Origin of the sequence: Asaia sp. As-1742 (assembly GCF_011753235.1) — a bacterium.
GTDB lineage: Bacteria > Pseudomonadota > Alphaproteobacteria > Acetobacterales > Acetobacteraceae > Asaia > Asaia bogorensis_B.
In genome coordinates this window covers 1-57,671 of the sequence record NZ_VWWA01000013.1, presented here as the reverse complement: position 1 = coordinate 57,671, position 57,671 = coordinate 1, and the positions used below count along the sequence as shown (strand labels likewise).

Below are 57,671 nucleotides of genomic sequence, written 5' to 3'. Positions count from 1 at the left end.
TTTCTACTCACCCGATCCGTTTCAGCGCAATTTCTCACACGGGGCGATTGTTCCCCCCGAGGGAAATCTCTTCTACGGTCTTATTCAGGATGGTAACGATTTCTGGAATGCAACCTTCTTTTGCGGCTCCTGCGCCGTAATTCGACGCGCTGCCCTAGAGGAAATCGGTGGCGTGGCTGTCGAGACGGTGACAGAGGACATGCAGACAGCGCTCAAATTGCAGCGCCGTGGCTGGTCAACAGCTTATCTGGCGAAGCCCCTTGCTGCGGGCCTTTCGACCGAACGTCTGATTTTGCATGTGGGCCAACGCATGCGCTGGGCTCGCGGCATGCTGCAAATCCTTCGGCTTGATAACCCCCTTACGGGTCCCGGCCTGACTTTTGCTCAACGCCTTTGTTATTTCGCTGCTATCGCGAGCTTTCTTTTCGCCATACCACGCCTCATCTTTCTGACGTCGCCAATGGCATATCTGCTGTTCAACCAGACCCTGATTGATGCCTCACCGTTTGCCATTGCTGTGTATGCCGTTCCTCATCTTGTTCATAGCGTCCTGACATCGGCCCGCACCAATCGAAACTGGCGCTACTCGCTCTGGAGTGAGGTGTATGAGACGACGCTCGCCCCTTTTCTCGCGCGAGTGAGCATCATGACACTCATCTTCCCACGCCGCGGTAAATTCAACGTTACAGAAAAAGGGGGATTACTCGATCGTTCGTATCTGGACTGGAGCGCGATCTATCCGAATGTCTATCTTGCAATCGCGCTTTTCGTCGCATTTGGCGTCGGGGTGTATCGACTTGCACATACGCACAACGATACGATCGTCACAAACGCTCTACTGATGAACATTCTCTGGATTGCTGTCAGTATTGTCATTGTGCTGGCGGCCATTTCGATCGGTCGGGAGTCTATGCAGATTCGCCGCAGCCACCGCGTTGATATGATTGCACCTGTGACGGTGTGTACTGCGGATGGCCGTATGTTCCAGTATACGAGCGAGAACATGTCCAACGGCGGTGCCATGCTTCACGGCCATGCGCCAGTAGACGCATTGCCCGACGGTAGTCCGATCACCCTGATCGCAGCGGATCGGTCCGAAACCTATGCACTTCCCGCGAAAGTCATTCGCGCCACGTCACAAGGCACGCTCGCTATCAGCTGGGCCACGACAACCATTTTACAGGAGGCCCAGATCGTGCGCATCATCTTCGGTCGGCGAGACGCATGGACCAGTTGGGCTGACTACAAACCTGACAGTCTGCCACGTTCTATCCTGTTGCTGCTGCGGAGCATTGTGGATCTCTTCAAGCCTGCGACCTTCCGCAAAAAGAGAGCATCCGTCGCTCTCAAGCCGCGCATTGCACAATCCGTTCCTCAAAAAACGGCTGTCGTTGTGCGCCCCAAGGCCGGTCTGATAAAAGGGATTGTTCTGTGTGCAAGTGTCGGGATGGCTCTGGCTATTCAGGATGCAAGAGCGCAGCAGGGTCCTTCGGATCTTCCGATGCCAGCCGGCGCGGGCAGCCTGCCCGGATCCGTGCAAACACCGTCAGCATCGTCCCAAGCGATGGCTCCATCGGGTGTGCCCTCGCAAAACATCGCGCCCGTGGTTCATCCGCAAGCTTCACCGGAACTACAGCCTGCGACACCCGCTGCGGGCAATTCGTCACTGGAGTCGGGAGAAGGCGTTCGCCCGCAAATGGGAGACAATATGCTAGTCCCAGGTCGGGACGAACTGGAAAATGCCAGGACGACGTCATGGAGTTTCAGTCAGCTGGGCAGTGCTGATACACTTATCATGACCCCCTGGATTCCGATCCAGGGCCTGGATTTTGGCATCCCTTCTTCCGATGTCGTCACTGCCGCGACACTTACCCTTCATGGCTCGATGTCGCCCGACATGCTACCTGCCGGGAGTGGCGTGACTATTTTCCTTAATGATCAGTTCATCGGAGTTATTCATCCTGATAAGGCCAAGCCTCAGTTCGACGGGCTTTCCTTCACGATAAATCCGCTCTTTTTCAGGGAGCACAATGTCCTGACCTTCCACTTCGCCGGGCAATACACGCTCAGCTGTGGAGACCAGACCAGCGCGATGCTCTGGGCGAAAGTGCTGGGACAGTCCAGCCTCTCCATCACCTCGGCCCCCTTGCCGCCGTCGCGCGATCTGGCGGCGCTACCGGCGCCCTTTTTCAATGATGCTGTTCTGACGCCTGCGCGGATCCCTTTTGTGATCGCCCGGCAGAGCTCAACTCATACCCTGGAGGCGTCGGCCACGCTCGCTTCATGGTTCGGCGCCCTGAGCGACTATCGTGGAGCTTCTTTCCCCGTGCTTTCGCAATTACCTCCAACAGGTGGGGCGGTCGTTGTCGGCCCGGCATCGGAGCTCGGCCAGATCCTTGCAGGCCAGCCCCCCGTGTCAGGACCCACCGTTCTTGAGACGGTCAACGCCAATGATCCTTTTGGGGCAATCCTTGTCATAACGGGGCGTACAGACGATGAGGTGCTCGCCGCTGCTCGTTCCGTGGCGTTCTCCAGCAAGGGCTTTCCCCACCAATCTCGCATAAATGCGCCAACCGTCAGCATCGAGCCGCGCCGGCCATATGATGCCCCGGGGTTTGTCTCCCGCAGTCAGCCCATACGTATCGGCGATCTGATCTCGCTATCGACATTGCAGGGTTACGGGTCCGTGCCGGGTACCATTTCTGTACCTTTCCGCACAACCCCGGACATCTATACGTGGCGCTCTCATCCACTGAGCATGCATTTTACGGTGCGCGGTCCGCTGGGTACCGAGATCGACCGCCAGCGCTCTCATGTAGATGTCAGCGTCAATGGTATCTATCTGAAGAGCGTCTCGCTCGCGCCGCCCTCGGAACTGCCGAACTGGCTTCGTCGCCTGTGGCCCGATGCTTCCCGTGCACAATCCGCCCACGTCTCAATCCCGCCTTGGGCGATTTATGGCGCCAATACGCTCGGCTTCTATCTTGAGAGCCGTCCCGTTGGCAGGCGCGATTGCAGCGGTATGACGCAAGACCTGCGTATGAGCATCGATCCTGACTCCACCATCGATCTCACACGCGCCTATCATTACACCCAGCTTCCCAATCTTGCCTATTTCGCTAATTCCGGCTTTCCCTTTACCCGGATGGCTGATCTCTCCGACACGGCAATCGTCGTGCCCGCCAATCACTCGGAAGGTGTTGAGTCTGCCTTTCTCGATCTGGTCGGGATGATCGGCGCGTCTACCCGTTTCCCGGTGTCAGGACTGACAGTTCTTCATGCTGATGCCGTATCGGAGACTGAGACCCGGAACCTGATCGTGATGGACACGTCCCTCACATCGCCATCTGTCGAGCGCTTTCTCCGCGGAACGCCGTACAGCTTTTCGGGCACAACACTGAATTACACCCGGTCCGGCATTCTGCAACCCTTCCGCCTCCTTGCGCGATCGATGAATGGTAGTGATGACGGAGGGCAGGCGAGCACATTGCAAGCCCTCGGGGCTACAACTTCGCTCGGTGACGGGGGAGCTCTGATCGAACGTCACTCCCCATTCTCGTCAAATGCCACAATGCTTCTGATGCTTAGTGAAAACCCACAGGGGCTGGAGCGCCTCATACAGGCGATGCGCAACCCCAAGACCCAGCCCATGATCCAGGGTGACCTGACGCTGATCAACGGGACGCATATCCTGGCTACGCGAAACCTGTCGACTTATCCGATCGGTTCAGTACCATTCTGGTTCTGGCCCGATCTCTATCTTGGTGATCACCCGTTTCGCGTCATCCTGCTCGCCGTTGTCGGCGTGGGCCTAGGCGTTCTGATCCTGTTCCGGGTTCTAACCAATCATGCACGACGTCGCGCCAGGGAATTGCATCGTGATCGCTGAACGCACAATGTTTTGCAGGCTCGCACTTCGAGCCATGCTTCTCGCCAGTATTGCCTCGGGCCAGGCTTTCGCTGATGGAGTGCCGGCAACAAACTCATTGTCTCTGGATACCAGCAAGATCCTTCCGGGAGTGGTGAAACGGGCTCGATACTGGTTCGAGCATGGTCGTATGGACGATGCGCGCATCGCGCTTAATCAGGCTAAGCAGCTGGCCCCCTCCGACCCGGACGTTCTTGTGCTGGAGGGCCAAATGAGCCTTCAGCAAGGCGATATTGCTGCGGCACATCGGATTCTAAAGCAGATACGCGATCACAGTAACGATCCGGATGCGGGGCGATTGCTTGATATGGATCTCCAGGCGCGTTCTGCACCTGGGGCTGATATCCAGAATGCCAGAGCCCTCGCGCAGCGCGGTGCGACAACGCAGGCGGCTGCGGCCTATCTGAAGGCCTTTCCAGACCGTCCCCCATCGCTTTACGCGCTCGAGTACTATCGTACTCTTGCTGGTGTGCCTGCGGAACGTGAAAAGGCGCAGCATGGTCTGGCAAAACTCGTTGCGGGGGCCCCAAACAACATTGAGTATCAGATTGCCTATGCCCAGTCTCTTGTCTGGGACGAGAAGAACCGTGTAATCGGTATCCAGCGTCTGGAAGCGCTGGCGAAAATGTCAGGCCTTACAGAAGCACAGCGCCAGCAGATAAACTCCACAGCGAGACAATCTGTTCTCTGGCTACCCGCCACAGCCTCGTCAGATTCAGTAATAAGCTCCTACCTGGCTTCACATCCTGAAGACAAGGACATTCAGGCCCTGCGCGGGCGAGCACTGGGCCAGACACTCAAACCATTCGAAATCGAACGTCAGAAAGGCTGGGATGCCCTCCGGGCCGATAATCTGCAGGCTGCCGTCGTCTCATTCCGGCAGGCACTGACGACAGCGCCTAATGACCCTGATACCCTGGGCGGGCTTGGCGTTACATTGCTGCGTCAGCATCGCGACGCAGAAGCCAAGACTTATCTGGATCGTGCCATGGAGGCAGATCCGTCATCCGCAGCACGCTGGAAAGCTGCCGAGAGCGGTGCCGTGCTCAACGATTCCTACGCCAAAGCGAACTTTCTTTTCAATCATGGACGATATGAAGAGACGCTTGCGCTGATCAATCCTATGATCAGACAGTCGCCGGGACAATCGTGGCTCCGCGCTATGCGCGCTGACATCCTGGAGCGAACGGGTCGACGTGACGAGGCTATTGCCGCCTATGAATCTCTCATCGCGGCAGAACCGCGCAATGCCTCGTATCGTGAACGACTAGTGCGCGCACTGATCGAGGATCATCGTTATGACGAGGCCAGTTCAGCACTTGCCCAAAGTCCGATCGCGAACCCGCAGCTCAAGGCCCTGATCTATGATCGTCAGGCGGACCTGGCTTCAACGCAAACAGATCGGCTCGCGATCTTCCAGCGTGCTGATCAGGAGAACGCGCTGTCTCCGTGGTCACGGCTGCATTACGCGCAGGCCTTGCTCGCCGAGAACCGTCGCGCCGATGCTGAGCAGGTCATGGCACCGCTGACGCAAGGTAGAGAACCGGGCGATCCTGCTGCCCTTCAGGCTGCCCTGTTTTATGCCGCGCAGACGGGGGATGAGAGTGATATCGCCAGATTGCGGGCGCAGGTCCCGGAGCGGTCGATGACTGCCGATCTGCGCCGGGTGCTCCGACAGGCCGATTTGCGAGCACAGGTGTCAAACGCGCCAACCGACCCTGACTCGGCACGTTTCTATTTCGCCCATCTGCTTGATCAGGGTGACCCTGATGGCAGTCTCGCCCAGCTTGTCGCGACAACGCTCTATGATCGCGGCGACCGTTCTGGCGCATCGCAAATTCTTGATCTGCAACTCGCTCGTGATGGCGGACGTCTCACCTCTGCCCAGAAGCTCGCCTATGCAGGTGCCTATCTGCATATGCACGATCTTGAGCGGGCGAGGCGGCTATCAGCATCGTTGAAAAGCGCATCGCTCGACGCCACGCAGTCGGCGCAGCTCGCCCAGATCGATACAGGTCTGGCGGTGGCGACGTCGGATCATCTCAACGATCAGGGTAAGCGTGCCCAGGCCTACGAGGCACTCGCGCCTGCACTGGACAGGCAGAACCCGCCGGTTGCAGCGAATCTCGCCCTTGCTCGCCTCTACAGTTCGGGTGGGCAATACGCGCAGGCCTATCAGATCACCCTGCAAGCAGTACAGCATGATCCCAGTGATCTTGATGCGCGGCTGGCTCTGGTCCAGACCTGTATTTCGATGCACCGCTATGCCGAGGCGAGCGGCTATGTTCAGCAGATGAATGCGATAGCTCCCTCAGACCCGAGGAGCTGGTACGCTGCAGCGCAGCTTGACCGCGCCCGAGGCAATATCCGTGCAGCCGTACGAGAGCTCGCACAAGCCCGTCTGCTGCGGGTCGAGCAGATCGCACCGAGTCATGAATCCTATATGAGGCGGGCCAATCCCTTCGCCAGCGAGGATGTTGCGGTGCAGGATCGCCAGACGGATCCGTTGATCCGTCAGATGGATGCCGACCTGACGCAGATCAGTGACAGCATGGCCGCTTCAGTCACCATCTCGCCCGGTATCGACAGCCGTTCGGGATCGGGCTTGAACGGGCTTGGCAATGTGACGACCGATGTTGCCGGATCGTTAACTGTCGGGGGGGGGCATATCCGGCTCGCCGCAACACCTACTTTCCTGAACAGCCGGTCCTACCGCAGCGGCGATGTGAACGGGCCACGCAATATCGGGTATAATCCACTCAACACAGTGGTAGGTGGCCCGCTCAACCAGAGCAGCTCGCTGAACGCGACAGGCGTCGCACTATCGGCGCGATATGACTGGCGGTGGTTAACGCTTGATGCCGGGACATCGCCGCTCGGTTTTGCAGTGACGAATGTGCTCGGTGGAGTCAGTATAGCGCCACAGCTTGCCAGAAACACAATTCTGACGGTTGGGGTTGAACGACGTGCAGTGCAGGACTCACTCATTTCCTACGCTGGCTTGCGTGATGCCTCAGGCGCGACATGGGGTGGCGTCGTGCGTAACCGGCTGTATGCCCAGCTCGCCTATGGTGACGAAAATGCCTCCCTCTACATGCGCGGCGGTGGGTCGTACCTGACAGGGCGAAACACCCGCAGCAATACGGGCTATGAAGCCGGGGCTGGCGGACAGATCAAGGTCTGGGGGCAGGAACGGCCTGATCTTCAGCAAAACCTGCACGTTGGCATGGATCTCACCTGGTTTGGCTACGATCGTAACGAGTATCAATTTACATTTGGTAATGGTGGATACTTCTCACCGCAGAACTTCCTTGCTTTTACATTTCCTGTTACTTACGCTGGCACTTACAAGCAGATCGATTGGCGCCTGATAGGTCGTGCAGGATACCAGACCTATCACTCGTCGCGCTCTCAAACCTTCCCGGCCAGCTCAGACACGCAGGCTCTGCTTGCTAACGTTGCGCCGCTATATGCCTATCAGGATGGAAATTCTGCCAATGGCCTGACAGGTGGAATTTACGGTGCCATCGATTATCGCGTAACTCCAAACCTGAAGCTCAGCCTCAATGCGGATTACCAGAAGGCCGGGCCCTGGAATGAGGTGCGCGCCTTTGTTGCTGCAAAATATAGCTTTTTGGGGACGAAATGATTTCGCCTGATTTCTCACTTTTTATCCATTCTCTCGCAACCGAACTCGAACTTCAGGCCGGGGCGGAGGAGAGTGATGCACTTCTTTTCAGCATCGGCAAACGTGTGGCCGCGCGTCTACCCCTGCCACATTGCCATACCACAGCGTCCTTCGAGCTCGAATGCAACGCCATACTGGCGCTCATAGGCTGGGGGCGGATCGCACTTGAGTACGATCCGCAAAAAAATATCCTGCATTTATATATCAACGATCATCCACAGGTTGGGGCACTGGGGAAACCTTCCGGGACCTGGTTTGCCAGCTTCTACGCTGGAGCGCTCACCGCCTGGTTTGCTCAAACGGGCGAGACGGTGACGCTCCGCCATGTAACTGCGGCGAGTGGAAATGGGCTGGCATTCGCGGTTGATGCCCGCGACTAGGCCTTCAGGGTCGGCCCGCGATGATGTGATTGATGCATCTGTATTAAGACGCATCGATCTACAGCCCCTGTGCGTTTGGATATCGTGACGCGCCCCGACTGTATCAGGCGCGACCCGTGTTATCGACCCTCGCCAGAAGGAGACCATTCATGCGCGACACTCAAGAGGACAACGCCTTGCAAACAGAGATTCGATTGCTTGTCGAGGAGATCCAGAGTGACGCCGAGAAGCTGAATATCGTCGCCGATCGCTCCGCTATCAACGATGATCTCAAGCATGCGATCGCCAGTCTCGCCGATAAGATCAATGGATTACATTCCCTGATCAGGTGAGCACAGATATTCCCGCTTCGAGTTCACAGGTTCGATGTGAGGGAATGAACATAAGCCTCCTCGTTGGTGATGCCGTCACCCGGCGCATTGAAGAAGGCATCCGAAGGGTGTCAGCTGATGTTCAGCCTGGAGCGACACCTTCGGCCAGATCCTCCCCAACACAAATCCGGCCGCTCGAACTCACGAAGCTGCAGGGTTGGCATCTTCTGTGGGATATTCAGTAGCCGCTCTCGGATTGCATCGAAGCGCAACATGCGCTGAAGCAAGCGAAAGAGGATGACACCTTTCCATTTGCCGTCGATCAGCTGAAGCCCGGCCTTGAGGGCGCAGCGGAGGCTAAAATCAAGTGTCCGATGACAGATATGTGGTAGAACGGTATCTTGCTGAATACTACGGGCGCTGAATGTGCGTTCCGGCCGTGTCGGGGACCCGTAATAATTACGGGACAACCCGGCTTGAGGACGCGCATCATCTCCCTGCTGCGCGAACGCCGTTCGCGCGCGCTAATGTATCCAGCGTTGCTCGGATATGATCGCTGCCGGTGCAGCGCTGTCATTCATCAGAAGCAAGGCCTGACGGTAAGAGGCACCACCGTGTTCATCAGTCACGATGACGGTCGCGACGAAACTGGAAGCGTGCCTTTGGCTCCTGCTCGAAGCAGGCAGGGCAGGGAGGTTTGCGCGGGCCAGCGCCTTTCGGGTGACGGGGTCCGAGATCGGGGCGTGGAGTTCCTCAGGCTGGACAATCGAGAGATGCGGCCTCGTGCGAGCCAGGAGCAAAGGGGTCATGCCGGGCACAAGCGCCAGTTCATCTAGCGACTGGAACGGGGCATGGGGCGGCAGATAGCGTAACCCAAGGGCAAGATAGCGCTGTCGTTCATGCGGGTCCTGCGCCTGTGCCTGCCGACGCCATGAAACCATCTCCCGGGCGATCATTGCCGCCTGATCTGGCGTTGCACCGCATTCCACGAATAGCGCAGCGAGAAGTGGCAGGGGGGCAGTATTGGGATTGATCGTAGCGGCCTGAGTTGTGAGGCTTATACTGAGCTCAAGACCATCAATCCGGCTGACATGAGGTGTGCCGTCGAGTGGCCAGCGTGTGGCGATTGGCCCGCTCTCGTGAAAGACTGCGCTGGCGATACCGCCTTCAGCGAGTGTCTCCATACGGGCCGTGTCGCGCAGCAGCCGTGTTTCACGCAAGGCCGAGCCTGCGCTGGCGATGGTCATGGCCGTCAGCAGTGAGAGCCCCGCCAGCGCCCAGAGCACGATCACCAGCGCGAAACCGCGATCCGGTCTCTCCAGTGCTGGCTGCCTCGTGTTCACCGATCCAGACCGAGTTTCTCGCGCAGGCGTTTTTGCGGGTCGGCGCTGCCGGTCGTGTGCATCGACTTCATCTCGTCTGGCACATCGGCAGCATTGGGGTGAGTGTCGCGCAGATCTTCCATCAGGTTCACGGCGTCGCGCTGGTCATGGATGACGTGGGGCGTGATCAGGATCAGCAATTCGGTGCGTTGACGACTATTATTCTGGCTTCCCGCCAGAAAGCCCAGAACCGGGATGTTCTTGAGCCACGGGATACCGCTATTGGCGCGGGACGAGTTCTCGGTGATGAGCCCGGCAAGCCCCACTGTCTGCCCGTCCTGCACGACCACACGCGAATTGACCGAACGATCATTGAAAGTGGGATTGGCCGCGCTGCTGGTGTTGCTGGCTGCATTGGAACTGACAGAGCTCACCTCCTGTGACACATCCAGCGTGACGAGGCCGCTCTGGCTGACATGGGGGGTCACCTCCATGATCACGCCGGTAGGCTGATAGGTGAACTGGTTATAGACGGAAGTCCCGATTGTGCTGGATTGCGAGCCGATCTGCACGGGTACCAGCTGCCCGACCTGAAGCCGTGCTGCCCGGTTATCCTGTACCATGAGCTGAGGCGAGGATAGCACATGCACCGTGGTCACATTTTGCAGGGCATCGATAGCAAATGGCGCCCCGCCACCGCTTGCCCCGCCGATGATGAAGCCGGGCAGGGTGTGGCTGAACGCGGCCGTGGCGAGTGTGCCGGCCGTGATGGTCTGGCTGTTGGTGCTCAGCACGCCATTGATGCCGCCAGACTTGAAGAAGAACTGCGTGCCGTATTGCAGGGCGTCATTGAGCTGCACCTCGGCGACAACAGCGTCGATACGCACCTGGAGCGGCATGACGTCGATACGGCGCAGCATCTGCTCGATCGTATCGCTTTCCTGATCCGTGGCATGAACCAGAATGGCGTTATGCTGGGCGTTCGAGAGGATACGCAGTGTGTCGGTATTGTGGTCTCCGCCGCCTGAGCTGTCGAGCCCGCCCAGAAGCGGATTGTTGAGGGACGCATTGCCGCCAGCCTGACCTGCAGGGGCTGCCGTGTTCTGCCCTGTCTGGCCAAGAGGGTTCGTGCCGGTGCCCCCCAGACCCCCGCCCAGACCACCCCCTGTAAGGCCGCCGCCGGTCAGCCCTCCGCCGTTCAGGCCGCCCCCGGTAAGCCCCCCCCCGGCGCCCCCAAGGCCGCCGCCATTCAATCCCCCTCCCATGCCAGTTTGTGCTGTCTGGCCATTGCCCGAACCGGGCGGTGTGGCTGTCACATTATCCGGGGTGAAGGCCTGCTGAAGCGTATAGGTCACGTCATTGACGCTTGAATTCTGCACGTAGAAAATATGCCAGCTTCTCACAGTTGCTCTGCGATGCTGCTCGATGACAGAAAACAGGCGTCTGGCATCCTCGATATAGCGCGCGTTGCGTGCCACCACGAGCACAGCATTGACACGGGCAAGGGGAAGGACGTCCACAAGCTTCGAGAGCGAATTACCGGCCCCGTGCAGCGCTGATTGCAGCGCGCTTGCCATGTCCTTCGCATTGCCTGAGTCGACAGGTAGAAGTGCATAGGACTGGCTGCTCAGCCAGTCCACATCGAAAGCATGAATGACCTCGACCAGCGCGTTGCGGGCCGAGGGGTCTCCGCTCACCATAAGGGCATTGCTGCTGTCTATCGCTGCAACGCGAGCGCCACCCTGCACGAAGGGCTGCAAGGCATGGGCAAGAGAACTGGCCTGTGCGTAGCGCAGCGGAACCATCAGGTCACCGCCCATCGAGAGGCTGTCAGCCATGCCCGCCAGCGCACCCTGCGCGGCACCCGGCGCCGACTGGCTGGGCACGACACGATAAAGGCCGTCACCATGCACCAGCACAGCATGAACCTGCGCCAGTATCACCTGCAGCGCTGGCAAAAGCTGGGCATTGGTCAGGGGTTCGCTGGTTCTGAGCGTCACCTGTCCACGCACGGCAGGATCGATAGCGTAATTGACGTGCAGGATGTCGTTGAGAATCTGCGAGACGGCATCGCGCACATCCGTATCGGCAAAGTTCAGCGAAACCTGACCGATACCTTCTGTGTCGCCGCTTCCGCGGAGGGTGGGAACGTTCGGGCGAGCGAGGCTGTAGCGCGCCTTGCCGGTCGGATCGTCCGATGAGAGGCGTCCCTCCTGCGGAATATCCTGCAATCCACCCAGCGGTATCGGGCCACCAAGGGGTTTGGGTTTGGGCACCGGCTTGTCGCATCCGGTCAGGCCAAGAGTCAGGCCTGCGGCCAGAGCAGTGAGGGCAAGACGCAGGGAGGCCTGTCTGCGGGCATCCTGTCTGCCGCGTGACAGAACGTGGGAAGGAAAGGCGCGGGGCAGAACGGTCATTGCGGCATACCTGGTGGAGAAGTGTCAGATGAGGCAGGAGGGGCGAAACGGGAGAGTTCATCGCGCGAGAAGGTCTCGGGCGGGTTTTCGCTTCGAGGGGCATGATCAGGCGTTGACGGTGCGGATGACCGGTCACGATCGGGGCGCATCAGCCTGTCCTGACCGGCCTCGCGAATGGTGATGGTGCCTTTTCCGATCGCAATAACCTGCCAGTTTCCAATATGACCCTGCAACGGTACGATAACGCCACGTTCCTGACCCGATATCATGAAAATGGCACGGCTGACTCCCCCATTTTCGATAATACCTGTCAGGCGGGGCGTACCAGCCAGGGCATTGCCAGTCGGGGAAGGGCGTCGCGTCGGGGCAAAGAGTGGACGGGCGAGGCTATGGTCCTGCCAGGCGGCCCGATCGGCTTGCGTTGGACCGGCGCAGAGCCCGGCATGGGGTATTATCAGAAAAGCACAAAGCATGACGCAGCGTTTAGGCAGGAGGGCTGTCATGGAGCTGTTTCCTTCGCGAGACGGGCCGGTAGCGCCATGTCACGGCGATAGGCAAAGACCCCCATGTCGCATGACAGGGCATCGGCGCTGCGACCCTCGTCTTCGGATGCATGGAGATGAAGCCCGTCCACGACGAGGGCCGGCGAGGCTTGTGCGAGGTCAGTGAGAAAATGAATCAGGGCTGGATAGGGAGCAGACAGCGTGATGTGCAACCCGATGCGCCGGTAACTGCCTTCCCTGATTGGGGCGAGCGTCTCGCTGCTGCTGATTTCGATGCCAGACTGGCTGGCGAGATGCGCCAGTTTGTCCTGCAATGTGGCACTCGCCATGGTGTCGCTCGCACCATCGATCAGTTGCGGTGCCGATGACGGACGGTGCGCTGCAGATTGACGCAAATGGGGCAGGATTTCCTGCAGATGGGCCATACGCTCCGCCGTCTGCTGCGCCAGGGCAATGCGGCTGGCGTACTGGCTGTAAACCCCGATCAGCGGGCCGACGATAACCAGCCAGACAAGGGCGACCGCCATCAGAAGGAGCATGAGGGCCAGCACGCGTCCCCTTCGCCCTTCTGGCAGATCATGAGACAGACGCATCAGCGCCAATGGGAGCCGTGTCCTCATGGTCTCGCTCCGGTATGGGGTGTGCCAACGAGATGACCAATTTCCGCTCGTATTGAAAACGCACTGGCATTTTGTCCTGCAAGGCGCGTGACGGGTGCGATAAAGCCAGGATTGCGAAGAACCGGCGACGTGCTAAGCCCCTGTATCAGCCCGGCGGGATCACGGGATTGCCCACTGATGAGCAGTTGGCCCTGCTTCAGGCTGAGATCGGTCAACCATGCGTCATCTGGCAACAGATCGGTCAGGGCGGCAATGATCTGCATCGGGTCACCAAGGCGCTGCCTCGCCCTGTTCACGATCCCTTCGCCCATGCGCCTGTCTTCAATCGTGCGACGCAACGCGCTGGCCTCCAGCGCCGGGCCGCGCAGCGCGTCAATCTGGCGTTCATATCCAGAAAGAACACGCGATTGATGCCACAATAGGCCCAGCAGGAGACACGCGAAAAGAGTGCATGCGCCGAGAGGCAATGCGAGACGTGGGTCGCTCAGACGGGTCACGAGAGGACGCGCAACAGGCTGTCTGATCAGGGCCCCGCCAGTCTCATCAGCAATGGCTTGCGGGTGAGCTTCCAGCAGGTGGAGACGCTCGAACAAAGGGCGTAGCGGTGCCTGTGGAACGACGGAGAGACGGAGCACGATCTGTCCGAGCGCCTCGTCGCGCCTGAGTACGATAAAGTCCCAGTAAAGCGCCTCGGCATCGAACGGCGTCAGGCGATCCATTTCATAGGCGAGAATGGCCGCGAGGTCCTGTTCTGCAGCGAGGGGAAGCGTAACATCGCGCTGCATGATCCGCCCTGCCGGCAGAACAAGCCTGATGGCAGCATGGCGTGCTTTGCCTTTGCGCAGGGCGCGATATTGCGCGCCGGTCTCGAGATCCAGCGTTTCCGACTGCCCTAGAGTTCCGATGATGATCCGGCTGCGCGGCTCGCGCAGATAGAGTGTCAGGGCGTCGTCAGTGGCGATGGCCTCAACCACCGGGCGTTGAACGGCGGCAAGCGCTGTCGTGACACGTTCCGGCAAAACGGCCCGGATCTGGCGCCACCACCAGACAAGGAAAGGCTGCATCACCATGTCTCCTTTTCCTTTTGCTTCACGGTAGAGGATTCAGGCGGGGTGCCACCACGATATCGGGCCAGTGGCGCGCATCGCCCGCCGCGAACACGAGACGCAGGCGCACCAGCTCGGGCAGGGTATTGCCATACCATGTCGGGCTCCAGTGCCCGGATGCGTAATAATGCCACTCCACGCCCTCGAGACCGCTCAGCAAGACCCGTTGTTCCACAGGCGTCGGGGGTTCGATCACATGCCGATAGGCTGACCACTGCAGCACGAACCGATGCGCGTCATCCACGAAAAGCGCCATGTTTGCCCGTCCTCCGCCGGAAATCGCCTCAGCCTGTGTTTGCAGGGCATGGGGCACGGGGCCACGCCATGTGAGGCGATGGTTCGTGCCCACGAGGAGCGGCCCCTCACGCCCATTACCTGCATCGGCACTGGCAACCACCTGCCTTACGAACCTGTCCACCGCATCCAGATCATCCTGTGCAGCCAGGGTCTGGCGTTGCTGCTCGAACAGGCGCGTGGCGGCATCGAAACCCTGACGCAGGACCAGCAGCACCAGAGAGAACACGACCAGAGCGATCAACAGCTCCAGCAAGGTGAACCCGGCCGCATCATCACGGCGCGGGGTCATGGCGTGCCCTCCGCCGGGCCGGAACACAGGCTGCTCAGAGTGACGGCGCGCTGTCCGGAAAGGGTAAAGGCGTCTGGCCATGATTCCGTTACGGTGACGTGGTAGAGGACAGTTCCTCCACGATGTTCAAGCGGGGTCATGGTGATACGCCATTGGAAATGGTGTCCGTCCTCGCCGCTCTGGGTAAAAGCACCGGGGGTCATGCCGTGACCGATGGCATCGAGATGTGACCGCGCCCGTGAGAGAGCCTCGCGCGTGGCGGTGGCGACGTGTCCTGCCGCAACGCCATCCAGCATGCCGCGATAGACGACCCCAAGCGTCAGCGCGACGATGATGAACGCAATCAGCACCTCAATGAGCGTAAAGCCGCCTTCGGAAGCAGGATGCGTGCCCTTTACCTCCATCATCCGCCGTGGCTTTCGATGGCACCGGTCAGCCAGTTGACGCCCAGTGTCATGCGGCTCGCCCCCCGGCTGAGCCCGAGCACAGGGCCCGATGCGCTGCCATCCGGGTAGAAGCGGAACACGCTCCTCGCATCTGGCGTGATCGTAATGGAGGGCAGGGCTCCCGCAGTTGCCGGGGTGGTGATGTAGCTTCCGGAAAGCGGGTTGATATCGAGCTCCTGGGCACGCCCCGTATAAAGCGCGCGGGCATGGGTCTCGCGCATCAGGGCGGCGATCTGTCGCGCCGCGTTACGCAGTTCGAGCCGTGCAGGATGCGAGGCGCCGTGTCGGACCACAATGGCGCCAATCATGCCCAGAATGACCAGCACGACCAGCATCTCGATCAGGGTAAAGCCGGACTCGGCCTGCGCTCTACTGGGCAAGGTCATTAAGGCTCAGCATGGCGAGGAGAAGCGAGGAGACGATGCCTGCCACCATCAGACCCATGACGATGGTAATGGCCGGGACCAGAAGGGTAACAAGGCGCTGAATGGCAATGCGGGCCTGATCTTCATGGATATCGGCGGCCCGGAGCGCCATGGGGCCGAGGCGTGCGGTTTCCTCACCTAGTTGAAGCAAATGGATCAGCCTTGTCGGAAAAATGCCAGCGGCGCCCAGTGTTGCTGACAGCCCCGCGCCCGAACGTGCGCTTTCAGCGGCTGTCTCGATGGCGGCGCTGGCGGCCTGATTGCCCAGCGCATCACGCACGATCCCCAGTGCCGGAAGCAGGGCAACGCCATTCACCAGTAGAGTGCCGAGGATACGGGCAAACCGCGCGGCCAGAATTTCCGAGACCAGACGGCCGAGCCCTGGCATACGCAGCAGCAGGCGGTCGACAGGGCGACGCAGGGCCGGGCGTTGCATGGCCAGACGCAGGCCCAAACCAGCCAGCAATACGATAACCAGCATGGCGAAGCCGTAATGACCGATTGCAGCGCCTGCCTCCGTCAGAAGGCGCGTGGAGGTCGGCAGGGTCGCGCCATTCTGCTCAAAAAGCGGCGTGAATTGCGGCAGGACCTTCGTGAGCAGTAATGTGACAGATCCGATAGCCGTCAGGGTGAGGATGGCGGGATAGATCATGGCCGATTGGACGGTGCTGATCAGCGCGCGTTCGCGTTCGAGTAGCCCGGCGAGCCGCTCCATGGTAGGGGCCAGATCTCCTGTGGCCTCAGCCGCCCGCACCATGCCGATATAGAGCGGGGGAAACCCACCCCGGCTCGTGGCAAGTGCCGAATGAAGCGCCTGTCCGTCACGGACCCTGTCCCGAACACTCTTCAGGACGCTGCCTATGCGGGGGGATGACGTGGTCTCGATCAGAAAACGCAGGGCACGATCCATATCCTGCCCTGCATCGAGCATGACAGCGAGTTCGCGTGTCAAATTGGCAAGTTCACCGCGCGTTACGCCGTGTCGCTTCAGGCTGAAGCCCTGCGCGCCAGAGCGCGGAATGGCTCCCGTGCCAGACGCGTGCGCAAACCTCGTGCGCCCTTTTACGCCTTTCTCCGCCACACCGACATGGATGGGCATGTAGCCCTGGCGACGCAGTTTCGCGACAGCGTCTTCCTGCGTGTCGGCCATGAGGGTGCCCTGCTGTGGGGTGCCCTGCCGGTCAATGACCCTGTAAAGGAATTCCGTCATGAGGGGGCTGCGCTCGCCACACTCAACCGACAGCGCGCACGCTACGCATGACTTCCTCGATGGTGGTCTGGCCATCAACGGCTGCACGAAGCCCTGAATCGAAGAGGGTTTCCATGCCCGCTGCGACGGCTGCACGCTCTATTGCGAGATGATCGGCTTTCTCGAAAACGAGTTTTTCAATGGCCTCATCGGGTTCGAGGAGTTCTGCGATTGCGAGCCTGCCCTTGAAGCCTGTATGGCGGCAGGAGGCGCAACCCGCCGCGTGATGAAGAGTGATCGGCTCCCCCGAGGTGAAACGATCGAGCTGCAATTCCTGAACCAGCGCCGCAGGTGGCGTGTAGGGCGTCTTGCACAGAGGGCAGAGGCGACGCACGAGGCGCTGGGCCAGAACGCCACGCAGCACTGCGGTCATGAGATAGTCCTCTACCCCCATGTCGCGCAGGCGTATGATGGCGGCGGATGCTGAATTCGTGTGCAGTGTGGACAGAACCAGATGCCCCGTCAGAGCTGCCTGCACGGCAATCTGGGCTGTCTCCCGGTCGCGTATCTCGCCTACCATGATCACATCGGGATCCTGACGCAGAATAGCGCGCAGCAGGGCGGCGAAATCCAGACCGATCTGCGGTTTGACCTGCACCTGATTGATGCCGCCAAGCTGATACTCGATCGGATCCTCGATCGTGACGATCTTGCGTGTGACGGCGTTGAGATCGGACAGGCCCGTATAGAGTGTTGTGGTTTTTCCCGATCCGGTTGGCCCGGTAACCAGAACGATGCCATTGGGCCGCTCGAGAAGCTTGCGCAAGCCCCCGACAATGCCGGGTTGCAGGCCCAGCGTGGCGTAATCGAAGACCGCGCCTGACCGATCGAGAACGCGCAGGACCAGCGTCTCGCCATAGAGCGACGGAATGGTGGACACGCGAAAATCGACTTCATGCCCGCGCACGGCAAGCTTGATCCGTCCATCCTGGGGCAGGCGTCGTTCGGCAATATCAAGGCGCGCCATGATCTTCACGCGTGAGAGCACGGCGGGCACAAGCTGGGCCGCCAGTGTTTCCGCCTCATGCAGGATGCCGTCATAGCGATAGCGCACACGCAGCCTGTCCTCGAACGGCTCGATATGGATATCCGAAGCCCTGGTCTCGACCGCACGATTGATGATCTGGTTGACCAGACGGATCACGGGTGCTTCCGAAGCCAGATCCTTCAGCCGTTCGGCATCGTCTTCAAGGGCATTGCCCTCTGCCTGCTCGGGTTCGGCCTCGCGGCTTTCATCCGGGTAGAGGCGGTCGAGCGCGGCTTCGAGTTCAACCGGGAGGGCTGCATGGGTTGCGATGGTCAGTCCCGTCGCCGCCTGCAGGGCCGCAGGCGTGAAACTGTCCAGCGGGTCGCGCATGGCGAGAGCCAGCGTGTTTCCCTCCAACGAGAGCGGCACAACATGCGCATCACGCAGGAAACGCGCCTTGAGCTGCCCGGTCAGCACCGGATCGGCCGGATAATGGTCAGCACCCGCAAGAGGAATATCGAGCAACTCAGCATAGGTTCTGGCCATGAGCGCTTCTGATACCAGGCCCAGCTGCAGCAGGATATGGTCGAGGCGACCACCGCTCTGCTCTGCGGCACGTGCAGCGCGGTCCAGCCCTCGATGGTCGCAATATCCTCTGTCGACCAGCAGGGCAGCTAACGCCTCGAGACGGCCGTCATGCTGACGCTCAGCCATAGGACTGCCCGATGATCTCGAGCAACCAGCCGCCCCAGAGGGCAAAGGCGAGCCCCGGGCCGAAGGGGATACGCGTCTGTGCGCTCAGGCTGGCTTTTCGCGTCAGCCACGCGCCAGCCAGTGTGACGACAGCGCCCACAAACACGATCTCGGGCAGGATGAATGGTCCCAGCCATCCGCCTCCTGCGGCAAGCAGCTTGGCATCGCCACCGCCAAGCCCGTCCCGCGCCCGCAACTTGCGATAAAGCAGCGCGACGCCGCCAAATGCGGCCCAGCCCAGTAAGGCAGCCAGACTGTGCAAATGAAAGTCGGCGCGACCATGCTGCGCTGCGAAGGCGAGCCCGATACCGAGAAAGGGGAGAGTCAGGTAATCCGGCAGGGTTGTGCTGCGCAAATCGATGGCTGCGAGCAACAGGAGCCACCAGCCAAACAGGCATCCCTGAATCATGAGATGAGTCAGGTTGAGACGATCTGGCGCCAAATGTACGGCCCAGTCAGCGGCCCCCGCAACAATCAGGGCCGCGACCTCCATCGCCGGGTGGAACGCATCAATAGCCGACTGGCAATAGCGGCATTTGCCACGCTGTATGGCGTAGCTGACCAGCGGTATGAGATCGCGGGTGCCAAGCACGCAATCGCAGTTCGGGCAGCGTGACCGGGTAAAGAAAGGCGAGCGCCCCTCTGGCAGCCGCCAGGCAAGCACACCGAGAAAGGACCCGATGAAGGGCGAGGCGATGACGAGGCCTGTATGGAGAGGGAGCGCGAAATTCATGGGTGCGCTCAGGGATTGCAGATCATGGCAGCGCGATCGCTCGTCGCTTCATGAGCGCCCTTCGAGCAGAGGTCATAATCATGGCCCGGTCGTTCAGAGGGATTGCTGTAGATATAAGGATGGTGCCACGGGTCCTTGGGGTCAGCATTATCCTTGAGGTAAGGCCCGTTCCAGTTCTCGGCGTCCTGCGGACGTTCGATCAGCGCGTGCAGCCCGTCTTCAGTGCTGGGGTAGCTTCCTGTGTCGAGACGATACAGATCCAGAACCTCGCCTAGCCGCTGAATGGATTGATGAGCAACAGAATTGCGTGCGCCACCCAGCTGACGCAATGCGGCGGGAGCGACAAGACCGATCAGTAAACCGAGAATGGCAATCACCACCAGCAATTCGAGCAGCGTGAACCCGGCCTCGTCGGTATCAGAAGGAACGCTGATATCGTTGCCTTCGGTCTGGTCAGCGCGCTGCGTGGTCCGGACGGACCATTCGCTTGTTTTGGCGCAACGGGGCTGTGCTAGCGTGTCAAAAAGGCGCATCAATAATGTGTCCGATATGAAAAGCCCTGAATCGGGGAGGAGTGTAGCGCAATATGGCCGTTGCGTATGCGAGCTGCATGATTTTTGTTGCTTCCCTGTACCATTTGCCACCCAGGGTTCTTCCCGCAATCCTGGGGGTGGAAAATGGTCGCAACGGCATGGTGCGTCATAACAGTAACGGAACGGACGACCTCGGGGTAATGCAGGTCAACACGCTGTGGCTCGGGCCTATTGCACAGTTTACCCATGTTACGCCGCAAAGCGTTTACCGCAATCTGCTGACCCAGCCCTGTTATAATATCAGTGCAGCGGGGGCTATCATGCGCCTCTATCTCAATGAATCTCATGGTGATCTCATGAGGGCGGTCGGTGATTACCATTCGCATACCATCGCGCTCAATCTGGCGTACCAGCAGCGCGTGTTGGGTGCGGCACGCCTTCTGTTCCAGAATGGCGGTCATTGAGCGTCCGTTCAATGATCGAGCCCGGTTACATGCAGAGTCTCGACCAGTGCCGGGGCATCCTGCGCAAACAGCGAGATGTGCGTGCTGCCTTCGTGGGGAAAGATCAGATCCGTCATCCTTAATTCACCGTCATTGGCGAAAATCTCGACAGAGGAACGGTCTACCACGAGGTGCAGTGTGATGGTGTTGTTGTGCGGGAGCAATGAGGCAATGTGGATCGGGCTGAACTTGCCTGAAAAATCGGTCACTCCGGAACGCGAACGATCCAGCGACAGCAGGTGGCGGGCAAAATCATAGCTGATTCGCGTCCCTTCCTGAGCATCTTGAGATTGACGCACCGTGATGCCTGCCCGCCCCTTGCCGTCGCTGTGCAAGGTCAATGAAATATCCTCCACCTCGTGCTGCACGGGCAGGGGCCAGACTACACCTGCGGCGAGCGCATGATCTGACCAGCCGCGGGAGGGCGAGCGGGCGACGAGGGCGTCGTATTCGGGTGTCGGAACCTGATAGAGATGCGGCTTGCCACGAAGTGTCCTGAGCGAGAGCGCAACCGGCAAGGTCATCTGGCCGCGCCAGGGTGCGGTAGGAAGCTTGTCAGCATAATCCCAGTTGCTCATCCAGCTCATCAGGCGGGGCGACAGATCTGGCGTATTGGCAATGCGTATGGCGGCATAATTATCGGCTCCATGATCGAGCCAGTGATAGGCCGATGGATCGGCCCCTTCTGGAGGAAGAGGATCGGCAATAAATTTCGTGCCGTCAAAGCGGCCTGTGAAATATTCCACCCCGGATCCCCCGGCAATGCTCCAGGGATTGACGCTGACGATCATGACCCAGCGGGTGTCCTTACGATTTCCATCCAGATCGAACGCGACAAGCGTGGGCATCTCCCACAACATGCCGGGCTTGCGATAACCGTTCGGCTGAAAATCGCTCAGAAAATCCCAGTGCTTCAGGTCGCGGGAATGATAGAGCTTGACCAGCTGCGCATCGGCAACAACGGTCGTCATGACCCAGTATTGCCCCGGCGCGTACCACACCACTGACGGATCACGGAATTGTCGTGAGTCCGGAGACAATGTCAGTATCGGGTTGCGCTCGTGGTGTTCCCACGTTGCGCCGCGATCAAGACTATAGGCAAGTGATTGTGCCTGCGTACCGTCAGGGTGGGCCGGATCCTGTGAGAAAACAGTGGTATAGAGCGCAATCAGCGGCGGAATGTGGTTTTTGCCCAGACCGGAGCGATTATCCCGATCCACCACGACTGACCCTGAAAACATGTCCCGCCCGGGCGAAGCAGCGAGCGCAACGGGTTCCTCATGCCAGTGCAGAAGGTCATGACTAGTCGCGTGGCCCCATGAGGTATGACCCCACACCATGCCATCCGGATTATACTGATAAAAAAGATGCCATGTCCCATCCAGCCAGAACGGCCCGTTGGGGTCATTCATCCAGTGCGCGCGAGGAGAAAAATGCAGCGCGGGACGCCATTGCGGTGTCTCGATCGTGGTATTGGAACTGCTGCGTGTCGGGTTTGACTCCTGCGCAGCGGCAGGACAGGCAGTCATGGCCGTCAGAGGCGCGATGAGCCCGGAGAGCGCGCAGAGTATTGCGCAAGGAGAAAACCGTTTATGGCGCTGTGACATCATCACCCGAAGCTGAGGATACCCAAAGGAAAGTGACCGGCCTGCACGGGGCAGGCCGATCACCAGACGCTTATTGTTGCGTGGTCAGAAAGGCATTCATGCGGGCATTCACATCCGGGCCGATCTGCTTTTGCTGGCTGATCAGATCCTGAATGAACCCGACGATATTGATGTCGGCGCGATTGGCCGAAATATCGCCGTACCCACCAAGGCCGTTATTGCCATAACGTGTGTCGACAATCGACGCATCGCCACGGATGCGAACCTTGACGGTCGGTGACAGCGCACCGCCACGACGTCCTTCAACCGTGTCGATGAAGGATTCCACGAGCCCGCCCGGCATGACGTAATGCGAGTAGGACTGGAAGGCGCGCGGGTTCTGGTCCGGGTTGGCATCGTAGTCGGTGCCAGCCGCGATGTTGAGGTTGGTCGGGTTGCCGAGCATAAGCCCGCTTCCGTAGTTCATGGGCTGGAAATCACTACGGATGCCATTGCCGACGAAGCCATAGACACCATCAGGTCCATCCACACCGGCTGCATAGGTCGTGCGATGGCTGATGGTGAAGATGTAGTACTTTCCGTCCTTGATATACATCTGCGGACGTTCGGTCTGATCGTTCACGCAATTGGCTTCGATCAGCGGCGACAGGAACTTCCACTTCGACAGGGAGCCATTCTCGGCGACTGCCAAACCAATAGCCGCCTTCTGGTAATATGCGCCCGTGTTCAGCACCTGCTGGACGGTCTCGGCGTGCGGGTCATTGGCGCGATAACCCAGATCCTCGGCTGTGCAGTTGGCGAGCCCACGCTCACCGGGCGTGTTGCCCTCAAACACCATATAGTTGGTGCCCGGGTGCTGGGGGTCCTCGAAGGTGAACGGATCGCGGAAGTTGTAATACGGGTTCTGCGCGCCATTCTGATAGAGAACGCCGTCGGGGCGCAGAAGCGGCGTGTGCTGCGTGAAGCCCGTAAACCAGACATGGTTGAAATCGGCATGTATCTGGCCAAGGCTCTGGGTGATCACCGCCTGTGAGGGGGTGATATCCTGACCCGCTGCGTTCCGGTTGAATGCCATATCGGTATAGAACAGCGATACCTTGTTGCTCGTGGGGTCGAGCAGACGCATCGAGCCGGACCATTCGGCGGTGATGGTATAGGTTGTGCCGGCAAAAACCTGTTCCTGCGCCCCTTCAGGGATCAGGTGTCCACCATAGATCCAGCCCCCGTTGGTCGGGCGACGGCTCGCCGGGATGCCTGCGCGGCGGTAGAAATAGCCGATACGGGCATGGGTGTGACGGTCATCGAAGCCATAACCGGCGTTCTTGTCCGCGGTCAGGCAAAAAATGACTTCCCAACCGTTATAGCTGAACTGATTGGCTTTCTTGTCGATGAGCGTCCAGGTGTCCCAGACCCACACATCAGGGTTGGTTGCCGGAAAATCGGCGGGGACATCAGGCATGACGAGCTGCTCGGGAAGCGAATTCTTGCCTGCACCGGCCGAGGTGTCGGAATGGGCCTTGATCTGCATGGCATCGGCACGCGTCCATCGCGCCGTGAAGCTGTCCTGCGGGTCGTAGGCCTTCTGGGTATGGATTGTGGGCAACGGGAAGCCGGGCACGCCATTCAGCGAACTGCCCGGATACAGTTTTGCGCCATGCGGCATCATGCCAGGGCGGGGCGCAACGCGGAACGCCTCACGCAGGGCGTCGGGGTTAAGCTGGGCAAAAGCCGCCTGGCTGGTGAATGTTGCGACCATCGATCCGGCCAGCAACAGATTGAGCATCGCTCTCTTTCGGAACCTGTTTGCCATGTCACCCTCGAATGATTGAGTCATGAGGCATGTCAGGAACGTTTCTGCTCCGTCACGCATCATGATCCTGTTTCTCGTGCCCTGGTGGCGTAACGTTCCTCCAGCGCCACGTTACTTGATCACGAGTTCGTTACGAGAGTCAAATCGCAATTAACGACAGATTGATGAAGGTTGCCGTTTGCACCCATGGAAGTGACTGGGCGTGTCACACTTCTGCGATACATGCCCAGTCAACAGCGTAGGCTTCAAATCACATCACAAGCTATGCCATTGTTACACGCTGATATTTGTCTGGAGAGGAGAAAGGCGATGGGCCCCTCAATGGGTGTGTTCTGCAACAATCCCCCAAGACAGACTCTTGCTGCTGCAGCCTGAAAGCCTATAGCCGATCAGGTCTAACGAAAAAGCATTGCCTTCTGGACTTGGCGCAAACCGAGCGGAGGCCAGAGCAATCAAGATCGAATGGTGATCTGAGTGGGCCCCCAGGGTCAGGAATTATTACGGCGTCCAGTAGACGACTGTTGCGGCGAGGCTGATTGCCGAGAGGAGAGTGTGGGTGCACCGAGCGTATTGCGTGGCAATGCAGCGCCAGTTCTTGAGACGGCCGAACATGTTCTCGACCTCGTGCCGCCGGCGATATCGGGACCTGTCGTGCGGGATCGGCACTCTCCGATTCTTCGTGAACGGGATGCATGGCTCGATGGCTCGTTGGGTCAGATTGCGCCGGGAGCGATTGCTGTCGTAACCGCGATCGCCGATCTGGTGGCGAGCTCAGGGCGAGCGTGGCAGCAGCAGGGCTACGCTCTCGTGATCACACATCTGACCTTCGGTGAGCAGCATCGTTACTGGACGGACATGCCCGCCGCAGACAGCATGCAGTGTCGAATTCAGGCCGCCTTTTGTGCGTCCGATCCGACGCGCAGCACCCCCTTTTTGATCAGGCTTGCGGCAGTGCGATGCGCCGCCAGATGTGTGCTGTCGATCATCAATTCCCCCGGGACGCCAGCATTACGCGTCAGGGCGGAAAAGATCCGGGCAAATATGCCGAGACGGCTCCAACCGATGAAGCGATTATACAGCCTCATATGCGGACCGTAGCTCGAAGGCGCGTCCTTCCATTGCAAGCCACGCCAGATCATTAGACAATGCCGCTCAGCACGCGGCGATCGTCTACGCGTTTCAGACCGCCCGTTTTCGGCAAATACGGTCCTAACGCGCGCATCTTACTTACAGGCAGGATCGGCAGATCAGACGTCGGGTTCTCCTTCCGATGACCGTCGAATCACATCATCTCAGTCCCGCAAAGGGTGCTGAGCCTAGACTTCCGCTTTGGCGGTCGCAGACCGATGATCGGGCACCAAACACTTTCACGGAACAGAAACGAAAGATCGACGGGACGACGTTTCGGACGTCCCCTCATAGCGCTGTGGATATCAAACGGATGCAACGTACCCGTCTTAAACTTCGATCGCCCCTAGGTGAGACGCCTCCTCACGCGGGGGATATTTGACATCTTGGTAAAAGTTTAAGGTCGCCAGCCATGCAGTGAAACATTCCCACCTGAGAATACCAGCCATACTCTGTGAACACCGGTCGGAGACTTTGCAATTGTCACGCTATGCATGGTCGGTGCACTTTCTCCTTTAGGAATGCTGATGGATGCTAGGATCGGGCCAGTCTGGGCGTCAGTACGGAACTCGACCTTACCGCCGGTCTGGCTCGTCGTAATCGCCGCGAGCGATTTCAGGCCAGATAATCCGAAATCAATGCTGTCCCAATAGATAGCACGGTTGCAACATGTAATCGTGGTCTCAGAAGTTGAGGCATCTACACCATTCGGACTCCATGTTGGCGTACCGCCGATGATGAAATCAGAACCGTCTACGGCCCAATCGTTTATCGTCGATAGGTTTCCCTGCTCTATCCAGACGATAGCTGCCGTCTTGAGATAGGGGATATTTATTGTCACTTCCCTTGCCGTCAGGCTGTTGAGAGATTTTTTGGGACCCAGCGAATAAGTCAGTTTCTGAGGCAAACCATGAGCGATATCCGGAGCGGCAAACCAGGCGTTGCCGGGTGCCTTGTCTCCAAAGATGCTTGCCCTGACAACGAAATTTTTTTGTGGAACAGGCTCGTGACGACCATCGGGATCGTCGATGCGATTATTTGCCAATCCTACGAGATTTGTGAGGGAGATGCCACCTGCAACGCCTGAGCGTAACCAGGCCTGATAATAAACCTTCCCCGCAATCCCAGATTTCGACCCTATATTTGATCCATATGTATCTATAATTGTTATTTTTTGTTTTTTACTTACAGTATGGGCGCGAAGCAGATCACGCAGTCCTACGAACCAGTTAGCGTAATCTGCAAGATATTGCTGCAGGTTGCCGTCTATACTCAGCGACTCACGCGGGAAAAACGGTCCCGGCGTTAGATGATCGTAGTCGCCCAGCATAAGCTGAGAGGCACCGGAAACACCGACCTGCCCGAGCAACAACTTGATGCCTGGGTTGCTGGCGTGACAAGCGGCGCTTCCACGGACGGTCGGGTCACATACTTCTAACCGCCCATGATCTTCTTCGCGGGAAGGTGGCAGAACACCGCTTGCCACCTGCTGGGGATAATACGCCGTAATGAGGGGGCGCCTTGTCCAGGCAGCCTTTTGTGAGATCATATGGTCAAGCGACCAAAAGTTAGGATAATTATCGAACTCCGGGTGTGGTTCAACATACAGGTTGCATGACACGCCATGCGCGGCCTCATCACGCAGGTTCCAACCCGATACCTGGTTGATATCCGTGCATACCTTGAGAGTGGATTGCACGGAATTGGTGAAGGGAACGATGTATTCACCGAGATTAGGAAGAATATCCCCCTGGGAATCGTAGTATTTTCTTCCGTCATCGCCCAATGTATCGAGATGTACACCATCAAAACCAAGCCTGGTGACCGACAATCTCAGCTGTTCAGTGAGCCACCTGAGCCAACGGTGGTCGGCCGGGTTCATCAGGTAGAGACCGTCTGACTGCCACCCCCATCCAGTCCAACCCGCGCCAATATTGGTCGAGCCCTGGTTGGTCAGCGTGCATGTCCCGGTAGCTGCCCGGCACGGGGCTGAGAACAGGCCCATGGAAAGTGAAATGTTGTGGTTGACAGTCCGGTAATCCGACCAGGCACCATTCCAGAGACTGTATGCGAGAAATTTGATGCCGTATCGGGTAAAGGCATTGTGGTAGGCTGCAATCGCTTGGCGGTCGACCGTCACACCAGCGAGGTTTTTCCAGCGCGACGTGATTGGCATCGGTTGATCATGCCGCCATAAAAGATCGTAGCCTTGGATGAGGCTCACGTGATATTGCGCGAGATTATCGGCTACCTGTTGTGCTGTCACGGCGCTGCTGGCGAGCGTGGGCGCGTCCACGAACGCTTCGATAGGATCTTCCCAGGCATTTGCCGCAATGTTGAGTGCTCCCGTCGCCGTGTCGATTTGGGATCCGTTCTCCGTTCCGCTACCATTACATCTTACCGGAACGGCATAATTTGCCTTCGACAGGGCGACGATGACAAGTTGATAGGCTTGCGCATTCAGTGTGGGGACGTTTTGCCTGAAGACGATGGTGCGGCTGGCGCCAGCCTCAAGCGACGTGTCGCTGTATTGCGTTGAGACGGACGTGCCTCTCGAGCATACCGCAAGCTTCAGCCGACCCTCAAACCGCGCGCGGCCTTTATTATTCAGGGCAACCCTGATCTCAGCAATCGAACCGGGAGTGTAGAAAGCCTTGTCGTCGAGAACATGCGAAATGATCGGACCACTCAGTGACGACGCGTAGGACGGAGAAAGGCCAATCATGGGTACGAGGAGAGTGACAAGACGTTTCATATATGCCTCGCTGATAGATCGCCCTTGAACAGTCAGGACAGTCCGGTTCAGGTTCGTGATACCGCCAGTTTATCGACCGCCTTCGGTAAACAGAACGCAAGTCTGAGAACACGGGTCATTTGTGACTGACGCGGTATCAGCAGCTCAAGTATAGCTTAGGCAGCGTCGCGTGTCCTACCCGGGTTTGAAATGCCGCTCCCATGGCACAAAGGCGTTAGTGCCAATGGTCGTCGCTAAAGACCGATCCGGAACTATTGACGCGGTGGTAAGCGCAAACTCAGGCGCAATCCGCACCGCTTGTAGCCCTACCAATCCTATTGTGGGCAGCCAGGCTTTCTCATCACGCAGCTGCGCTGATTGTCGATCCAGTAAAGGCCCCCATGGGGAAATCGCTGGTAAGAGGGAGACGCATTGATCGCCTCATGCTGCTGGTTGCTTGCCTTCAGCCAGGTAAGAGAAAAGTGCGAGATCATCATCTGCCGAACGCACCTTTCGAACATTGTGCCCCCTTACCAGAAGTATGCAGTAAAGGGGGATGATATGTCGTGATCAGCCTATTCTATGTTCAACCGAGCTCAATCATGCCCGCCATGGCCACTCCGCATGCAGCGAGATCCCGGGCAGCGCAACCAACGCTTTTGTAAAACACCGATACCATCTCCCGTGGGGTCCCAGTTAGATGATCCGCAAGCGACCCGACCTGCGACCAGTTCTTCCCCGCTTGAATGATGTCGCCGGCTTTAACCGGCGCCCCGACAGGGTCATCGACCACACACATGCTTCCCTCCACAATCCCGGGCCCAACTTCAACAATGACGGGTCTATAAGCGCCTAAACCACTAACCAGCGTGTCTGATGTCGCTATGTTGTCGTAGAGCATTTCCTTGCTGCTCGTGATCGTCAGCACGAGGTCATAAGCCGCCTTGCCACATAACTCTTTTTGCAGATGCAGATTGGGATAGGGCCCCCGAAGCAGCGTGGCGACATTTTGAGCTGTTCGTCCGCACACGGACACTGTCAGTCCCGGATAGAGCTCATCGATTGCATCCAGATGCTCTCTGGCTTGTGCCCAAGTGCAGAGGTGGTCCCGGTTTCTTAGACCGGGGGTTAAGCTATAGACCAGCCTGAGAGAGGACGGGTTTGTGGATAAGGTCATGTGGGAATGGTATTCGGGTGAATTCAAGTCGCGTGTTGCGCTGGAGGCGATCCGGGGCGAGCAGACACTGGCAGCACTAGCGTCGATGCACGGCGTGCATCAGACGATGACCGCCCAATGCAAGCGCCAGGCGATTGAAGGTATGGCGGCGACGTTCTCTGGCAAGCAGGCCCCTGAGGCGACAATCAGCCCGGCCGACGTGGAGAAACTCCACGCGAAGATCGGGCAGCTGCTGGTGAAACGGGATTTTTTGCGCGATGCTTCTGTGCGATTGGGCTTGCTCAAAAGCGACAAATGATTGACCTGAAGCGGCCCCGGCTATCCGTGGTGCGGCAACCCGCGCTGCTGCAATTGAACCGATAGGGCGTTTACTACCGGCCCGTGCCGGACAGTGAGACCAGCCTGGTTTTTATGTGGCTGATAGACGTGCAGTTTCTGGAGACGCCCTATTACGGGGCGCGGCAGATGATCCCGCATCTCAAGAGAGTTGGTAATGATTACGGGTGCGAGTGTGTCCGTCGACTGATGCCGACGATGGGTCTGCGGGCGCTCTACCAGAAGCCACGCACGACCATCCCACATCCGACGCATCGGGAATATCCGTATCTCCTGCGGGATCTGTTGATCGATCGCCGCAATCAGGTCTGGTGCTCGGACATCACCTACATCCCGATACGCAAGGGTTTCTGCTACCTCGCGGCGATCATGGACTGGTCTACGCGTAAGGTTCTGTCGTGGCGCCTGTCGAACACGATGGCCGCCGGCGAGGCGCTGCAGGAGGCCCTGATCCGCTATGGCGCTTCGGATATCTTCAACACGGATCAGGGCCCGCAATTTACGACGCCCCGGTTCACGGAAGTGCTGGAGAAACGCTAAATCCGCATCAGCATGGACGGGCGCGGACGTTGGCTCGATAACATGTTCGTCGAGCGCCTGTGGCGGTCGCTCAAATACGAATGCATCTATCTCCATGCCTTTGAGACCGGCGCGGAACTGCGGATAAGCCTTACGGGATGGATCGCCGATTACCATAGGAAGCGTCTGCATCCGGCATTGGCTGGACGCACGCCCGATGAAGGGTATCATGACGTGCCGACGCTCTCTGGTCCAGGGTTAACCCCGGACCCAATGGCCAACAGTAACGCCGTCAAACGGGCGGCATAACAACAACCGGCTGTAGCTTATCAGGCAATAGAAACTGTCCGAACAAACGGGTCCACCTTTCTGGAAGAGAAGGCGAGGGGGATCTTGCCTTTCTACCTAATGCCCTAACCGTGCTTCTGCCTAGAGATATGAATACGGTGGACTGATCGCGGCTGAAAGGCCGACCGGCTGGGGATAAACTGGAAGCGAGGGGGATCAAACCTCGTGTTCCGGGTAAAACATCCCGCGCGAGGCAGGTCGGCTACAACAGATGCGGACCCTCTTCTGCTTTGCCAGCCACCACACTGTAACTGTGACGTTCTGGCTGTGCATCCTGAGCCTAGATGAACAAGCCCCTCCGTATCCCGGCGCAGCTTACCTATAGCTTTCCTATGAAAGGGGAGCTCGCTACCTCTGTCATCACTATGCGCCTTCAGAGATCATGTTCCTATTCAATAGGGATGAAATCTTTGTCTAAGAATGTGACTATCTCTCGTCAGCGATTGATTGCCATCAATGCCCTCTCGCTTCTTGCCACGACAATGATGCTGAAGCCCGCGCAGGCACAGATTGCCGTTTTCAAATCGACCGAAAGCCCCTGGCTACAGGACATTGCACTGACGGGCCTGATCGAGGGTGGCATCACGGCCAACCTGGCGCGTCCCGATAACGGAATCAATTTCGGCAATTTTCTTGGTGATCACGCCAATCAGGCCCAATTGAACCAGATCAGCCTGACCCTCACCAAGCCAATCGATCCGAGCAAATCCACCTATCAGGTGGGATTTACACTCCAAGGTCTTTATGGCTCAGACGCACGTTATTACCATCTTCTGGGCATCTCGAACCGTGCAATCGGCCAGCGGTACCAGATCCTGCCAGCGCAAGCTCATGTGGATGTTCATGCCCCCATCCTGACCGAGGGCGGCATTGATATGCAGGTGGGCATTCTTCAGGCCCCGATGGGTGTTGAGGTGCTCGATCCTACGGCGCGGCCTTTCTACACTTTGGCCTATACCTCGCAATATTCCGTGCCCTTTGAGCATCTGGGGGCAATGTTCCACTGGCATATCAACAAGATGATCGACCTCAATTTCGGGGTCGACACCGGTAACCAGACCACTTTTGGCAGCAATGACAACAACAAAGCCGCTGCCGGTTATTTCGGCTTTAATCTGAACGGTCTGGCCCAGGGCAAGCTCAACGTCGTGGAACTATCACGCGTCGGTCCTGAAAACGCGGTGAACACGCTTGGGCCTGCGGCAAACACGGCGCAGCGCTGGTGGAATGATATTGCCGCCTATTACACGGTCGACAGCAAACTCAGCCTGATCGGTGAATTCAACTTTCTGCACGATGACGGTTTACGTGCCGAGACGTGGAGCGTGGTCACATTCGCGGGCTATAAAATCTCATCAAGCCTTACCTTCAATTATCGCGGTGAAATCTATCGGGATAATTCGGGCCTCTTCGTGGTCAGCTTCTTAGATAATCAAGGGTACATGAACGCATTCAAGGGCGGTTATGCCCCTGCGGAAACCGCCGCGCCCACCACCTACGGGGCGCTGACACTGGGCCTAACCTATCGCCCCGATCTCGGTCATGGAATCCGCGTCTTCGCACTGCGTCCAGAAATCCGTTTCGACCGCTCGCTCAGTGGAACGTCGCCCTTCAATGATAACCGGAACTCCGGCATGTTCACTTTTGGTGGCGACGCAATGATGGGCTTCTGAGCGCTGATGTAACAGCATCCCCGTGACTTTGGCCTGATACCAATCACGCCACAGCTGGAGGGCGTCAGCCCGCGGCTTGATCTGATGCGAGCCATGCTGATTAAGCTCAGGACTGACATTCAGAATGCGACGGTTACAGCGAGGCAGATAGCTGAGGTAAAAACGGTGGGGCCTTTGTCGTAGCATCTTGCGACATGCTTCCAATCCTCGGGGCAGGCGAACATGATGTCGATGCGGTGACGTTTCTGGTCTTTCTTTTTAACCTGTTTCATCGGGCTGCGGTTCCCTCCCGCAAATCAACGTGAAAGCGCCCATGCGGTATTTCACGATGCGATATGCTATAGGGTGTGTCATGACAATTCCCATCCTTCCGGGCCTGTCCCTTGCCGACAGTGAGCTTGAGGTCAGCTATATCTTGGCGTCCGGGCCCGGTGGCCAAAACGTCAACAAGGTTGCGACCGCAGCGCAGCTGCGTTTCGATGCAGCGCGTTCCTCGTCCCTGCCCGAGCGAGTGCGCGTGCGGCTGCTGGACATCGCCGGTAGTCGGGCAACACGTGATGGCGTGATCGTCATCACGGCCAGGCGCTTCCGCACGCAGATCCGTAATCGCGAGGACGCGATCGATCGTCTGACGACAATGATCCGCGAAGCCGCCCACCGCCAGCCGTTCAGGGTCCCCACGCGCCCGGGCCGGGCGGCGCGCGCGCGCCGGTTGGATGGCAAATCCCGCCGCGCGGGGATCAAGCGCGGACGCGCTGCGCCTCGCGAAGACTGAAGCTCATAGCGTCAGTCTCTGAGATGCGCTTTCTAGCCCATCCCCTACCGTTGTCCGCGGAAAAGATCTACTTCCGATCATATGAGGAAACGGAAGTAGGATAATGGCGGAAGACCGCCATTATCCTACTATCGGCAATCTTATCTCGCTACGCGTTATTGACCGATCCGATCGCAGACGACGCCCGGCGTCGACGGTTGTCTTTTGAGCGTTTTAGCGCCCAGTCCTCGAGTGTGAGCATTCCCAAGTTCTCGCATCGCAGAGCGAGAATATCAGCTCTGAAGCCGTCTCGGGCGATCCACTCGAACATCAGTCGAAAGTCCTCGGGCAATCGCGCTCGCATGACAGAGGGGATCGTAAAGCTGCGGCTAGAACGTATTCCGGTATCCCTCAGAATTGACGCTGCGGAGCGGGCCGTCACGCTATCGCCTGCAAGCTCAATGGCCCGACCAAGGTAATGATCAGGTTTCTCGAACGCCTCTGCAGCGAACCAGGCAACATCCTGCACCGAGACAAGCTGCATGGCCTGATTCGGCCTCAGATAGGTCTTCATCATGGACAGCATGGTGATCCGAAAGATCAGGCTCCAGAAGTTTTCCATGAATGCCGCCGGACGCAAGATTGTAGAGGGTAAGCCCAGCGACGCAATGTGCTGCTCGATTGCCCATTTGCTTTGGAAATGGGGCACGCCACTTCGTTGCTCTACCCCGCCTGCGGAGCACTGCACGAAGTGCCTCACACCACTCTCCTTGGCAAGGCTGGCAAGCCTTTTCCCCTGTCGCTCTTCGCCAGCTGCACCGATCTTCATGGGCGACTGGACAGATAAAACGCCCTCAGCCTTATCAAGCGCCACTCGCAGAGAATGTTCGTCCTCCAGATCACCATGAACGAGCTCAACCCCATGCTTTGCCAGAGCAACTGCTTTTGGCGCCTTCAGATCCCGAACAAGCGCGCGAATGTGCCAATGCCCTCGACGCTGCATCTCGCGGATCGTGGCGCCACCTTGTTGTCCAGTTGCGCCCGTAATCAGAATGACTGGTTTTGACATCTCGGCCCCCTTACTGAAGGGGCACGATAAGCCGTTCCCGTTGGACAGGGCAGGTGCGTCATCGTAGACGTCTTGTTCCATATCTGGAACAAGAGCCCATGAACTCAGATGATCTCGGGAGCTTTCTGCGCATCGCAGAGACCATGAGCCTCAGTGCGGCCTCGCGCGTCACGGGAACGCCTAAATCATCGCTTAGCCGGGCATTGTTCCGTCTGGAGAGGGAAATCGGGGCGAAGCTGTTCGAACGCGGCGCGCATACCCTCAGACTGACCGAGGCCGGGCGCATACTCTTGATCCATGCTAGACGCGTCATAGACGATCTGAACGAGGCAACAGCGGCTCTCGATGGTGTGACGGGGCAGCCTCGAGGCGTTCTGAAGATCAGCGCAGCAACGACATTCGCAATCGGGCTGGTGGCGCCGATGCTGCCGCATCTTCTGCGAGAGTATCCTGATCTGCGCGTCCATCTTGAGGCTGAGAACCGGATTGTTGATCTGGCGAGGGAGGATGTCGACGTGGCAATCCGGATAGGGGCAATGCCCGACTCTGACCTGATCGCCAGCAAGCTGGGCAGGATCGAATTATGGCCCTGCGCCAGCCCGTCTTATCTCGCGGAAAGGGGTATGCCCCAAACGCCGCAGGACCTGGCCAATCACGAGTTGCTTGGGTGGACCGATCAACCGTCGATCTGGCGTTTTACGGATAACTCGAAGTGCGAGCATCGCGTGTCCGTTAATGTTCGATCCGTCATCCCGGAGCCCGCCGTCCTGCAGGTCGTCCTTGAGAGCGGGGGAGGTGTCGGGCGTTTGCCTGCCTTCTTGGCAAGCCCCTTAATCGTGCAGGGGCGGCTTGTGAGACTGCTCTCTGACTATGAAGCGGAGGCAGTGGAGGTACATGCCGTCTATGCTGCGCATCGAAGCCTATCCTCCAAGGTCCGGGTGTTTATTGACGCTTTAGGCACACATTTGGCCCGTTGATGCGAGATGCTGTAGATTGAAATAGCTTGCCACTTATTCTCGCTGCGATGTTTCTGACAACGAGCCGAGAAATTTTTCGAGATCCGATGGGCGCGCAAAAGCATGTCGCGCACAGCAGGATCTTGATATTTTGGCGAGGTGGACAAGTCTAAGTCGGCAACGATAAAGTAGGACAAACTCAATAAAACTGAGGTCAGATCGCCTTTCTTTCAGCCCTCTACCTAGCCTTAACCGTAATGGTCTACGCAAGAGTTCTAGGCCTAGCACTACTTTGGCATTTTCTGTGATGAGTGTGGACTGAGCGTCCTGCCGCCTGCCGCAGGAAGGGTACTGTCGGCATGGCGGTCGGAGGATGCAATTGATAATTGCCTGAAGGATCGCTGGCAGACTGGGCTGAAGCGACGGATTCGTGGTGGTTTTTTTCCGCCCTGCTGCCTCGAGGCGACAGGATTGGAGAAGGGCATAGGCCATCATGCCGAGCCGAGCAGAGCATGCCGTTGCAGCCCGATCCGCGATCGCCCCTCGAAGTGATCGAGGCCGAGTTCCTTCTTGAGTTGCTGATGGGCCTGCTCGCAGACCCATCGTGCCTTGATCGCTTGAACGAGGCCCTTGAACGGCGTATCGGCCAGTAGATTCGACAGATAATATTTCCGTTCGCCGGTGCTTCGCTGCTCCCCGACCTGCCAAGCTTCCTCGCCCGGCATGTGTTGTGCCCCAAGCCTGCCGATACGTTGGGACGGTCCGTCCGCGCTGCGGCGAACCTGTCGGCCGGGCCGGTCTTGGTACCGCGTCGCCAGCTCATCGGTCGCCATATGGCGGTCTCCGGCGTCGCCTTGGCCTTGACCGACGACTGATCGGGCACATGACGGAGGCGTGGCCGACTGCGCGTACTCTCGGGGAAGATTAGTTGGACATCGTGCGGGTAGACTTTCTGATGACGCGGAATGCCGACGGCCCAATTACAGCCCCCGCGTGCTCAAAGCCTGGCGGAACGATGCAGACAGGCCATAGTCAGCATCGGCCAGCACGAAGCCGAACCGTATACCTGCCGCTGTCAGCCTGTCGATTTCCCCGATCGCAATCTCAGGCTTGCTCCTGGCGGTCTAATATTCTTCGGGTATGCGCGCACGGGTCATACGCGTCTGGTCAGCGATCCAGTTGTCCAGCAGGAACAGCCGCAGGCCTACCATGACCGGTACCTCGTGCGCCGCCAGGGTCAGGGAAACCCTGATTTGGCGATTAGCATTCTCGCCGAGGGATGAAGCATATTGCGGAGCAACGCCGATCGAATACGTGCCCTTCTTGGGCAAGGCGGTGTCGTCGACGATCAGCCACGATCGTAGGTCACCTACCAGGCGATCGGCGTGGTCCCACAGGGCCGCCTCAAGCGGTGCGCTATCCCACACGCCAGCACTGACGAAGTGATGCAGCCGATCATACGGAACCTCGCCCGTCCGGGCCACGATCGGCTAGATGCTCTTGCAGTCTCCCGCATCGATCAGTCCGGCAATACAGGCCGGGCATATGCTGCGCTGCGCCTTATGGCTAAACCCCGCCACAAACGGCTAAAGCCGTGTGCACAGATCCGCTCGTCAATTCCCTTTCATCGACAGCCCTCATCATAGCCGGTCTCCTGTGAATCAGCTATTGGGCGTCAAGGAAAGCCCTCCTCGAGGTATTCTACCAAAGGAGTGCAAGTCTCGCGGTGAATCCAGATCGAAGCGAGAGAGATACGTCTTTTATTCTGCTGTCTCATTCAACATCAGAGAGAAAAATTTCCTACCAAAGTAAAACGCCATGACTTTCGGACTGCCTTTAATCACGACCGTTCCCGGAACCTGCATGCCAGCAACTTCACCAGATTCTGAAAAAGCATCTATGCGGTAAAGGGCTTTATCGGCTTTGAGCTTCCCGGACAGCATCTTGGCTTTCAATGCGCCCTTGCCAGCATTCCACAGGACCGATTTTTCGATCGTATCTTCAGGATAATCGGCGACGGTTCTGAGGATTGCAGTAACGCGCTCGCTGCCGTCCGAGGGAATGAAACGAGCATGATCTCCCACGTGTAAATAGTCGAGGTCTTCCTGCGCAGCATAAGCGGTGACTCTCGCCTGACCTTGTGCAATCAAAAACGCGATTTTCTGATGTCGCGCAATCAGATTGCCTTTCCGCATGCTTTCGGGAACGTCGCGAATGATGCCGCTGAACGGAGCACGAAGCGTCAGGCTCGATCGATGCTCGTTCGCTTTCTGGAGTGCCGCGGCGGCTGCGGCCTTATGTGCGATGCTATCACTGAGCGACTTATGGGCATCAACATTACGCATGAGCTGATTTGTTGTGTCCCGCCAATAGCGCCACTCAGCGTTCGCGCGCGTAACCTCTCTCTCGATTGTGGCGTCGCTCAGGACGAGAATAGGGTCACCCTTGGCGACGGATGCCCCATCGTGCACCACATATCTGATCGTTCCGTGTTCCCTGCTTGTCAGTTCGGTTTGCTCCGATGCCTCAATGACAGCTGGGAGACGCAGGTGAGAAGACCATGGAAAAAAGAGAGCAATACTTGCAGCCACGCATGCGACGATGAAGCGCGTACGTCCTTGCGCAGGAGCATGCACAAATGAGCGCCCCCAAACCCTGGCTTCACGGATGATCGGCATCAAGATGAATACGCCGATTTCAATGCCCATGAGCAGCAATCCGAGCGCCTTGAAAGTCGCGTGATAGACGAGGAGTGCTATGCCGAAGAAGAGGAAAAGGCGATATACCCATGTACCCAGCGCCCAGCAGGCGACAAGTGCCTTCCTTCTCTTTGGTAGTTCCCCCGGCTCGGTATCCAAAGGAACAGCCCCAAATATGATGCGACGTAAAATCCAGCGCATATAGGAAAAGCCACGCTCCTGGAGGTTCTCAACCCCCATCAGGTCGGAGAGGATATAATAGCCGTCGAAACGCATCAGTGGGTTCAGATTGATAGTTAGCGCCAGTACCCAGCTGGAGGCTGCGAGAGCAAGTGCGGCCTCGCGCGCTATGCCGTCCGGCAAGATAACCCAGAACCAGGCCGCTACGCTGCCCAACAAAAGCTCTGCCGTCATGCCCGCAATGTCGATCGCGATACGCGCACGCGGCGAGGTCAGACGCCACGCATTGGTTGTGTTCGTCCACAGGACTGGACATAGAACCAGCAGCGCCAGCCCCATTGAGGGAACGCCGCAACCTAGGCGTTTTGCAGCCAGACCGTGCCCAATTTCATGTATGATTTTGGATGCAAAATAGGCTGAACCTACAAGGGCGAAACCGCGCCATGACCACAGATCACCGATATCATGCACGAAGATGTCCCATTGCTGGGATATCGCGCATAACGCGCTGATGCCGAGTGCCGCGATCAGCAGCCACAGGCGACGCCCGGTTATGTATCGGAATCGTCTCTCCCATCGTCCCAGCACCCCATCAGGATTGCAGAGGGTGAGTGAGACGAAAAGATAATGGTGGATCAGCCATTTCACGGGATTGGAGCGTCTGCGGGCCAGGATCCCGACGAACTGCTTCGTTTTGTCCGGTGTGTTGGGCAGGGTCAATTTCGCCCCGACCAGAAAATCGCGCAGCTGCTCGATATCGGCTGGATTGGCGTTTATGGTGGTTTCAACGCGAAGGGCAGCGGCAATCTTGCCCGCATCCCCTAGATGCCATTGGTTCAAGGCTTCGACATCATACCAGGGCAGCTTGATGTAACGATGCGCTGCAGGGTCATAGAGGCGCCATGTCGGGTGGCCATTCTCGGGCTGACCGGGAAGGAGTTGAAGATCGTCGCGGAGCTGCGGCCAATAGGGCTGCCCAATCGGCGGGGTCACAGCCATGGACGGATCACCTGCCATGGTCGGCGAAGGATCCAGATGATCAGAGGCGTACGCGGTCCAAGAATTTTGCCGGTGCCTTCGTCGCCGAGATGTGCCTCAGTCTCAAGATCTGCCCTGAACTCATAAACCGACGACATGTCCCCAAGCTGCTTGGGGGCATAGGCACGACTGATCAGGATGCCCTTCACACGGTGCTCTGGGCGGCTGTTGTTGTAAAACAGAACCTCCGCGTTTGGGTCGGCCTGCCAAAGCCCGTCAGGGGCTATGGCGATCTTGAGCACGCGGGATTTCCGTGGCGCGACGACTAGTATTTTTTCACCTGTCTGGGCGGGCTTGCCTGTCCAGGCAAGACGGTCGGCGAAAAGGGCAATCCCATCAATCGGAGCGCGGAGCACCGTCCGTTCAAGCAGCGATGACTGGTAAAGAACATCAGCCTTGGCAGACTCTATCTTGTCCTGAAGCGGGCCGATGTCTGAACGTGCCTTGAGGTCGTCAACACCAGACTCGAGCGCCTCTTGGTATTGGGCCTCAGCCACGGCAAGGGTTTCGCGTGCAACGGCGAGAGCGTTCTGTATCTGCGCCCGGTCGAGTTCTGCGAGCACCTGCCCCTTTTTGACAGGTTCGTTGGGGTCGACCTTCAGGTCGAGTATCACGCTTTCAAAAGGCGCCACCACCTCGGCGGGCTCGTAAGGGATGATCTCGGCGCGCCCGATCATCGATGAGTGGATTGGAACGCACCCCAGAGCGAGCAAGCATACCCCTATGAGAAGGGCGGACTGCCGGACTTTGAATGGTTTGCGCGGTTGCGCCGCGATGCAGGTGAGTGCCTGACCGATCGCAGGGCCGATGCGTTGCAAGATAGCCAGTTCGTGGGGATCAGAAAAAGGCGCGTGACGACCGAGCAGCAACAGGCCTTGCTCGTGACCATTCCACGCTACCGGAAGGGAGAGGAAATACGGCGGCAAGATATCGGCATTGGCGGGGCCATCAGGCAGGTCGTCGCGTTGATGGCTCGAGGGCTGCTGCGATGGAAAGCTGCTGGACACGCTTTTCAGCCAGTGCGCATAGGTGCCATCAAAGTCCAGATCCACGGTGCCGGACACGGAAATCAACTTCCGTGTCGCACCGCTGTAAAAGGCAGCGTGCGAATACTGAACGATATTGCGTGTTTCGTTGACGGCAATAAACGACAAGGTATCCTTGTCGGTAGCCGCTCTGAGCCTGTCCGTAAAAGCAATGAACCGCGCAAGGATTTCAGCCTGGCGCTGGCGATCCTGAGGCGTGAAGTATTCAGAAATTGGCGTCACCCGTCATACCGGGAAGAAGCCCGGGATGTTCCGATGTAATGGATGCATAGACCCGGATCGTTCGGCTTACGGGATCAGCTGCTCCTGAAACACGCGAGAGAATAGCGTCATAGGTCTGGCCTGTCTCGTCAATGGTGACGTGGAACGGCGTACCGATCTTGTGTGTCGCCAGAAGGCGCGCAGGAATCAGGAAGGAGATTTCCAGATGCGACGGATCGACTATGCTGATCATCGGCGCGCCCAGGGTCAGGAACTGGTCTCTATGAACCGTCATTTCAGAGACGGTGCCGTCGAATGGTGCCACGACCGCGCAGTAGGAAATGCTCGCTTTGGTGACGCCCAGATCGGCCTGCGCGGCAGCAAGGTCGGCCCGTGTGGTCTGGTAATCGGCGTTCGACCAGCTTTGGAGCTTACGCAGGTTGTTTTGTGTCTCCACAAGCGATTTGTACTTCTGAACTTCGGCCTGGGCGTGGAGGTTCTGGCTCTGCGCCATCTGGCAATCGAAGCCGACCAGCAGATCACCTTTGTGAAAACTGTCTCCATCCCGGAAGGGCAGCGTGATAACGCGCCCCGCCATGGGAGACGAAATTTTGGCGCTATCCGTGGCAAGTATCTGGACTGTGTACCGGCGCGAAGTATCCGGCGCGGCCGATGCGTTCTGGGGGGGAGAGGCAGGCTGAGGCGCCTCAGCATTCCCCATTTCTTCTGCCTGTCCGGATGAAGCGCAGCCGAGGATAATTGCCGCCGTCATAAGACTGGCGCGTGATTTCGTACCCAACATGATATCCTGTGATCCTGTCTTGTTCAGACGCTGTTGATAATCAGGCGTGCGACGAAGCATCTAACCGCGACAAGTTTTCACCTCTGGGCGTAGTGGCGGGGATAACCGTCGCACCGCGGCTATCAATGGGCGGAAGTGCCGTGGGGGCGTTGATGATCTGTCCGGGTGTGGCGGAACCGGCAGTCGGCGTGGCCGTGATCGACATGTCGGGCAGCGCACCGCTCTTCCATGATGTGATCGACTGTGCGACCTGGGCCGTGAGATGGTCGATGTGGCTCAGATCCGCATTGGCTGGCACAATGTCGAGGCCGACGGAATTATACAAATTTGCAAGCGCGCCATGCGTCTGGGCCAGGGTGCGTGCATAATCGACTTCGGCGATGAGCCCGGCCATTTCGTGCCGGATCATATCTGCGCCCGACTGCGCGCCTGCTTGCGTGGCGCGTGTCGCCACGGTTTCCATCTGCTTGCCGATATCGTCCGTCTGTCGTGCTGAGGCGAGCATGTCCAGGCTATTGAGATATTGCTGAGCGCTAAGATTTGTCTCGGCGATAAGTGACACTGACAATGCGATTTGTCGGGCACGCGAGGCGTCGATAGCGCTGCGTGCCACGGCGATGGCTCTTGGCCCTCTGATGAGGTTCATCAGATTGAATGTGGCACGGACACCGACCTGACCCCAGACATTGTTATAGAGCAGCTTATTGGTATCGTAGTTTTCGCTACCCAGCGCGCCTACACCCGGCGACATGCGTACGATCTGCGCGTAGATGTCCTGCCGGCTGATCTTTTGCTGATAGCTTTCCTCACGCAACTCTGGCCGCATAACAAGCGTGATCTCTTCAAGCTTTGCCATATCCTGAATGGGACGTGCCGTGAGCACCTCGTCAGAAGTCGTCAGCACAACGGGCGTGCCAGGGGCGACATTGATGAAGGAACGCAGTTGGATCTGTGCGGATACCAGATCGTTCCGCATCTGATAGAGCTGACGTAGCAGCTGCATGACATTTTGCTGGTAGTCGAGCAGGATTAGCGGATTTTGCAGATGCCCCTCTGCGGCCCGCTTCGAATTTTCAAGCATGACGCGCGCATCCGCGATCATGGGGTCGATCTTGGGCAGGATGGTCTGAGCCGCCCGCGCGCGCCAGTAAACCTCAGCGGTATTGCGCACCAGTGTATTGATGGCGCGGCGGCGGCGTTCAACCGCAATCAGAGCGCGATAGCCTTGCTGGCGCGCCTGGAAATAGCTTACCCCGATATCCGTCAGATCCCACGAGAACTGCACATCGGCTGTGCCATGCGTGGGAACTTCAGAATAGGAATAGTCGAGGGAGCGCTGGTTTGTAAACTCGTCGATGCTCTCCGCCGAGTTGTTGTTGTTGCGCGTAGTATATCCTGCATCGGCTGCCAGTTGCGGCAGCATATTCGTCAGGGAAAGATCAAGCTGTTTTTCCTGCTGGGTAATCTCCAGCTTCGAGACTTCGATCTGGTAATTATAAGCCAGAGCGCGGGCGATTGCCTGTTCGAGAGACAGCTCGGAGGTGGCGAGTGGTACGTAATGCTTCTGTATCTCGCTCCGGTCATTCACAGCACGCGTGATGTTCTCGTTCATCGTCATGGGCTGCGGCCGGATGCCGCAGGCGGTGAGAGAGACAAGTCCGATCATAGCGGTGCCGCTACGGAACAGGGATTTCAGGTGCATTGTTTTCCTCGAAAATTGGGCGGGTTCAGATCGGATTCGGTCCGTATGTCGGTAACCGGCGGCAGAAGATCTCTCCCCGGCATTCGGGCCGGAGAGATCAAGAAAAGCGGAGGGCCTGCTACGCATTACGAATGCGCTCGGGGCTTGGTAGCTCTATTTGGAATCGGGCGTGCGCCGGACACGACGTGCTGTACCTGACGATGGAATGGACGGTGCCCGTGAGAGTATCCGCTCGCTGCTATTGCCCGGGTTGCCAAGTCGGGGACGCTGCCGAGTAGCTCAAGCATTGGGTCGCGTCCGATCGTGATACGGATGTTGCTCTCGGCAGTGCGCAGTGACTGGTCGCGCGCTTTCACCCTGAGATCCACATATTCGGGTGCCTCCGCAGGGGCGATGACGGTGAAGCTGCCTGTCAGGGGATCGAAAACGATCCAGTCCGGCAGGGGAGCACCGTCTTTTTGCGTAGCGCGCAAGACCAGCGAGGCAACGGGATCGCTGTTGTCAAAGGCGCTGGCAATCGAAACGGCATCCTGCGTCTGGATCATGACGAAGGCCTGGCTATCCGTGCCGCGCAGCCAGCCCAGCGATGCGTCCTGTGGAACATTTCGCTCATAAGGGCCAAGCCAGGCCTGGACGACCGGCTCGGCCAGGGCAGAGGCCGAGAAGCCCTCGCGCAAGGTATCGGTCGTCAGGCGTGGTAGTCCAAAACGTGCACCGATATCTTGGGCGACAGTGTTGCCGATAAGCGTGAGTGTCTGTGCGGAAGTCTGCCCGAAGGGGCCGCTACCGGTGTCGACAAAGCCACCTTGTGCACCGTTCTGCCTGAGCAAACGTGCTTCGAGCGTTGAGCTTCCTGTGTAGCTGCCCGACCCCTGGAACATGATCTGCGCTTCCGCAGGCACAACAAAGGCGTGTTGCGGCGAGACATCGGTCGGGATGACGACCCAGCTTTTGCCGTTGTCGGTGGAATAGCGCCACGTCCCTTCAGAAGGAGGGGTCGGATTGGCAGTTATAACGATACCGCCGAATGGTGCTCCGGTGCTTCCTGTAGGATTGAGTGCAGATTGCTGGTCCCTGCGGTAGTCCGTGTAACGACCGACGAACAGGTCACGCACAGTCTCGCCGTTATCCGATACCGGGATCGAATTATCGCCCGGCGTTAGCTGGGGACGAAGCAGGCTGGCCTCGACTGTCGTGTTGAGCGGTATGGCGCTCAGCGCGACTGCCCCGTTAGGGTCAGGGTTCGAAAGGTCTACATTCTGGACGACAGCATGCAGCGCGTTGCCAGTGAAGCCGGGCGTGATGGGGGCATCATTCGTGGCGATCGGACGCCCGTCAAGAGGCAGGGGCGCGCCGTTGAAATCCGGAGCCGGATAGAACGCCAGAAGGACGTCTTTCGGTAGCACGAGGGCATGGGCTGGATCGATCGATGGCGAGATCGTTATCCAATGCTGCCCGCCATCTGTGGAGTATACCCAGCTGCCTTCGGAAGTAGGTGTTGGATTGGAAACGATGGCAACGCCTGCAATCGGCACCGCAATCGAGCCGGTCGGATTGATCGAGGTCTGCTGCTGATCAACGGCATTGCCGTAGCCTGGTCCGAAGAGAGCGCCTACCGTTTCGCCATGCGGCGCTCCGTCCTGCACGATACTAGGCAGAAAAGCGGTTCCGGTAGCGGTCGGCGCATCCGGCACAGCAGTGACGGTCGTATTGAGATCGACGCTGTTGGCGGAGAGGGCCGTGGTGCCGCCATTGCTGGTGACGTCCACACCCTGCTGGGCGATGCCGCCCTGAGCGATCATGGCACCCGTGGTGGTGCCAAAGACCGGTACGGTGGAGCTGTCGATCAGATGGGCACTCAGCGGCGGCGGTGCGCCGTTGAAGTTGGGGGCGGGAGCAAAGGAGAGCAGCGTATCGGCGCTCAGCACGAGAGCCGCGCTGTCGGAGACGGTGCCGATCGCAGTCCAGGTCTTGCCGCCATCCGTGGAGTAGCGCCACACGCCCTCGGAGGCCGGAGTGGTGTTGGCGGTGACCGCAATGCCGGCGAGCGTATTGGCGACCGATCCCGTGGGGTTGGCCACATTCTGCTGCTGGTCCGTGCTGTCATTAAAGCTGCCGCCAAAGAGCGTGGCGACACTCTGGGCAGGCGGGGTCTGGTCCTCCGTCCCGGCCGGGAGGCTGGCCGAACCCGTGGCGACAGGCGCGTCATTGACGGCAGTGACGGTCGTATTGAGATCGACGCTGTTGGCGGAGAGGGCCGTGGTGCCGCCATTGCTGGTGACGTCCACACCCTGCTGGGCAATGCCACCCTGAGCAATCATGGCACCCGTGGTGGTGCCAAAGACCGGTACGGTGGAGCTGTCGATCAGATGCGCGCTCAGCGGCGGCGGTGCGCCGTTGAAGTTGGGGGCGGGAGCAAAGGAGAGCAGCGTATCGGCGCTCAGCACGAGAGCCGCGCTGTCGGAGACGGTGCCGATCGCAGTCCAGGTCTTGCCGCCATCCGTGGAGTAGCGCCACACGCCCTCGGAGGCCGGAGTGGTGTTGGCGGTGACCGCAATGCCGGCGAGCGTATTGGCGACCGATCCCGTGGGGTTGGCCACATTCTGCTGCTGGTCCGTGCTGTCATTGAAGCTGCCGCCAAAGAGCGTGGCGACACTCTGGGCAGGCGGGGTCTGGTCTTCCGTTCCGGCCGGGAGGCTGGCCGAACCCGTGGCGACAGGCGCGTCATTGACGGCAGTGATTGTTGTCTGAATGCCGACGATATCGGCGCTCACAGCGCTCTCGCCCCCGAATTGGGGTACAGAGTCAAATCGTGCCGTGTTGAGAAGGGCAATTGCCGCACCCGTCAGTGTCGTCGTGGCCTGCTCCGTGCTGTCATCCACAAGATGTGCCTGTAGGGGCACCGGGGCACCGTTGAAATTGGGGGCGGGCGAGAAATCGAGAAGGGCGTTCTTACCCAGGACGAGGGCATTGCCGGATGACACCTGACCGATGGTGTTCCAGGTAGTGCCGCCGTCAGTGGAGTAGCGCCACACGCCCTCGGCAGGAGAAGTTGGATTGCCAGTCACCACGATGCCGGCCAGGTTGGACTCGACCGATCCTGTGGGATTTTGAGGGGTTCTCTGACGATCGGCCGAACTATCGAAGGATGAGGAGAAAAGAGCCTCGACGCTTTTTCCAGCAATCGGTCCGGCATCTTCCGTACCGGCGCCCAGAGCGACGTCGCTGGTCACCTTGGGGGATGTGTGCGTCGCGGTAACAGAGGTGTTCAAATCGACACTGTCCAGCGATATGGCGGTCGTCCCGCCATTGCTCGTAACGTCTACACCGCTTAGAGCGATATTGTTTTGCGCGATAGCGGCGCCTGTTGTGGTGCCGAAGACCGGCACGGTGGAGCTGTCGATCAGATGCGCGGTGAGCGGCGCAGGGACGCCATTGAAGTTCTTTGCCGGTGTGAAGGTCAGCAGCGCGTTGGCATTCAAGACGAGGGCTGACTGGGTCGAGACCGTGCCGATCGCAGTCCAGCTCTGTCCACCATCGGTGGAATAGCGCCACGCGCCCTCGGCGGCTGGGGTAGTGTTGCCGGTAATGGCGATACCGGCGAGGACGTTCGCGACGGATCCGGTGGGATTGGCCGTGCTCTGCTGCTGGTCTGCGCTGTCGCTGAAATTATCGCTAAACAGCGTCAGGACGCTCTCGGAAACGACTGGACCGTTTTCGGTTGAGGGGGGCAGGCTGGCGGGTTGTTGTGACGCAACCGGCGCGTCATTGACGGGGGCCACGGTGACGCCGAGCGAGGATTGGTTGGCGGAAACGGCTGTGGTGCCGCCATTGCTTGTCACATCCACGCCCTGCTGTACGATACCACCCTGGGCGATCATGGCGCCTGTTGTGGTGCCGAAGACCGGGACGGCGGAGCTGTCGATCAGACGTTCCCCGAGAGGCGCGGGCTGGCCATTGAAGTTGGGTGCAGGCGAGAACGAAAGGAGGACATCCCGGCTCAGCACGAGGGCGCTACTATCAGAAACGCTGCCAACAGACTGCCATGTCTTTCCATTATCCGTTGAATAGACCCACTGCCCTTCGGAGGCGGGGGTTGTGTTCGCGGTGATAGCGATACCAGCGAGCGTATTGGCGACCGATCCTGTGGGATTGGCCGCGGTCTGCTGCTGATCGGCAGCGTCGCTGAATTTCGTATCGAAGAGCGACCCGATCGTCTGCCCCGTGGCTGCCGGGCCTGTGTCTTCAGTCCCGTTGGTCAGAACGGCGGTGCCGATAACCACAGGCGCATCATTGACGGCGGCTACCGTCGTGCTCAGCGGGACCGTTCCCGTCGAGATCGCGCTGTCACCGCCCTGATTGGCGCTGATGTCGATGCTCGACTGCGCGACAGTCGAGCCAGAGAGCGTCTGGCCTGTAACAACCCCATAGACCGGGATCTGCGTGGAGCTGTCGATCAGATGGGCATTCAGCGGCGCGGGGGCACCGTTGAAATCCGGCGCGGCCTGATAGGTCAGCAGGACATTGCTACCTAGGATCAGCGCGTTGGTCTCGCTCAGATTGGTCGGGATCGAGATCCAGCGTTTTCCACCATCGGTCGAGTAGGACCAGTGTCCTTCACTGGCGGGCGTCGGGTTCGAAACGAGCGCGACACCGGCTAAGGTATTTGCGACCGAGCCGGTCGGGTTGCTGTTCGTTTGCTGGGCGTCTGCCTTGTCGTCGAAATTGGCACCGAACAATTGTGCGACGCTCTTGACCGGCGATGCCTGGTCTTCGGTGCCACCGCCAAGCGACGTCGTGCCGCCGGCAACCGGCGCGTTATTCAGCGCGATAACCGTCTGGGGCAAAGTCTGAACTGCCGAGGAATACGAAGCGGCAGCGTCCGTTCCGGAACCAAAGCTGCCACCTGTGGGCAGGGAGGCGATGCTGCCATTGGCATGGGCATCGTACTGGTCCCACGCGCGGTAGGCGAGCGCATTGGGAATGCTGCCATTGAAGTTCTGGGTGGTGGGCACGAAGGCCACGCGGGTCTGCGCATCCGCTACGAGAAACAGACCTTTAGTGCTCGAGACGGTATTGGTCTCAGTCGTATTGAAGGCCTGCCAATGGGCCCCGTTATCAGTAGTATAATACCAATTGCCGAACTGGGTGCTCGCATTCGTCACCACCATGCCTAGAAGCGCGCTGGCTGCCCCGTCATGCGTATTGTTCGCGTCGGGATCGGAGACAGTCTGCGCGTTGATCAGGGCTGAAACGAGCGTCCCCACAGCGCCGGTCGGGATGCCCGGCGTGGCCGATTGATCCTCGCTTACCGAGACGAGCGCGACAGGCTTGGTGATATCGAGCACCGGTGAGTCGTCATGAGCGACCACTGCCACCGTCACAGCCCCGATCTGAGTCAGGATATTGCCATTGGTGAGCGTGGTCGTGCGGGTCAGCGTGCGTGTGGCTGTCGAGGGTGTGTCGCTGCTGTCATAATAGCTGAGCGCGGCCACCGCGCTGTTCCACTGCGCCTGGGTGGCGGTTCCGCCTGCAGAAGACAGGGTGAGGGTGTCACGTGTGGCGTCGAAGGCGCCGGTAATATTGCCGGTGTTGGCATTGCCCGTGAACACCAGCTGGTCTTGTCCGAAGGCCGGATTGCCGGTGATCGCCAGAGCGATCTGGCTGATGGTGGCGTTACCTGAGAGAGAAGGTAGTGCCAGCCGGCTCGCGACAGCGGACGGATCGCTGTTGTTCGGCTCGTTAAATGTGACCGCACTGGTCTGAGTAGCTACAGTGTTGAAATACGTGAAAACGGGGGTGCTTGTCTGCTTGCCGCCTGTCCCTTGCGCATTATCAGTCGTGTTGTTGTGATCGTCGATCGTGATACCCAGCTTGGTCTGGACCTGATCGCTCGTGGTGGTCAGATTTGTATAAGTGAGATTGCGCAGGACCGACGTCACGGTCTGGCTTGTCGTCTGCGACGCGAAGGTCAGCGCCAGCGCACCATTCTGCAGTGTGTAGGTACCGATTTGCGTCCCCGAGAGGGTCACATTGCCGTTGGACAGAGAAAGCCCATTCTGGCCACCGAAGACATCGCTCGCGACCGGGGCAGGCGTACTGTCGCTATAACGCTGAATCGTGAGGACACTGCCGCCATAGCTATAGGTGGTGGGGTCCGCGGCGATCAGCTTGTCGAGTTCGGCATCCGATACAGCGACAGCAGAAGTGGCCCCTGTCGCCGTATGGAAAAGTGAGCCGGGGGTACCCGCATTCTGGGTCAGAACCGTGCTTTGATCCGCACCTGAGATAACCGGTGCCTGGTCGGGCAGACGATAGACGATCTCCACATCCGGCAATGTGCCGCCATTCGCCGTCTGCTGTGAAGTCGCCGATCCGGCAGTGCCAGAGGTCACATAGATATTGGTTTCATAAGCGGGCAGATTGCCACTTGATGTCGCGTTGCCAGCGGTCTGGGGGGCAGTAATCGTGACCGTGCCATTAGGGAGACCATAAAATCTGAAATTCCCGTTAGCGTCGGTCTGGGTCGTTTCGGTAACCTGAATCGTGGCAGTGCCGTCAGGTACGCTCAGGCCGGTCTGACCACCGTCGCCAATTTGTGCCCCTGATCCTGAAGGAAGTGTGCCATCTGCACTGGCATAGCCTCCCTGCACTGTATCCGAGCCGGTTAATGTGTCGGCTTCGGTGAGCAGGGTGCCTGTTGATGTCGTGCCGTTCGAGTAATGGGTGAGGGCCCTCGCCTGATAGGTCAGGCTTCCAACCGCACCGGCCGGAAGAATGCCACTTTGGATTGCGTCACCGACATTGAAGGTCGCTGTCGTTCGTCCTGTCTGGCTGTCCCGCATGAAGGACCAGAGCGAGTTGCTGCCACTGACATTCACCAGATCGCCGTTGATTGTCTGGGTGGATGCGTTCGTGATTGTGCCGAGGTTCAGGGTCTGGGTTGCACCGCCTTTGACAGAATAGGTGAAAACGGGGCTTGAGGTGGGATCAATGGTCTGACCGTCGTCGATAGTCTGGGTGATAACCGGCTTGGAAAGCGCGTTATAGTCAGATGTCTGGATGGCTGCGGTATATCGGATCGTGTCATTAGGCAGGACGTAGCCCGTGCCTGTGAGCGAACTCGTAGTGATATCCTGGGCACTGTTTTGTAGGGCGACAGATTTCGCCGTAACGACGGCTTCACTTGTGTCACCATTGCCTGACACCGCAATCGAGCTGCCATTGCCGGAGAGCCAGTTATCGGCACTATAGGTGACGGTAGGTGCCGCGACTTTCGCGGATGCCCCCGAATTGCCTAGCACCGAAGACCCATCCGCATTGCTTTGGGGGACATAGGCTTCCAAAGCAACGCTAACATTGGAGACACCGTTCTGCGCGTGGCTTGCGTCGAGCGATGGAATTTTGACGCTGAATGTCGCCCCATAACCATTATTGCTGGAGACGAGGGTTACTTGGGCGCCGTTGACGGGCGTACCATCGGCATAGACAAGCTGCGGCGTTTGTGAGCCCGGAACATAGATCGTATTCGACGGCAGAGTAATCGTCGTTTCGAAATTCGTGATTGGCGTATTGTTGGATGTTGTCGCCGGGGCGGGCGTGATCGTCGTGGTGTAGGTGATCGGAAAGTCCGACCCTGTCGCCGTTTCGGAATTGTCAGTGGCCGTCGTCGTTTTCGAGGTCGTCTTGACGGTCACAAGTGAAGTATCGCGGGGGTCAGAAACGACTGTGCCCGTAATCGGTGCATCGACAGACGGATTATTCAGCGCATCCTGCCCCAGGTAAAAGCCGCCAAAAGCCGATACAGGCAGAATGGATGAGCCGACTGTCGTTGAAGAGTCGACCGAAAAGTTGGCTTGAACCTGGGCGGCAGGTTGGCCTGGAGAGTAACTACCGAAGGGTAGTTTGGCGAAAACAAGCTGATCACCAGCGGAGGCACCCGAGGGGGCCTCTACAAACATGGCATTCCCGCTGCCGTCCCGAGCATAAGGATTGAGCACACCAAGCTGATCTTGATGGCCTGCCAGGGTGCTGCTGATTGTTGTCGTATCGGTGCTGAGCGCATTGCCGAGATAGGTGAGAGACGACAGTGAGGCGCTGTGGCCCGTATCTTTCGGCACGAGGACTGCGATATAAGGCCCGTATCCGACGGCATTCGTTGCAGCATTGGAGAACGAAATCGTTTCCGCAAATGTACTGCCAACGGGAACGATGCCATCCTCGTGAGACAAGGCAACTGTAGGCTGTGCCTGGTCCAGAACAGTCTGGTATGCGGACACGCCAGAGGTGCCGAATACGTCGTGAACAGAAAAATCGCCACTCTTACTCTCGAGCGTCCAGTCCCCGCCTTCCGCGCTGCTGCCGATAGGATTGGAGCTTGCAGCGACATCGGTATGGGTCAGGTCGTGCAAAGACGTGACGAGGCTTTGCCCGGCAGAACCCTCACCTGTATCGCAAGCCCAGAGAAGTATTTGCCCGTCCTTTGCGAAATGGCCCGACCACGAGGCGATCTGGTCTTTATTCGCCTCGAGCGCAGCGTTATCCAGGCCGCTGCCAAGGGACATTTTCCCTTCACTGCCGTAAGAGATGACGCTGACGGTATCGAGGTTGTCGGATTTTAAGATAACATCCGTGATCTGTTTGAGTGCATCTGATCCAGGTGCGATCTTGATGACTTTTGTGCCCGAGGGCAGGGCATCCGCCAGCATCTGCCAATTGGAAACGCCCGTGTCGATGAAAGCGATGGACTGGCTGGCGCTCGCAGTTTGGGCGGACGCCCTTTCGGCGCCGATAGATGCGTGGCCCGAAGTGTCATGATGCTCGGTAACCGGGGCCGACGAATGGTCGTGATGAAGATTTTGTCCTTCGAAAACTCTACGAGGCTCAAGAATTCTGCGCACGCCGACACACCCTCTCTTGGATTTTTGCAAGGGTTGTGAGGGCGCGGTTGCGCCTCAACCCGACCGCTGAGTCAAAATTGGCGTTACGTCGGTTACATGTTTTAACGTTTCAATCTATTTCCATACGATTAACATGTTGTAATTATGGAAATTAATGAGTGTTCTCAATGTGTTGGATAGTATGAATTATTTCGTTAATCGGAATGAAACTTTTTTGAAATTCGTCAATAAAATCGTTAAATGCCGAATTAGGTCAATATCATAGGCTGACACGGACGGCATCGCATGAGCCCCGAGCTAGACCTGGAATATTAATTTCTTTGAGATAATACCACTTGGATTGAGAGAGTTTTATCCAGATATTTTATTTACATCATGACAAACCATAAGTGTTGGCGATCACCCTGCGTCGCCGATGCTAACGTGGTTTCCATGAAACTGTTTTGACCTGCTAATCCGGTATAATGGCTGCGCGCAGGATCGTTAATCTGGATGGGGAAGATGTTGATGTTACAATTTCGAGAGGGGCTCTGCCTGTCTCCGGCTTGATCACCATCAACCGGGCTGGATTAGATTATGGCCCTGCGCCACCCCAACCCTTCTCACGGAAAAGGATACCATCCAAAAGTCGTACGGTTTGACTAATCATGCTTCGCTGGGGTGGAACGATTATTCTTCGAACTGGTGTTCCAGAGATAGTTCGGAGTGTGCCCATCGCTTCTCGATCCGTCATCCCAGAGTCCGCCGTTCTGCACGTCGTCCTCCAAGGCGGCGGAGGGGGAGGACGTTTGCCTGCCTTTCTCGGTTGCAAGTTGATCGAACACGGGCTGATTATATCACTACTTCCCCATCTAGAAACGAAGAATGTCGAAGCGCATACCGTTTGTTGCGCGCATCAAAGCCGCTTCTCCAGAAATCGAGTCTTTATTGGCGCTTTGCGCTCACCTCTAGGTCCCGTTGGCAAAAGACCTAACACAGGATTTCACGACGGCGAGGTTAGGGGAGGCAAGCCCTTGACGACAGGCTCCAAGGCCCTCGACTCACCGTTCCCCCACCTACTTCCGATAATCAAAAGAGACGGAAGTAGGTAAATGGCGGGGAACAGCCATTTTTTCCGTTCTTCGATCTTATCACCCTAGCCGCCCATGCGCTCGACGTAACGATCATCTTTACATTGTTAATGTAATGCATTACCTTACACGCATGGAGATCGAGAGTATCAGCCACAAAGGCCTCCGACGCTTTTTTGAGACGGGCAATGCCAAAGGGCTGGTCGGCGATGTAAGCCGGTTACGAAAGATGCTCGCCTTTATCGACGCTGCGGAATCACTCGATGAGCTCACGGTGCCTCCAAATTATGGCCTGCATCCTTTGGTCGGAGAGCGGGCAGGCACCTGGTCCATGACCGTCACTAAAAACTGGCGGCTTACTTTTCGTCTCGATGAGCAGGGGCAACTCTGCGATATGGCATTGGAGGACTACCATGGCGCTTAAGATGCATAGTTCGCTCGCAGTCCATGTCGGGGACTGGATCAAAACTGAGCTTCTTGAGCCTCAAGATATCAGGATCAACACTGTCGCCGAGCATCTGGGCGTTTCCCGCCAGGCGATCAGCGCCCTTCTGAATGGAAGGTGCGGACTAACTGCAGAGATGGCGATCCGCTTTGAAAAGGCCTTTGGCGTGCGCGCCGAAACGCTTATGCGCATGCAGAGCACCTTCGACCTTGCCCAGGCCAGAGCGCATGCGAGCAATCTGCATGTTCAGCATTTCGGACTCCCGAACCAGGCAAATACCGTGGAGCGGCGGGTATGAAGCAGCATATTATCATGTAGACAGGGCAGGGGTTTATTCGACTGCCCCTCCCAACTCATCTCGACTGCTTCATTTGGCGTGCGACTTGGGAACGACCTAATGCAGGCGATAAGGAAGAGAGCCGTGCTTTCTTCCAACCTCTCGATCTTTCCGTGCTAGACTGCTGGCCTTCTGAGTATCGTCGCCACGCGTAACGCCCGGCTTGTACGATCCGGCTTAGCCCATGGGCACACGGTGCTGCCCCAATGGAGCTCTATATGCGTCTGCTTCTACCGATTATCTTAAGTCTGCTGACCTCGACGGCATCTGCGGCCGCCTCGTTTGACCGCAAAGCGTGGCAACAAGATTACTCACAGCTCAAATCCGAGTTGGTGGACCGTTACGCTAATCTCGCATGGAAGGCGTCCGACGCCGGCGGAATCGACTTGCCTGCGCTTGATCGTAATACTGCGGCTGCAGTGGCGTCGGCGAATGACGACACCCAAGCGGCCGACGCCATTCGCGCTTTTATCGCTGGCTTTCATGATGGACATCTCTCGGAGTTGCCGTACCTCGCTGTAGCGACGACACCTCCGATCGAGCCCAGCCGGCCTGCTCTTGATCCGGCGGCGCCGATCGAAGGATGCGAAGCGCTGGGATACGCCTCGACCGGATCAGTCGCTTTTTCTTTGCCACTGGAGGGGCTACCCGGCTTCAAGTTGATATTGGACGGGCTTGGCTCGACGTTCAGGGCCGGCACCATCACGCGATCGGGCGTGACGCTTGGTATCCTCCGCATCCAGAACTTCCGTGCCCGGGCCTTTCCTGCCGCGTGTTTGCATGCCTGGGCAGAACTACGGCAGGCTGGCAAAGCAATCACTCCCGATTCAATGCGTGAAGCGGCGGAGTTACGCTGGTTTCATGATATGGCGGCTGAGATCAGGGCGCTGCGTCACACCGGGGCCACGGCCCTTGTCGTTGATATTGGCAATAACAGCGGAGGCGACGATAGCGGAGATTGGACGCCCCGTCTCTTCACTAACAGGCCGGTACGATCCGCACGGCTTCTAATGGCAGACGCATCCGATGCCGGTCGCTACTTCGCTGACGAGATCAGAGATATTAACGAAGCGCTCGCCGCCACTCAGTCGCACGACGCCAAGGCTGCGCTCACAGATGCACGATCCTTTTTCTCCCAGCAGACCGCGGCGATTGGTGAGCATCGTTGCGACCTGTCATGGGTCTGGCGCGAACAACGCGCCTGGTCGCCGACGAATTGCAATCGGCTACTCTCTGCGGGCTATGCTGGGGGCTACTCCGCTGGCTTGGCTCGAAGTGCGCTAGGCGACAGCAAAGCTGCAGCCGCTCTTTCTTCTGCATCCACAGTTCAGTCATTCTTTGGCAGCTGGACCGGGCCGACTTACGTTCTTGCCGACCAGCGCTCCTATTCGTCGGCTGAAATGTTTGCAGCCGTTATGCAAGACAACCGGATCGCGAAGCTTGTTGGCAATCGCACAGGTGGAGATGGGTGCGGCTTCATGACGAAAAGCGACCCCATCATCCTTCGACATTCGCGTCTTCGTTTCCGAGTGCCGAATTGCATGAGATTACGTGCGAAGGGTGCAAACGAGGAAGCTGGCATTGTGCCCGACATTTCCGTGCCACCAACCGAAGGCGAAAGCGAACGGGCACGGGCCGAACGGGCTTTACTGGCGATCACCAACGATCTGGCAGGCGCTTCTCGAAAACCCCACTAGGCGCAGATTTTGGCAAGAATTGGCGTTCACGCTTCTCGATCCCAACTAGAAGAGCTTATGGCAGCGGCCCAACCACAACTTACTCGTTATCGCATACGCGATTCTGTTCTGCTTGTTGCTCTCGAGGTAACTTTCCAATTCTCGCGTCGCAATTGTCTGCGTATCGCACTTACTTCTGATAATGTACGTTAGTTATCGGAAGTGGGTGGAGATCTCGGAAGGAACGCGCGTTCAATCACGAGGCGGGCACTTGGAAGAGGCGTCAATTTAATTTTGATACAGGTCCGCCCACAAGAGGGCTAATTCCCGATGTTCGCACTACCGATGGTCTGGGCAAGGAACGCTTTCAAGCAATCTCGGTAGGCAGCGCTTGTAAGACGGCAGATATCGATGTGATCACCATCCGGGATAAGCATCAGCTTCCCTCCGCCTTTCGCGGCATCATACAGCGCGCGCGTTTCGGTAACCAAGGTCGATCTGTCCTGTTGGCCGCCTATGATCAAAACGGGGCCCGGGTATTGAGACAATGCTCTTACTGGCGCCAGCCGTGAGGGCGAAATACCCAGGCGCAGCAAAGCTTGAAGACTCAGCAATGGCTCGAGCAGCGTTGCGGCCAAGCTCGGGGTATATCGGGCGATCCGATTTCTGATCGCGTGGCGTATGTCCGAATATACGCCTTGCAAGACGAGAGCATCCGCAGGAATAGGGCCGGCTTCTCCCAGAAGGCAGGCTGCACCCCCAAGCGATATACCGACAATGCAAACGGGTGCATTTTCCTGCCTTTTCCTCAGCCAATCGAACGCTGTCCCTACCTCCATGGCTTCCCTGAGACCAAACGTGCATGGCGCAATCGTCGACTGGCCATGTCCGCGGAGGTCGATCGTAAGCGTTGCGTAGCCGAGGCTGGCCAACCACATTGCATTCGCGGCAGTGGCTTGTCGTGAAGCTCTGAAGCCATGCAAAAGAAGGACAGATGGCGAACGGCTGTGTCGACCCGGTCTGAATGTCGCCGCGATGGTTATGCCATCCAGGCTCTCAAGGTCGAAATCTTGCGATGGGGATGAGGCGGGATCGACAAAGGTTTCGCGTCCACGGGTCATGAAAGAGCCGACAAACCAACTGGCAGTCAAACCAGCTGCAATTGCAGCCGAAAACCCTATGGCGAAATTGCCTCCCTGCACCCGCACGGGTCGATGCTGACATCTTAACTTCAAAGCCACCATCATCTTGTTCCGCGTTGTTTGCGCCTGAGTTTATCGGAAAATTCACTTTTATGTCTTTATGTTGCAGTGCAGGATACAGCAACGTTTTGACATGAAGTAGAGGGTTCATGCCCTTCAATGTGAGGGTAGGGTCATGGATGGCATCACCGGAATAGATCGACGCCAGTCAACGATCGGAAAATCCGAAGATGATATCCGCACAATCACCGAATTCCTGCGTCTGCAGGGACTTGGTGCGGAAGAAACCCAGATCCGCAATGCTCTGGGCGCTGCATTCACCATCCCTGAGGTCATCCGGCTCCTCAAAGATTCTGGACTGAAAGCAGGCTTCAGGCAGGTCCGTGCGGATCGTCTGGCCCGTATCCCTCTGCCGGCGCTTGCCGTGATGCGGGACCAGAAGCTGTGCATGATAGTGCGCTTGCTTGAAAGCCAGGTGCTTACCTTCGACGCCGCGCAATACCGCCCAGCGGTGGAGCAGATCGACGATTTCCTAAGCCGATGGAGCGGGGTTGTGATCCTGAGCCGACGCAAGGCGACCATCCAGGACGCTGAACGGCCTTTCGGCATTGGCTGGTTCTTTGTCGTGATGCACAAATACCGAGGCATTCTCGCCGAGGTTCTGGCCGGATCCTTCTTTTTACAGATCTTTGCCCTGGCTACGCCCTTCGCTTTTCAGGTTCTCGTGGACAAGGTTCTCGTCAACCGGGGCACCAGCACGCTCGACGTCGTCATCGCCGGTCTCGTCACGCTTGCTGTCTTCGAGGCCGTTCTGGGTGGATTGAGGACCTATCTATTCGCCCATACGACGAACAGGGTCGATGTGGAGCTGGGCGCCAAGCTGTTCCGTCACCTGCTGGCTCTCCCTCTTCCCTATTTCCAGTCGCGGCGGGTGGGCGACTCAATCGCACGGATCAGGGAGCTCGAAACCATCAGGCAGTTCCTGACCGGTTCGGCCCTGACCCTGCTGATGGACCTGCTGTTCACCTTCGTGTTTCTGGGCGTGATGTTAACCTATTCGATCAGCCTGACGCTGGTCGTGATGGCCTCCATCCCTGTCTATGCTTTCGTAAGTCTTGTCGCGACGCCGCTATTTCGCGTGCGGCTCGAGGAAAAATTCCGTCGGGGCGCCGAAAACCAGGCCTTCCTCGTCGAGACGGTCAGCGGGATCGAGACGGTCAAGGCCATGGCGGTCGAGACCAGGCTACAGCAACGCTGGGAAGAGCAGCTGGCGGGGTATGTCGGGGCCAGCCAGTCCGTGACCTCGATCGGCACGGTAGCGACCCAGCTCATCCAGGCGACCGGCAAGCTCGTGACGGCCGGGACGCTCTGGCTGGGCGCTCACCAGGTGATGTCGGGCTCCCTGACCGTTGGAGGCCTGGTCGCCTTCAACATGCTCGCAGGTCGTGTCAGCCAGCCTGTGCTGCGCGTCGCTCAGATGTATCAGGATTTTCATCAGACGCGGCTCTCGGCCGAGCGTCTGGGGGATATCCTCAATACACCGACCGAACGAGGCGGTCGCAACGGCATGGCGCTGCCGTCTCTGACGGGGGCGGTGACGTTCGAACATGTGAGCTTCCGGCATCGGGTAGATAGTCCTCTGGTTCTGGAGGATATCTCCCTGAGCATACAGCCCGGGGAGATCATCGGCATCGTAGGATCATCGGGCTCTGGCAAGAGCACGCTGACCAAACTGCTTCAGCGGCTCTATTGTCCCGAACGTGGTCGCGTTCTCATTGATGGCCTAGATATC

Annotated in this window: 37 protein-coding genes and 3 pseudogenes (1 of these 40 running past the window's edge); 13 read left to right on the top strand and 27 right to left on the bottom strand. The window is 58.3% G+C overall.

Annotated features, from left to right (window positions below; all coding sequences use genetic code 11):
* From bcsA to F3J08_RS14300, 4 genes are all read left to right on the top strand, one after another.
* Positions 1–3,889, top strand: the 3' portion of a protein-coding gene (bcsA, locus tag F3J08_RS14315) for a UDP-forming cellulose synthase catalytic subunit (RefSeq protein WP_370458748.1). Its footprint begins 800 nt before the window's first position; only the last 3,889 of its 4,689 coding nucleotides appear in the window; the start codon falls outside the window, past its left edge; its stop codon occupies positions 3,887–3,889.
* A complete protein-coding gene (locus F3J08_RS14310) occupies positions 3,879–7,577 on the top strand; it encodes a cellulose synthase subunit BcsC-related outer membrane protein (RefSeq protein ID WP_166930848.1) in 3,699 nt (1,232 codons plus the stop codon). Before bcsA ends, F3J08_RS14310 begins: the two co-directional genes overlap by 11 nt.
* A complete protein-coding gene (gene bcsD / locus F3J08_RS14305) occupies positions 7,574–7,996 on the top strand; it encodes a cellulose biosynthesis protein BcsD (RefSeq protein ID WP_166930846.1) in 423 nt (140 codons plus the stop codon). Before F3J08_RS14310 ends, bcsD begins: the two co-directional genes overlap by 4 nt.
* Positions 7,997–8,145: 149 nt before the next feature.
* Entirely contained in the window at positions 8,146–8,328 is a 183-nt protein-coding gene (locus F3J08_RS14300; RefSeq protein WP_166930844.1) for a hypothetical protein, read from the top strand.
* A gap of 110 nt (positions 8,329–8,438) precedes the next feature.
* Here the strand turns inward: F3J08_RS14300 and F3J08_RS17575 are convergent, their stop codons facing one another.
* The 13 genes from F3J08_RS17575 to gspG are packed head-to-tail and all read right to left on the bottom strand — an operon-like array spanning position 8,439 to position 19,967.
* Entirely contained in the window at positions 8,439–8,777 is a 339-nt protein-coding gene (locus F3J08_RS17575; protein ID WP_166930842.1) for a winged helix-turn-helix transcriptional regulator, read from the bottom strand.
* 54 nt (positions 8,778–8,831) lie between these two features.
* The gene (locus F3J08_RS14290) at positions 8,832–9,650 is read right to left on the bottom strand and encodes a type II secretion system protein GspK (protein WP_166930840.1); all 819 of its coding nucleotides are present in this window, start codon (positions 9,648–9,650) and stop codon (positions 8,832–8,834) included.
* Positions 9,647–12,046 carry a type II secretion system secretin GspD gene (gspD, locus tag F3J08_RS14285; RefSeq protein WP_166930838.1) on the bottom strand — a complete coding sequence of 800 codons (2,400 nt, stop codon included), beginning with the start codon at positions 12,044–12,046 and terminating at the stop codon, positions 9,647–9,649. The genes F3J08_RS14290 and gspD overlap by 4 nt, the downstream gene beginning before the upstream one ends.
* Positions 12,043–12,549 (bottom strand): general secretion pathway protein GspN, encoded by a 507-nt coding sequence (locus F3J08_RS14280; protein ID WP_166930836.1) that lies wholly within the window; start codon positions 12,547–12,549, stop codon positions 12,043–12,045. Before F3J08_RS14280 ends, gspD begins: the two co-directional genes overlap by 4 nt.
* The gene (gene gspM / locus F3J08_RS14275; protein WP_122039541.1) at positions 12,546–13,169 is read right to left on the bottom strand and encodes a type II secretion system protein GspM; all 624 of its coding nucleotides are present in this window, start codon (positions 13,167–13,169) and stop codon (positions 12,546–12,548) included. The genes F3J08_RS14280 and gspM overlap by 4 nt, the downstream gene beginning before the upstream one ends.
* On the bottom strand, positions 13,166–14,239 hold the full coding sequence (locus F3J08_RS14270) for a PilN domain-containing protein (protein ID WP_166930834.1): 1,074 nt from the start codon (positions 14,237–14,239) through the stop codon (positions 13,166–13,168). The genes gspM and F3J08_RS14270 overlap by 4 nt, the downstream gene beginning before the upstream one ends.
* 19 nt (positions 14,240–14,258) lie before the next feature.
* Entirely contained in the window at positions 14,259–14,861 is a 603-nt protein-coding gene (locus F3J08_RS14265; protein WP_166930832.1) for a prepilin-type N-terminal cleavage/methylation domain-containing protein, read from the bottom strand.
* On the bottom strand, positions 14,858–15,268 hold the full coding sequence (locus tag F3J08_RS14260; RefSeq protein WP_166930830.1) for a Tfp pilus assembly protein FimT/FimU: 411 nt from the start codon (positions 15,266–15,268) through the stop codon (positions 14,858–14,860). Before F3J08_RS14260 ends, F3J08_RS14265 begins: the two co-directional genes overlap by 4 nt.
* Positions 15,265–15,693: a prepilin-type N-terminal cleavage/methylation domain-containing protein gene (locus F3J08_RS14255; protein ID WP_166930828.1), complete on the bottom strand. Its 429-nt coding sequence runs from the start codon at positions 15,691–15,693 to the stop codon at positions 15,265–15,267. Before F3J08_RS14255 ends, F3J08_RS14260 begins: the two co-directional genes overlap by 4 nt.
* Positions 15,677–16,942, bottom strand: coding sequence for a type II secretion system F family protein (locus F3J08_RS14250; RefSeq protein ID WP_166930826.1), 1,266 nt, complete (start codon positions 16,940–16,942; stop codon positions 15,677–15,679). Before F3J08_RS14250 ends, F3J08_RS14255 begins: the two co-directional genes overlap by 17 nt.
* A gap of 22 nt (positions 16,943–16,964) precedes the next feature.
* Positions 16,965–18,662 (bottom strand): GspE/PulE family protein, encoded by a 1,698-nt coding sequence (locus F3J08_RS14245; RefSeq protein WP_166930824.1) that lies wholly within the window; start codon positions 18,660–18,662, stop codon positions 16,965–16,967.
* A complete protein-coding gene (locus tag F3J08_RS14240) occupies positions 18,655–19,434 on the bottom strand; it encodes an A24 family peptidase (RefSeq protein ID WP_166930822.1) in 780 nt (259 codons plus the stop codon). Before F3J08_RS14240 ends, F3J08_RS14245 begins: the two co-directional genes overlap by 8 nt.
* Positions 19,435–19,442: 8 nt before the next feature.
* Positions 19,443–19,967: a type II secretion system major pseudopilin GspG gene (gene gspG, locus F3J08_RS14235; protein WP_166930821.1), complete on the bottom strand. Its 525-nt coding sequence runs from the start codon at positions 19,965–19,967 to the stop codon at positions 19,443–19,445.
* A 53-nt stretch (positions 19,968–20,020) separates the two neighbouring features.
* On the opposite strand from gspG, the gene F3J08_RS14230 reads away from it, so the two are divergent.
* The gene (locus tag F3J08_RS14230) at positions 20,021–20,431 is read left to right on the top strand and encodes a lytic transglycosylase domain-containing protein (RefSeq protein ID WP_166930819.1); all 411 of its coding nucleotides are present in this window, start codon (positions 20,021–20,023) and stop codon (positions 20,429–20,431) included.
* An 8-nt stretch (positions 20,432–20,439) separates the two neighbouring features.
* Here the strand turns inward: F3J08_RS14230 and F3J08_RS14225 are convergent, their stop codons facing one another.
* The 5 genes and pseudogenes from F3J08_RS14225 to F3J08_RS14205 all read right to left on the bottom strand — a co-directional run bounded on the left by F3J08_RS14225 (position 20,440) and on the right by F3J08_RS14205 (position 28,926).
* The gene (locus F3J08_RS14225) at positions 20,440–21,999 is read right to left on the bottom strand and encodes a glycoside hydrolase family 32 protein (protein ID WP_166930817.1); all 1,560 of its coding nucleotides are present in this window, start codon (positions 21,997–21,999) and stop codon (positions 20,440–20,442) included.
* 148 nt (positions 22,000–22,147) lie between these two features.
* Entirely contained in the window at positions 22,148–23,887 is a 1,740-nt protein-coding gene (locus tag F3J08_RS14220; RefSeq protein WP_083511001.1) for a glycoside hydrolase family 68 protein, read from the bottom strand.
* 498 nt (positions 23,888–24,385) lie between these two features.
* Positions 24,386–25,109: pseudogene (locus F3J08_RS14215) on the bottom strand (IS5 family transposase).
* 303 nt (positions 25,110–25,412) lie between these two features.
* A complete protein-coding gene (locus F3J08_RS14210) occupies positions 25,413–27,770 on the bottom strand; it encodes a glycoside hydrolase family 66 protein (RefSeq protein WP_166930815.1) in 2,358 nt (785 codons plus the stop codon).
* Positions 27,771–28,335: 565 nt separating this feature from the next.
* Positions 28,336–28,926 carry a hypothetical protein gene (locus tag F3J08_RS14205; protein ID WP_166930813.1) on the bottom strand — a complete coding sequence of 197 codons (591 nt, stop codon included), beginning with the start codon at positions 28,924–28,926 and terminating at the stop codon, positions 28,336–28,338.
* Between F3J08_RS14205 and F3J08_RS14200 the strand changes: the two are divergent.
* Positions 28,925–30,090: pseudogene (locus tag F3J08_RS14200) on the top strand (IS3 family transposase). The gene F3J08_RS14205 and the pseudogene F3J08_RS14200 overlap by 2 nt on opposite strands.
* Positions 30,091–30,530: 440 nt before the next feature.
* On the top strand, positions 30,531–31,802 hold the full coding sequence (locus F3J08_RS14195; protein WP_370458747.1) for an outer membrane beta-barrel protein: 1,272 nt from the start codon (positions 30,531–30,533) through the stop codon (positions 31,800–31,802).
* A gap of 119 nt (positions 31,803–31,921) precedes the next feature.
* On the opposite strand, the gene F3J08_RS14190 is transcribed toward F3J08_RS14195, so the two are convergent.
* Positions 31,922–32,074, bottom strand: coding sequence for a hypothetical protein (locus F3J08_RS14190; RefSeq protein ID WP_166930811.1), 153 nt, complete (start codon positions 32,072–32,074; stop codon positions 31,922–31,924).
* An 80-nt stretch (positions 32,075–32,154) separates the two neighbouring features.
* On the opposite strand from F3J08_RS14190, the gene arfB reads away from it, so the two are divergent.
* Complete coding sequence (gene arfB / locus F3J08_RS14185) at positions 32,155–32,577, top strand: alternative ribosome rescue aminoacyl-tRNA hydrolase ArfB (RefSeq protein WP_122039553.1); 423 nt, start codon at positions 32,155–32,157, stop codon at positions 32,575–32,577.
* A gap of 148 nt (positions 32,578–32,725) precedes the next feature.
* Here the strand turns inward: arfB and F3J08_RS14180 are convergent, their stop codons facing one another.
* The gene (locus tag F3J08_RS14180; RefSeq protein ID WP_166930809.1) at positions 32,726–33,625 is read right to left on the bottom strand and encodes an NmrA/HSCARG family protein; all 900 of its coding nucleotides are present in this window, start codon (positions 33,623–33,625) and stop codon (positions 32,726–32,728) included.
* A gap of 98 nt (positions 33,626–33,723) precedes the next feature.
* Here F3J08_RS14180 and F3J08_RS14175 point away from each other — a divergent pair, with 98 nt between their 5' ends.
* Complete coding sequence (locus F3J08_RS14175) at positions 33,724–34,602, top strand: LysR family transcriptional regulator (protein ID WP_166930807.1); 879 nt, start codon at positions 33,724–33,726, stop codon at positions 34,600–34,602.
* 241 nt (positions 34,603–34,843) lie between these two features.
* On the opposite strand, the pseudogene F3J08_RS14170 reads toward F3J08_RS14175, so the two are convergent.
* The 6 genes and pseudogenes from F3J08_RS14170 to F3J08_RS14145 all read right to left on the bottom strand — a co-directional run bounded on the left by F3J08_RS14170 (position 34,844) and on the right by F3J08_RS14145 (position 51,149).
* Positions 34,844–36,161: pseudogene (locus F3J08_RS14170) on the bottom strand (IS701 family transposase).
* Positions 36,162–36,341: 180 nt separating this feature from the next.
* Positions 36,342–38,459 (bottom strand): HlyD family efflux transporter periplasmic adaptor subunit, encoded by a 2,118-nt coding sequence (locus F3J08_RS14165; RefSeq protein WP_166930805.1) that lies wholly within the window; start codon positions 38,457–38,459, stop codon positions 36,342–36,344.
* Positions 38,450–39,766, bottom strand: coding sequence for an HlyD family secretion protein (locus tag F3J08_RS17570; RefSeq protein WP_166930803.1), 1,317 nt, complete (start codon positions 39,764–39,766; stop codon positions 38,450–38,452). Before F3J08_RS17570 ends, F3J08_RS14165 begins: the two co-directional genes overlap by 10 nt.
* A complete protein-coding gene (locus F3J08_RS14155) occupies positions 39,750–40,547 on the bottom strand; it encodes an efflux RND transporter periplasmic adaptor subunit (RefSeq protein ID WP_166930801.1) in 798 nt (265 codons plus the stop codon). Before F3J08_RS14155 ends, F3J08_RS17570 begins: the two co-directional genes overlap by 17 nt.
* Before the next feature lie 40 nt (positions 40,548–40,587).
* Positions 40,588–42,249: a TolC family protein gene (locus tag F3J08_RS14150; protein WP_166930799.1), complete on the bottom strand. Its 1,662-nt coding sequence runs from the start codon at positions 42,247–42,249 to the stop codon at positions 40,588–40,590.
* A 125-nt stretch (positions 42,250–42,374) separates the two neighbouring features.
* Positions 42,375–51,149: a DUF4347 domain-containing protein gene (locus tag F3J08_RS14145; RefSeq protein WP_166930797.1), complete on the bottom strand. Its 8,775-nt coding sequence runs from the start codon at positions 51,147–51,149 to the stop codon at positions 42,375–42,377.
* Positions 51,150–52,352: 1,203 nt separating this feature from the next.
* On the opposite strand from F3J08_RS14145, the gene F3J08_RS14140 reads away from it, so the two are divergent.
* The 3 genes from F3J08_RS14140 (at position 52,353) to F3J08_RS14130 (ending at position 54,698) form a co-directional block, all read left to right on the top strand.
* Positions 52,353–52,643 carry a type II toxin-antitoxin system RelE/ParE family toxin gene (locus F3J08_RS14140; RefSeq protein ID WP_166930795.1) on the top strand — a complete coding sequence of 97 codons (291 nt, stop codon included), beginning with the start codon at positions 52,353–52,355 and terminating at the stop codon, positions 52,641–52,643.
* Positions 52,633–52,962, top strand: coding sequence for a HigA family addiction module antitoxin (locus tag F3J08_RS14135; protein WP_166930793.1), 330 nt, complete (start codon positions 52,633–52,635; stop codon positions 52,960–52,962). The genes F3J08_RS14140 and F3J08_RS14135 overlap by 11 nt, the downstream gene beginning before the upstream one ends.
* A 257-nt stretch (positions 52,963–53,219) precedes the next feature.
* Entirely contained in the window at positions 53,220–54,698 is a 1,479-nt protein-coding gene (locus F3J08_RS14130; RefSeq protein ID WP_166930791.1) for a S41 family peptidase, read from the top strand.
* Positions 54,699–54,997: 299 nt separating this feature from the next.
* On the opposite strand, the gene F3J08_RS14125 is transcribed toward F3J08_RS14130, so the two are convergent.
* Positions 54,998–55,924, bottom strand: coding sequence for an alpha/beta hydrolase (locus F3J08_RS14125; RefSeq protein WP_166930789.1), 927 nt, complete (start codon positions 55,922–55,924; stop codon positions 54,998–55,000).
* Between the two features lie 130 nt (positions 55,925–56,054).
* Here F3J08_RS14125 and F3J08_RS14120 point away from each other — a divergent pair.
* Positions 56,055–57,671: ABC transporter transmembrane domain-containing protein (locus tag F3J08_RS14120; RefSeq protein WP_205207041.1), on the top strand; the 1,617-nt coding region annotated here is incomplete at its 3' end.

What these genes read in the sequence shown, in the direction of transcription:
- F3J08_RS14230 (WP_166930819.1), top strand. Translation starts at nt 20,021, where the DNA reads ATGGCCGTTGCGTATGCGAGCTGCATGATTTTTGTTGCTTCCCTGTAC.
- F3J08_RS14205 (WP_166930813.1), bottom strand. Translation starts at nt 28,926, where the DNA reads ATGACCTTATCCACAAACCCGTCCTCTCTCAGGCTGGTCTATAGCTTA.
- F3J08_RS14155 (WP_166930801.1), bottom strand. Translation starts at nt 40,547, where the DNA reads ATGTTGGGTACGAAATCACGCGCCAGTCTTATGACGGCGGCAATTATC.
- F3J08_RS14265 (WP_166930832.1), bottom strand. Translation starts at nt 14,861, where the DNA reads ATGACCCCGCGCCGTGATGATGCGGCCGGGTTCACCTTGCTGGAGCTG.
- F3J08_RS14175 (WP_166930807.1), top strand. Translation starts at nt 33,724, where the DNA reads ATGAACTCAGATGATCTCGGGAGCTTTCTGCGCATCGCAGAGACCATG.
- F3J08_RS14135 (WP_166930793.1), top strand. Translation starts at nt 52,633, where the DNA reads ATGGCGCTTAAGATGCATAGTTCGCTCGCAGTCCATGTCGGGGACTGG.
- F3J08_RS14210 (WP_166930815.1), bottom strand. Translation starts at nt 27,770, where the DNA reads ATGAAACGTCTTGTCACTCTCCTCGTACCCATGATTGGCCTTTCTCCG.
- arfB (WP_122039553.1), top strand. Translation starts at nt 32,155, where the DNA reads ATGACAATTCCCATCCTTCCGGGCCTGTCCCTTGCCGACAGTGAGCTT.
- gspD (WP_166930838.1), bottom strand. Translation starts at nt 12,046, where the DNA reads ATGACCGTTCTGCCCCGCGCCTTTCCTTCCCACGTTCTGTCACGCGGC.
- F3J08_RS14250 (WP_166930826.1), bottom strand. Translation starts at nt 16,942, where the DNA reads ATGACGGAATTCCTTTACAGGGTCATTGACCGGCAGGGCACCCCACAG.
- F3J08_RS14180 (WP_166930809.1), bottom strand. Translation starts at nt 33,625, where the DNA reads ATGTCAAAACCAGTCATTCTGATTACGGGCGCAACTGGACAACAAGGT.
- F3J08_RS14220 (WP_083511001.1), bottom strand. Translation starts at nt 23,887, where the DNA reads ATGGCAAACAGGTTCCGAAAGAGAGCGATGCTCAATCTGTTGCTGGCC.
- F3J08_RS14195 (WP_370458747.1), top strand. Translation starts at nt 30,531, where the DNA reads ATGAAATCTTTGTCTAAGAATGTGACTATCTCTCGTCAGCGATTGATT.
- gspG (WP_166930821.1), bottom strand. Translation starts at nt 19,967, where the DNA reads ATGCGCCTTTTTGACACGCTAGCACAGCCCCGTTGCGCCAAAACAAGC.
- F3J08_RS14125 (WP_166930789.1), bottom strand. Translation starts at nt 55,924, where the DNA reads ATGATGGTGGCTTTGAAGTTAAGATGTCAGCATCGACCCGTGCGGGTG.
- F3J08_RS14280 (WP_166930836.1), bottom strand. Translation starts at nt 12,549, where the DNA reads ATGACAGCCCTCCTGCCTAAACGCTGCGTCATGCTTTGTGCTTTTCTG.
- F3J08_RS14255 (WP_166930828.1), bottom strand. Translation starts at nt 15,693, where the DNA reads ATGACCTTGCCCAGTAGAGCGCAGGCCGAGTCCGGCTTTACCCTGATC.
- F3J08_RS14300 (WP_166930844.1), top strand. Translation starts at nt 8,146, where the DNA reads ATGCGCGACACTCAAGAGGACAACGCCTTGCAAACAGAGATTCGATTG.
- F3J08_RS14130 (WP_166930791.1), top strand. Translation starts at nt 53,220, where the DNA reads ATGCGTCTGCTTCTACCGATTATCTTAAGTCTGCTGACCTCGACGGCA.
- F3J08_RS14140 (WP_166930795.1), top strand. Translation starts at nt 52,353, where the DNA reads ATGGAGATCGAGAGTATCAGCCACAAAGGCCTCCGACGCTTTTTTGAG.
- F3J08_RS14270 (WP_166930834.1), bottom strand. Translation starts at nt 14,239, where the DNA reads ATGGTGATGCAGCCTTTCCTTGTCTGGTGGTGGCGCCAGATCCGGGCC.
- F3J08_RS14260 (WP_166930830.1), bottom strand. Translation starts at nt 15,268, where the DNA reads ATGATGGAGGTAAAGGGCACGCATCCTGCTTCCGAAGGCGGCTTTACG.
- F3J08_RS14165 (WP_166930805.1), bottom strand. Translation starts at nt 38,459, where the DNA reads ATGGCTGTGACCCCGCCGATTGGGCAGCCCTATTGGCCGCAGCTCCGC.
- gspM (WP_122039541.1), bottom strand. Translation starts at nt 13,169, where the DNA reads ATGAGGACACGGCTCCCATTGGCGCTGATGCGTCTGTCTCATGATCTG.
- F3J08_RS14190 (WP_166930811.1), bottom strand. Translation starts at nt 32,074, where the DNA reads ATGAAACAGGTTAAAAAGAAAGACCAGAAACGTCACCGCATCGACATC.
- F3J08_RS14150 (WP_166930799.1), bottom strand. Translation starts at nt 42,249, where the DNA reads ATGCACCTGAAATCCCTGTTCCGTAGCGGCACCGCTATGATCGGACTT.
- bcsD (WP_166930846.1), top strand. Translation starts at nt 7,574, where the DNA reads ATGATTTCGCCTGATTTCTCACTTTTTATCCATTCTCTCGCAACCGAA.
- F3J08_RS14245 (WP_166930824.1), bottom strand. Translation starts at nt 18,662, where the DNA reads ATGGCTGAGCGTCAGCATGACGGCCGTCTCGAGGCGTTAGCTGCCCTG.
- F3J08_RS14225 (WP_166930817.1), bottom strand. Translation starts at nt 21,999, where the DNA reads ATGACTGCCTGTCCTGCCGCTGCGCAGGAGTCAAACCCGACACGCAGC.
- F3J08_RS14240 (WP_166930822.1), bottom strand. Translation starts at nt 19,434, where the DNA reads ATGAATTTCGCGCTCCCTCTCCATACAGGCCTCGTCATCGCCTCGCCC.